This window comes from Caballeronia hypogeia (assembly GCF_001544875.2).
Taxonomy (GTDB): Bacteria; Pseudomonadota; Gammaproteobacteria; order Burkholderiales; family Burkholderiaceae; genus Caballeronia; species Caballeronia hypogeia.
On record NZ_FCOA02000046.1, the window covers coordinates 1 to 50,252 of the forward strand.

46 protein-coding genes are annotated in these 50,252 nt (G+C 64.1%); 30 read left to right on the forward strand and 16 right to left on the reverse strand.

Features of this window, described 5'->3' with window-relative positions:
• From AWB79_RS38665 to AWB79_RS35345, 9 genes are all read left to right on the forward strand, one after another.
• The coding region (locus tag AWB79_RS38665; protein WP_157695918.1) for a hypothetical protein at positions 1-92 on the forward strand (92 nt) is incomplete at its 5' end.
• An 81-nt stretch (positions 93-173) separates the two neighbouring features.
• On the forward strand, positions 174-914 hold the full coding sequence (locus AWB79_RS35310; RefSeq protein ID WP_061172103.1) for a 3-ketoacyl-ACP reductase: 741 nt from the start codon (positions 174-176) through the stop codon (positions 912-914).
• 157 nt (positions 915-1,071) lie between these two features.
• Positions 1,072-1,647 carry a polyhydroxyalkanoate synthesis repressor PhaR gene (gene phaR, locus AWB79_RS35315; RefSeq protein ID WP_061172104.1) on the forward strand — a complete coding sequence of 192 codons (576 nt, stop codon included), beginning with the start codon at positions 1,072-1,074 and terminating at the stop codon, positions 1,645-1,647.
• Positions 1,648-2,348: 701 nt separating this feature from the next.
• Positions 2,349-4,325, forward strand: coding sequence for an IPT/TIG domain-containing protein (locus AWB79_RS35320; RefSeq protein ID WP_198399162.1), 1,977 nt, complete (start codon positions 2,349-2,351; stop codon positions 4,323-4,325).
• 267 nt (positions 4,326-4,592) lie between these two features.
• Positions 4,593-5,930, forward strand: a complete 1,338-nt coding sequence (rimO, locus tag AWB79_RS35325; RefSeq protein ID WP_061172106.1) for a 30S ribosomal protein S12 methylthiotransferase RimO — start codon at positions 4,593-4,595, stop codon at positions 5,928-5,930.
• Between the two features lie 4 nt (positions 5,931-5,934).
• Positions 5,935-6,858, forward strand: coding sequence for a sugar kinase (locus AWB79_RS35330; protein WP_061172107.1), 924 nt, complete (start codon positions 5,935-5,937; stop codon positions 6,856-6,858).
• A gap of 46 nt (positions 6,859-6,904) precedes the next feature.
• Positions 6,905-8,089, forward strand: coding sequence for a beta-ketothiolase BktB (gene bktB / locus AWB79_RS35335; protein WP_061172108.1), 1,185 nt, complete (start codon positions 6,905-6,907; stop codon positions 8,087-8,089).
• A gap of 11 nt (positions 8,090-8,100) precedes the next feature.
• Positions 8,101-8,772 (forward strand): hypothetical protein, encoded by a 672-nt coding sequence (locus AWB79_RS35340; RefSeq protein ID WP_061172109.1) that lies wholly within the window; start codon positions 8,101-8,103, stop codon positions 8,770-8,772.
• Positions 8,773-8,838: 66 nt separating this feature from the next.
• Positions 8,839-10,032: a cystathionine beta-lyase gene (locus AWB79_RS35345; RefSeq protein ID WP_061172110.1), complete on the forward strand. Its 1,194-nt coding sequence runs from the start codon at positions 8,839-8,841 to the stop codon at positions 10,030-10,032.
• A 38-nt stretch (positions 10,033-10,070) separates the two neighbouring features.
• On the opposite strand, the gene serB is transcribed toward AWB79_RS35345, so the two are convergent.
• Positions 10,071-10,910, reverse strand: coding sequence for a phosphoserine phosphatase SerB (gene serB / locus AWB79_RS35350; RefSeq protein WP_061172111.1), 840 nt, complete (start codon positions 10,908-10,910; stop codon positions 10,071-10,073).
• 64 nt (positions 10,911-10,974) lie between these two features.
• The gene (locus AWB79_RS35355) at positions 10,975-11,931 is read right to left on the reverse strand and encodes a LysR family transcriptional regulator (RefSeq protein ID WP_061172112.1); all 957 of its coding nucleotides are present in this window, start codon (positions 11,929-11,931) and stop codon (positions 10,975-10,977) included.
• 100 nt (positions 11,932-12,031) lie between these two features.
• Between AWB79_RS35355 and AWB79_RS35360 the strand changes: the two genes are divergently transcribed.
• The 11 genes from AWB79_RS35360 to AWB79_RS35415 all read left to right on the forward strand — a co-directional run bounded on the left by AWB79_RS35360 (position 12,032) and on the right by AWB79_RS35415 (position 24,906).
• Positions 12,032-13,048, forward strand: a complete 1,017-nt coding sequence (locus AWB79_RS35360; RefSeq protein ID WP_061172113.1) for a zinc-binding alcohol dehydrogenase family protein — start codon at positions 12,032-12,034, stop codon at positions 13,046-13,048.
• A gap of 167 nt (positions 13,049-13,215) precedes the next feature.
• Positions 13,216-13,764 carry a DUF6013 family protein gene (locus tag AWB79_RS35365; RefSeq protein ID WP_061172114.1) on the forward strand — a complete coding sequence of 183 codons (549 nt, stop codon included), beginning with the start codon at positions 13,216-13,218 and terminating at the stop codon, positions 13,762-13,764.
• A gap of 337 nt (positions 13,765-14,101) precedes the next feature.
• On the forward strand, positions 14,102-15,004 hold the full coding sequence (ku, locus tag AWB79_RS35375; RefSeq protein WP_061172116.1) for a non-homologous end joining protein Ku: 903 nt from the start codon (positions 14,102-14,104) through the stop codon (positions 15,002-15,004).
• Positions 15,005-15,030: 26 nt separating this feature from the next.
• The gene (gene ligD, locus AWB79_RS35380) at positions 15,031-17,730 is read left to right on the forward strand and encodes a DNA ligase D (protein WP_061172117.1); all 2,700 of its coding nucleotides are present in this window, start codon (positions 15,031-15,033) and stop codon (positions 17,728-17,730) included.
• 22 nt (positions 17,731-17,752) lie between these two features.
• Positions 17,753-18,055, forward strand: a complete 303-nt coding sequence (locus tag AWB79_RS35385) for a hypothetical protein (RefSeq protein ID WP_061172145.1) — start codon at positions 17,753-17,755, stop codon at positions 18,053-18,055.
• 229 nt (positions 18,056-18,284) lie between these two features.
• Positions 18,285-18,914, forward strand: a complete 630-nt coding sequence (locus tag AWB79_RS35390; RefSeq protein ID WP_061172118.1) for a biliverdin-producing heme oxygenase — start codon at positions 18,285-18,287, stop codon at positions 18,912-18,914.
• On the forward strand, positions 18,911-21,322 hold the full coding sequence (locus AWB79_RS35395; RefSeq protein WP_232471122.1) for an ATP-binding protein: 2,412 nt from the start codon (positions 18,911-18,913) through the stop codon (positions 21,320-21,322). The genes AWB79_RS35390 and AWB79_RS35395 overlap by 4 nt, the downstream gene beginning before the upstream one ends.
• Entirely contained in the window at positions 21,315-21,779 is a 465-nt protein-coding gene (locus AWB79_RS35400; protein ID WP_061172119.1) for a response regulator, read from the forward strand. Before AWB79_RS35395 ends, AWB79_RS35400 begins: the two co-directional genes overlap by 8 nt.
• A gap of 74 nt (positions 21,780-21,853) precedes the next feature.
• Positions 21,854-23,791: a hybrid sensor histidine kinase/response regulator gene (locus AWB79_RS35405; protein WP_061172120.1), complete on the forward strand. Its 1,938-nt coding sequence runs from the start codon at positions 21,854-21,856 to the stop codon at positions 23,789-23,791.
• Between the two features lie 131 nt (positions 23,792-23,922).
• Positions 23,923-24,399 (forward strand): VOC family protein, encoded by a 477-nt coding sequence (locus AWB79_RS35410; protein WP_061172121.1) that lies wholly within the window; start codon positions 23,923-23,925, stop codon positions 24,397-24,399.
• A 33-nt stretch (positions 24,400-24,432) separates the two neighbouring features.
• The gene (locus AWB79_RS35415; protein ID WP_061172122.1) at positions 24,433-24,906 is read left to right on the forward strand and encodes a VOC family protein; all 474 of its coding nucleotides are present in this window, start codon (positions 24,433-24,435) and stop codon (positions 24,904-24,906) included.
• Between the two features lie 13 nt (positions 24,907-24,919).
• Here AWB79_RS35415 and AWB79_RS35420 read toward each other — a convergent pair whose 3' ends face one another.
• Both AWB79_RS35420 and AWB79_RS35425 read right to left on the reverse strand, forming a co-directional pair.
• Positions 24,920-25,735, reverse strand: coding sequence for an ABC transporter permease (locus tag AWB79_RS35420; RefSeq protein WP_061172123.1), 816 nt, complete (start codon positions 25,733-25,735; stop codon positions 24,920-24,922).
• On the reverse strand, positions 25,732-26,430 hold the full coding sequence (locus tag AWB79_RS35425) for an ABC transporter ATP-binding protein (RefSeq protein ID WP_061172124.1): 699 nt from the start codon (positions 26,428-26,430) through the stop codon (positions 25,732-25,734). The genes AWB79_RS35420 and AWB79_RS35425 overlap by 4 nt, the downstream gene beginning before the upstream one ends.
• A 144-nt stretch (positions 26,431-26,574) precedes the next feature.
• On the opposite strand from AWB79_RS35425, the gene AWB79_RS35430 reads away from it, so the two are divergent.
• Positions 26,575-28,962: an AsmA family protein gene (locus AWB79_RS35430; RefSeq protein WP_061172125.1), complete on the forward strand. Its 2,388-nt coding sequence runs from the start codon at positions 26,575-26,577 to the stop codon at positions 28,960-28,962.
• Between the two features lie 440 nt (positions 28,963-29,402).
• On the opposite strand, the gene AWB79_RS35435 is transcribed toward AWB79_RS35430, so the two are convergent.
• From AWB79_RS35435 to AWB79_RS35455, 5 genes are all read right to left on the reverse strand, one after another.
• Entirely contained in the window at positions 29,403-29,645 is a 243-nt protein-coding gene (locus AWB79_RS35435) for a DUF2795 domain-containing protein (protein ID WP_061172126.1), read from the reverse strand.
• Positions 29,646-29,683: 38 nt separating this feature from the next.
• Entirely contained in the window at positions 29,684-29,950 is a 267-nt protein-coding gene (locus AWB79_RS35440; protein ID WP_061172127.1) for a hypothetical protein, read from the reverse strand.
• A 228-nt stretch (positions 29,951-30,178) separates the two neighbouring features.
• Positions 30,179-31,915: a ClcB-like voltage-gated chloride channel protein gene (locus AWB79_RS35445; protein WP_061172128.1), complete on the reverse strand. Its 1,737-nt coding sequence runs from the start codon at positions 31,913-31,915 to the stop codon at positions 30,179-30,181.
• Between the two features lie 171 nt (positions 31,916-32,086).
• A complete protein-coding gene (locus tag AWB79_RS35450) occupies positions 32,087-32,890 on the reverse strand; it encodes an aldo/keto reductase (RefSeq protein WP_061172129.1) in 804 nt (267 codons plus the stop codon).
• Between the two features lie 32 nt (positions 32,891-32,922).
• A complete protein-coding gene (locus tag AWB79_RS35455; RefSeq protein WP_061172147.1) occupies positions 32,923-33,657 on the reverse strand; it encodes a glutathione S-transferase in 735 nt (244 codons plus the stop codon).
• A 203-nt stretch (positions 33,658-33,860) separates the two neighbouring features.
• Between AWB79_RS35455 and AWB79_RS35460 the strand changes: the two genes are divergently transcribed.
• Positions 33,861-35,102, forward strand: coding sequence for a cystathionine gamma-synthase family protein (locus AWB79_RS35460; RefSeq protein ID WP_061172130.1), 1,242 nt, complete (start codon positions 33,861-33,863; stop codon positions 35,100-35,102).
• A 58-nt stretch (positions 35,103-35,160) separates the two neighbouring features.
• Here the strand turns inward: AWB79_RS35460 and AWB79_RS35465 are convergent, their stop codons facing one another.
• The 4 genes from AWB79_RS35465 to AWB79_RS35480 form a co-directional block, all read right to left on the reverse strand.
• Complete coding sequence (locus AWB79_RS35465) at positions 35,161-36,099, reverse strand: dimethyl sulfoxide reductase anchor subunit family protein (RefSeq protein WP_061172131.1); 939 nt, start codon at positions 36,097-36,099, stop codon at positions 35,161-35,163.
• A 19-nt stretch (positions 36,100-36,118) separates the two neighbouring features.
• Positions 36,119-36,847: a 4Fe-4S dicluster domain-containing protein gene (locus tag AWB79_RS35470; RefSeq protein WP_061172132.1), complete on the reverse strand. Its 729-nt coding sequence runs from the start codon at positions 36,845-36,847 to the stop codon at positions 36,119-36,121.
• Between the two features lie 11 nt (positions 36,848-36,858).
• Complete coding sequence (locus AWB79_RS35475; RefSeq protein WP_061172133.1) at positions 36,859-39,789, reverse strand: molybdopterin oxidoreductase family protein; 2,931 nt, start codon at positions 39,787-39,789, stop codon at positions 36,859-36,861.
• A gap of 83 nt (positions 39,790-39,872) precedes the next feature.
• A complete protein-coding gene (locus AWB79_RS35480) occupies positions 39,873-40,946 on the reverse strand; it encodes a YeiH family protein (protein ID WP_061172134.1) in 1,074 nt (357 codons plus the stop codon).
• A gap of 116 nt (positions 40,947-41,062) precedes the next feature.
• Here AWB79_RS35480 and AWB79_RS35485 point away from each other — a divergent pair, with 116 nt between their 5' ends.
• The 8 genes from AWB79_RS35485 to AWB79_RS35520 all read left to right on the forward strand — a co-directional run bounded on the left by AWB79_RS35485 (position 41,063) and on the right by AWB79_RS35520 (position 48,728).
• On the forward strand, positions 41,063-41,953 hold the full coding sequence (locus AWB79_RS35485; RefSeq protein ID WP_061172135.1) for a LysR family transcriptional regulator: 891 nt from the start codon (positions 41,063-41,065) through the stop codon (positions 41,951-41,953).
• Positions 41,954-42,086: 133 nt separating this feature from the next.
• Complete coding sequence (locus AWB79_RS35490) at positions 42,087-42,908, forward strand: sugar phosphate isomerase/epimerase family protein (RefSeq protein WP_061172136.1); 822 nt, start codon at positions 42,087-42,089, stop codon at positions 42,906-42,908.
• A 43-nt stretch (positions 42,909-42,951) separates the two neighbouring features.
• Complete coding sequence (locus tag AWB79_RS35495; protein ID WP_061172137.1) at positions 42,952-43,953, forward strand: sugar kinase; 1,002 nt, start codon at positions 42,952-42,954, stop codon at positions 43,951-43,953.
• A 59-nt stretch (positions 43,954-44,012) separates the two neighbouring features.
• Positions 44,013-45,293, forward strand: coding sequence for an MFS transporter (locus tag AWB79_RS35500; RefSeq protein ID WP_061172138.1), 1,281 nt, complete (start codon positions 44,013-44,015; stop codon positions 45,291-45,293).
• A gap of 62 nt (positions 45,294-45,355) precedes the next feature.
• Positions 45,356-46,324 carry a 2-hydroxyacid dehydrogenase gene (locus tag AWB79_RS35505; protein ID WP_061172139.1) on the forward strand — a complete coding sequence of 323 codons (969 nt, stop codon included), beginning with the start codon at positions 45,356-45,358 and terminating at the stop codon, positions 46,322-46,324.
• Positions 46,325-46,441: 117 nt separating this feature from the next.
• Positions 46,442-47,521 carry a LacI family DNA-binding transcriptional regulator gene (locus tag AWB79_RS35510; protein WP_061172140.1) on the forward strand — a complete coding sequence of 360 codons (1,080 nt, stop codon included), beginning with the start codon at positions 46,442-46,444 and terminating at the stop codon, positions 47,519-47,521.
• Positions 47,522-48,313 (forward strand): YhfC family intramembrane metalloprotease, encoded by a 792-nt coding sequence (locus tag AWB79_RS35515; protein ID WP_061172141.1) that lies wholly within the window; start codon positions 47,522-47,524, stop codon positions 48,311-48,313.
• Between the two features lie 49 nt (positions 48,314-48,362).
• Positions 48,363-48,728 carry a DUF3022 domain-containing protein gene (locus tag AWB79_RS35520; RefSeq protein WP_061172142.1) on the forward strand — a complete coding sequence of 122 codons (366 nt, stop codon included), beginning with the start codon at positions 48,363-48,365 and terminating at the stop codon, positions 48,726-48,728.
• An 11-nt stretch (positions 48,729-48,739) separates the two neighbouring features.
• Here the strand turns inward: AWB79_RS35520 and AWB79_RS35525 are convergent, their stop codons facing one another.
• The 3 genes from AWB79_RS35525 to AWB79_RS39880 form a co-directional block, all read right to left on the reverse strand.
• Positions 48,740-49,168 (reverse strand): PGDYG domain-containing protein, encoded by a 429-nt coding sequence (locus AWB79_RS35525; RefSeq protein WP_061172143.1) that lies wholly within the window; start codon positions 49,166-49,168, stop codon positions 48,740-48,742.
• A gap of 150 nt (positions 49,169-49,318) precedes the next feature.
• Positions 49,319-49,837 (reverse strand): Spy/CpxP family protein refolding chaperone, encoded by a 519-nt coding sequence (locus AWB79_RS35530; protein WP_061172144.1) that lies wholly within the window; start codon positions 49,835-49,837, stop codon positions 49,319-49,321.
• Positions 49,838-49,929: 92 nt separating this feature from the next.
• A complete protein-coding gene (locus AWB79_RS39880; protein WP_157695919.1) occupies positions 49,930-50,097 on the reverse strand; it encodes a hypothetical protein in 168 nt (55 codons plus the stop codon).
• Positions 50,098-50,252: the final 155 nt, after the last annotated feature.

A 50,252-nucleotide genomic window follows, 5' to 3' on the forward strand; every position in this document is an offset into this window, starting at 1 on the left:
ACGAAATGCAGAAGCGCGACGCGAAGAAGGGCCTCGCTTCGCTGTGCATCGGCGGCGGCATGGGCGTGGCGCTGGCGGTGGAACGTCCGTAAGTCGGAAGTCGAGAGCAAGACCGGGAAGGGCCAGCGGGCGGCACGGAGATCGCCGTCCGCATAACGAAAATGGAGTGAGGAATGGCGAAGCGTATAGCGTATGTAACGGGCGGGATGGGCGGCATCGGCACCAGCATTTGCCAGCGCCTGCTCAAGGATGGCTTCACGGTCGTCGCGGGCTGCGGCCCGAACTCGCCGCGCCGGGTGAAATGGCTCGAAGACCAGAAGGCGCTCGGTTTCGACTTCGTCGCCTCGGAAGGTAACGTCGGCGACTGGGAATCGACCAAGAATGCGTTCGACAAGGTCAAGGCCGAAGTCGGCGAGATCGACGTGCTGGTGAACAACGCCGGCATCACGCGCGACGTCGTGTTCCGCAAGATGACGCACGAAGACTGGACGGCCGTCATCGACACCAACCTGACGAGCCTCTTCAACGTGACGAAGCAGGTCATCGACGGCATGGTCGAACGCGGCTGGGGCCGCATCATCAACATTTCGTCGGTGAATGGTCAGAAGGGCCAGTTTGGCCAGACCAACTACTCGACCGCCAAGGCCGGCATTCACGGCTTCACGATGGCGCTCGCGCAGGAAGTGGCGACCAAGGGCGTGACGGTCAACACCGTGTCGCCGGGCTATATCGGCACGGACATGGTGAAGTCGATCCGTCCGGAAGTGCTGGAGAAGATCGTCGCGACCATTCCGGTGCGGCGTCTCGGCACGCCGGATGAGATCGGTTCGATCTGCGCATGGCTGGCGTCCGAGGAATCGGGCTTCTCGACCGGCGCGGACTTCTCGCTCAACGGCGGCTTGCATATGGGCTGACGGGCGGAGGCTTCCCGCGACGCACCCGAGTGCGCGCGGGAAGCCTCCACTCGCCGGATTTTTCAACGATGCGGCGAACACGCAGCAGCGCTTTTTTGCGACAACGCAAGACCTGCTTGCTGCCATCGCAGTAAAGTTTTGCGTTTAAAGGCGTTAAATGACCACCACTACTACTACAAAGAAATCCGCCGAACGACTCATCAAAAAATATCCAAACCGTCGGCTGTATGACACGGAAACGAGCACCTACATCACATTGTCGGACGTGAAGCAGCTCGTGCTCGATCAGGAAGACTTCAAGGTGCTCGACGCGAAGTCCAACGACGACCTCACGCGCAGCATCCTCCTGCAGATCATTCTCGAAGAGGAAAGCGGCGGCCTGCCGATGTTCTCGTCGGTGATGCTCTCGCAGATCATCCGCTTCTACGGCCACGCGATGCAGGGCATGATGGGCACGTACCTGGAAAAGAACATCCAGGCGTTCATCGACATTCAGCAGAAGCTTTCCGAGCAGAGCAAGGGCATCTACGACGGCAACGCGCTGAATCCGGAAGTCTGGTCGCAGTTCATGAACATGCAGGCGCCGATGATGCAGGGCATGATGACCAGCTACATCGAGCAGTCGAAGAACATGTTCGTGCAGATGCAGGAACAGATGCAGTCGCAAGCGAAGTCGATGTTCAACACGTTTCCGTTTCCGACGCCCACGGGGCCGGGGACGGAGAAGAAGTAAGGGTTTCGAAGCGCGCGTGCGGGCGTCGGAGCGCAAAGCTTCCGGCGTGTCTCGGCGTGCGCTCGTCGGGGCGCGCTCGGATGGGGCGCTAGCGGTTGATGTGGCCGGATGATCACGGGCTCCGATCGAGCCATTCTACCGACTCGGGCGAGGATCGCGCGATCCGTTGCGAGTTGACCTGCGACCGAAAATCTTCAAACGCCCGCAGCGTCAAGATCCATGCGGGAGACGGCGCGCGTATGCCTGATCGTCGTTGTCAATCTTCAATGCTTCTCTTGTGACCGTCGGATTCGTCTGGCCGCGCGCCGGCTTTATCGCCGATCCGAATTCCTCTCTGTCCTCGCGTTGATGTAGCGACTGGCTCGGTAGACGTCACGTCGCGCCTCTCTTGTCAAAGCTTTCGGGGCTGTCCTCGAGTTTTAGCCGCTTTTCGGAATCTGTCGCTTCTAAAGCGTATAGGGCCCATCTATATTTGCGACCAGCAAAGAAGCGTTGAACCTTGCCGCGTGGGAAGTTGGTTCGGCGCAATCGACGCACTGAGCCACTGATTCAAGTGCCCTCGAGGCCTTTTCGCCCAAGAAAAGGCTGAACATCGAACAACCACAAAAATGTTTCAACTCTCTATTCCGCGCTTTATGGAAGCGCTTCGCGTCGGTTCGATCAGGCGGCGCGCACTCGCGTGCCTGCTCGTTCCGGCAGTTTTGGCCGGATGCGGCGGCGGTGACGGTTCTTCCGCACCTGCGTCAACAGCCAAGTCGGCCGAAACCACGCAACCGCCGGCCGCAACTGCTCGGGCAATGCTTGCTGCAACCGCCGGCCTCACGGTCAACGGCTTCACGCCGTCAGTCGCTGTGCCGGGCGATACCATCACAATAACGGGGAGTGGCTTCACGAAGGCCACGCGGGTCGTATGGCGCGGCGGGCAGTTCTATCTTCAGGTTAATTCGGCTAACGAGATTACATTCCAGGTGCCGACGCTGGGTAACGGGGAAGACTGGAGCGGAACTCTGATGCTGTTGCGTGAAGATGGCGCGCAAGTGACCACGACTACCACGCTGACAGTGCAGGCGTTACCGTTGCCGACTTCGCTTTCCGCGACCAATGCGCGTGAAGGTGACGAAGTGCGGATCGACGGCAAGTTCCTCATTCCCACGCTCGTCAAGTCATTGATGATGGGCGACAGGGAATTCCTGCCGAGCCGGGGGAACGGCACTTCGCTTTGGTTCAACGTGCCGAAGGGTGCGCCGAGCGGATCGGTCGTGGTGCTGGATTGGAAAGGACACAAGATTTCCGCCGGCACGCTCAACGTGATTCCGCCGTCGCCTTCGATCGAGTTCGCGAGCGTGCAGTTGTCGCAGGGCCCGCTTTTCTCAGTGAGCGACCCCGTCGCCGATCCGAATCTCCGTCTGGTGTCGCAACGCGACCTTCTGGTTCGCGTGCGCCTGAAGCCGGCGGCGTCGCTGGGGCAGATCAATCCCGACGTAGAAATGGCTTTCATGAATGAAAAGAAGACTTGGCAGGCCGTCCGGATGCAAGGGCCGGGCGCGTTGAGCACGAACGCCATCGCCGAGAACGACATCGCCAATAGTTACACGTATACGATTCCGGCGGAGTGGCTCGACAAAGGCTTTCGCTTCCAGATTCGGGCGGCGGACAACCGCTATCCGGATGCGACCAAAATCTTCTCGTATCAGCCGCCGGCGGCGGCGCTCGGGGGCGGCACTTACGTGCGCATGCACCTCGTGCCTGTCGTCACGCCGAATGGAGCGAAAGGTAAGATCGATGTTGATTTCTTCAAGAAGGCACTGATGGCGGCGTATCCGCTCTCGGCGGTCGATGTGGTTGTCGAGCCGGAGATCAAATGGGCGACGACCGCCTATTCCAATGATGACATTCTTGGCTTGCTGTACGACATCAATTCGCGACGCGCCAGTTCGCAGCCGAACAACTACGATTTTTATTATGGTGTGGTGCCCTGCGGTTGCACGTCAGTGGCTTTTGCACCCGGACGCGCCGGCGTCATCCCGGATTCGGGGTATTACACGAAGGAGGGTCCGATGCAGGTGAGCATCCACGAAATCGGGCACAGCTTCGGTCGGATGCACACGTGGGACGACGAGGCTTCCCCGTATAAGAGTGGCAACGCGATCGGCGTCGGACCGTGGCTACCGGAAGTGACAGCTGATCTCGCGCAGTCGTTCATCAATCCCGCGACGCGTTACGACATCATGTCCTACAACGTTCCGAACGATTCGGTTTCAGCATACACATATGCAGGCGTCTACAAATATGTGGAGCAGAATCTGCCTCTGTCTGCACGGCCGAAACTGCTGCGTGCGAGCGCGCCGGCTGGCACCGCGTTGCGTCTTGCGGGCGTGCTGAACGAAAATGCCGGCACGGTCAAGTTGAATGCTGCGATGCGCGTGAGCGGAACACCGGACACTGTGGTACTGGCGGGCGACGCCCAACTGGCCAACGACGACTATGTCATCGAACTCGAAACCGGCAACGGAACCTATCGCTATCCGTTGCAGCCGGTCAAGATCGTGATGGAGCAGGTCAGCAGTTCGCTCGCGGGCTTCGAATTGAAGATTCCCGTGGTCGATAAGATCATTCGTACGCGCGTCTTGCGCGGCAAGGCGGTTCTTCTCGATCAGCCGGGTATGCCGTCCAACTAACCGAGCGATGCGGTCAGGTTTTTGGCCGCGACTCATCTGAAATGCCTCGCAGGCCTCATGCCGCGAGGCATTTTTTGTTGGTCGAGCGGTTCTTCGCGCTAATTCGCCCTCGTCGTGGACGAGCGGCGGATGTTCGTCGCGGGTCGGGTAAAATGTTAGATTCGCCTATTTCCGCGGTGCTCGCGTTCGACCCGCGCGGCTTTTCCGGATGTCTCAGTGAGTACTTCTTTGAAATCAAGCACCAACACGTCGGCGCCGCGTATCGGCATGGTCTCCCTTGGCTGCCCGAAAGCGCTCGTCGATTCCGAGCAGATCATGACCCAGTTGCGCGCCGAAGGTTACGAAATCTCCGGCACGTATGACGGCGCGGACCTCGTCGTCGTCAACACCTGCGGCTTCATCGACGAAGCCGTGCAGGAAAGCCTCGACGCCATCGGCGAAGCGCTGAGCGAGAACGGCAAGGTCATCGTCACCGGCTGTCTCGGGGCGAAAAAGAGCGCGAGCGGCTCAGGCCTCATCGAGGAAGTGCATCCGAAAGTGCTCGCCGTGACCGGCCCGCACGCGACCAACGAAGTCATGAACGCGGTGCACGCGCACCTGCCGAAGCCGCACGACCCGTTCACGGACCTCGTGCCGCCCGCGGGCATCAAGCTCACGCCGCGTCACTACGCTTACCTCAAGATTTCCGAAGGCTGCAATCACCGCTGCACGTTCTGCATCATCCCGTCGATGCGCGGCGACCTCGTTTCGCGCCCCGTCGCGGAAGTCATGCTCGAAGCCGAGAATCTGTTCAAGTCCGGCGTGAAGGAACTGCTCGTGATTTCGCAGGACACGAGCGCCTACGGCGTGGACGTGAAGTACCGCACCGGTTTCTGGAACGGCAAGCCGCTCAAGACGCGCATGACCGACCTCGTCGGCGCGCTCGGTGAACTCGCCGCACAATACGGCGCGTGGGTGCGCCTGCATTATGTGTATCCGTATCCGAGCGTCGATGAAGTCATTCCGATGATGGCCGAAGGTCCGCTCAAGGGCCACGTGCTGCCGTACCTCGACGTGCCGTTCCAGCACGCGCATCCCGAAGTGCTAAAGCGCATGAAACGCCCGGCCAACGCTGAAAAGGTGCTCGAGCGCGTGAAGATCTGGCGCGAGATCTGTCCGGATCTGACCATCCGCAGCACGTTCATCGCGGGCTTTCCCGGCGAAACGGAAGAGCAGTTTCAGACCTTGCTCGACTTCATCAGGGAAGCGGACCTGGATCGCGTCGGCTGCTTCGCGTATTCGCCTGTCGAAGGCGCGACCGCGAATGAACTCGACGGCGCATTGCCCGACGAGGTCCGCGAGGAACGCCGCGCGCGTTTCATGGAGCTCGCGGAGGAACTGTCGGCCAAACGCATGAAAAAGAAGGTCGGCAAGACGCTGAAAGTGCTCGTCGATGAAGTCAGCACGGACGGCGGCGTCGGCCGCACGGCGGCGGACGCGCCGGAAATCGACGGCGTCGTGTACATCGCGCCCGCGACCAAGGCTTCGAAGCGCTACAAGGCCGGCGACTTCGTCTCGGTGAAGATCACCGGCGCCGACGGCCACGATCTCTGGGGCGAGGTGTAAGCACATGCCAGCGATGCCGCACGTTCTCGCGCTCGGCGAGGCGATGGTCGAATTCAATCAGTCGACGCGCGATCAGCCGAACTATCTGCAGGGCTTCGGCGGCGACGTTTCCAACTTCCTGATCGCGGCGTCGAGACAGGGCGCGTCGACCGGCTTCGTATCGGCGGTCGGCAACGATCACTTCGGGCAACTGCTGCTCGATCTGTGGCGCGCCGAAAACGTCGATACCTCGACCGTGCGCGTCGATCATGACGCGCCCACCGGCGTCTATTTCGTGTCGCACGGCGAGAACGGGCATCGCTTCGACTATCTGCGCGCGGGCTCGGCCGCGAGCCGCTACGCGTCGTCGCAACTGCCGCTCGACGCCATCGCCGCTGCGAAGGTCGTGCATCTGTCCGGCATCAGTCTGGCGATCGGCGTATCCGCGTGCGATGCCGCGCTCGCCGCGATCGATCACGCGCACGCACACGGCGTGAAGGTCAGTTTCGACACGAACCTGCGTCTGAAGCTGTGGCCGCTCGCGCGCGCCCGCGCCGTGATGCTCGAAGCGATCCGTTCGACCGACATCTGTCTGCCGAGCTGGGACGACGTCACCTTGCTTACCGGCCACGACGACAAGGACGCGATCGTCGACGCACTTCTCGAACTCGGTCCGAAGATCGTCGCGTTGAAGCTCGGCCGCGAGGGCGCGTATATCGCGACGCCGGACGAGCGACGCGTGGTGCCGGGCCGCGTCGTGCAGGCGGTCGATGCGACCGGCGCGGGCGACTGCTTCGGCGGCGCGTTCATTGCGCGCATCGTCGCAGGCGATGATCCTTTTGAAGCCGCGCGGTACGCGAACGTCGCGGCGGCTTTATCGACGCAAGGCTTCGGCGCCGTCGCGCCGATTCCGGCCAAGGCAACGGTGGAACGAGCGCTCGCCGGATAACGCGTCGATAATCGAACCGATGAACATAACTAGCGGAGACGACGACATGCAACGTGAAGTAGTGGTGGTAAGCGGTGTGCGCACGGCCATCGGCGATTTTGGCGGTTCGCTCAAGGACTTCGCTCCGACCGACCTAGGCGCGCGCGTGGTGCGCGAAGCGCTGTCGCGCGCGAACGTCTCGGGCGACGAAGTCGGCCATGTCGTGTTCGGCAACGTGATCCATACCGAGCCGCGCGACATGTATCTCGCGCGCGTCGCGGCGCTGGACGGCGGCGTCACGCAGCACGCGCCCGCGCTCACGGTGAACCGCTTGTGCGGCTCGGGCCTGCAGGCGATCGTTTCGGCGGCGCAATCCATTCTGCTGGGCGATGCGGATGTCGCGATCGGCGGCGGCGCGGAAAGCATGAGCCGCGCGCCATACATCATGCCGGCGGCGCGTTTCGGCCAGCGCATGGGCGACACTCGCATCGTCGACATGATGGTGGGCGCGCTCAACGATCCGTTCGACAAGATTCACATGGGCGTGACGGCCGAGAACGTCGCGCAGAAGTTCGGCATCACGCGCGAGATGCAGGACGCGCTCGCGCTCGAATCGCACCGGCGCGCGGCGAAGGCGATCGAAGCCGGCTACTTCAAGGAACAGATTCTGCCGATCACGCTCGCTTCGAAGAAGGGCGACACCGTGTTCGACCGCGACGAGCACGTGCGCATGAACGCCACGGCCGACGATTTCGCCAAGCTGAAACCCGTGTTCGCGAAGGAAAACGGCACGGTGACGGCGGGCAACGCGTCCGGCCTCAACGACGCGGCCGCAGCCGTCGTGCTGATGGAGCGCAGCGCCGCCGAAAAGCGCGGCGCCAGGCCGCTCGCGCGTCTGGTGGCCTACGCGCATGCGGGCGTCGATCCGAAGATCATGGGTATCGGCCCGGTTCCCGCGACGCAGAAGGTGCTGGAGCGCGCGGGCCTCACCGTCAACGATCTCGACGTGATCGAGGCCAACGAGGCGTTCGCCGCGCAGGCGTGCGCCGTATCGCAGGAACTGAAGCTCGATCCCGCCAAGGTCAACCCGAACGGCTCCGGCATTTCGCTCGGCCATCCGATCGGCGCGACCGGCGCGCTCATCACCGTGAAGGCGCTGTACGAGCTGCAGCGCATCGGCGGGCGTTACGCGCTCGTGACGATGTGCATCGGCGGCGGGCAGGGCATCGCGGCGATTTTCGAGCGCATTTGAAGGACTGAAGGATGATGCAAAGCACGAAGGGACCGCGAAGCATGGCGGTCTTGTCGATGACCGCGGCGCTGCTCGCGCTCGCGGGCTGCAACTCGCCGATGCCGCCGGGTTCGTCCGGCGCCGCCGGCGTGCTCGCACCCGACCAGCGCGAGCCGACCGGCGCCGACGCGCATGGCGCGCAGGCGGCCATCAAGGAACTCGCGCTGCCGCCCGCGAAGCCGCTGACGCCGAATCCGGAATACGCGCGTTTTCCGCGCTATGTCGGCACGCTCGGCGACCGGCAGATCGAGATGAAGCTCGGTGCGAAAACCGACGAGCCATCCGGCGTGCACGGCGAATACACGTTCGTCGGCAGCCCGGCCGTGATTCTGGTCGCGGGCGACCGCGACGGCGATACGCTCGAGATCGAGGAATCGAACGACGGCACGCATATCACGGGCAACTGGATCGGCAAGTTCGCGCCGGACGGCAGCGTGTCCGGCGAGCGCATGAACCCGGACGATTCGAACCCGCAGCCCTTCGATCTGCGTCCCGCGGCGGCGGGCGCGAAACTGCCGCCGCCTTCGGCCACGGGCGCGGCCAGGAGTCAGGCGACGCCCACTGCGCCGTCGCTCGAGCCGGCCTCGCCCGCGCCGCCGAAGAATTCGGTCGGTGGCACGAGCAACGTCATCATCGGCGAGTAGCCAGTCCCGTCTCACGCCGCCGGCCGTTTCGGCGGCGGCTTTTTCTTTCCGTTTTGCACCTGAGCCATGACTGATCCCAAGAACCAGGACCGCGACCTGCAAACCCGCATCGTGCAGCCGGAAGATCGCATCACGCCCGGCTTCGAGTCGTTTTCGGTGCCGGTCGCGCGGGCGTCGACGGTCGTGTTTCCCGATCTCGCGACCATGCGCGCGCTCGTTTGGCACGACGATTCCAAATGGCGCTACGGCCTGCACGGGACGCCGACGACCATCGCGCTCGCGCAGCGCCTGGCCGCGATCGAAGGCGGCGAATACGCGCTGTTGCAGCCGTCCGGGCTCGCGGCGATTTCCAATGTGTACTTCGGTCTGGTGACGGCGGGCGATCACGTGCTCGTGCCGGACAACGCCTACGGGCCGAATCGCGATCATGCGGACTGGCTCGCGCACGATTTCGGCATCGAAGTGACGTATTACGATCCGATGACCGGCGCTGGCATCGACGCGCTGATCCAGCCGAACACGAAGCTCATCTGGCTCGAAGCGCCCGGCTCGGTGACGATGGAAGTGCAGGACGTGCCGGCGATCGCCGCGGTGGCGCGCGCGCGGGGCATCGTCACGGCCATCGACAACACGTTTTCCGCGGGCCTCGCGTTCAAGCCGTTCGACCACGGCGTCGATATTTCCGTGCAGGCGCTGACGAAATATCAGTCCGGCGGCAGCGACATTCTGATGGGCGCGACCATCACGCGCAGCGAAGAACTGCACAAAAAGCTCAAGCTCGCGCGCATGCGGATGGGCATCGGTGTGTCGGCGGACGACGCGTCGCTCGTACTGCGCAGCCTGCCGTCGATGAAAACGCGCTACGAGGCGCACGATCGCACCGCGTTCGCACTCGCGCAGTGGCTCAAGGCGCGTCCTGAAGTGGCGGCGGTGCTTCATCCGGCGCTTGCGGATTGTCCCGGCCACGCGTTCTACGAGCGTGATTTCAAAGGCGGCGCGGGCGGCTTGTTTTCGATCGTGTTCGACGAGCGCTACAGCGCCGCACAGGTCGATGCGTTCGTGGAAGCGCTGGAACTGTTCTCGATTGGCTGGAGCTGGGGCGGCGCGCACAGTCTCGCGATGCCGTACAACATCCGCTCGATGCGCACCGCGTCGCAGTGGCCGCACGAAGGCGTGCTGGTGCGTTTCTATATCGGCCTCGAAGCCGAAGAGGACTTGCGCGCGGACCTCGAGGCGGCGCTGGTCAAGGCCTTTGCCTGACAGTCGAACGGCGCCTCGATGGAGGCGCCGCTTTCACATCAGAACATCCGCAGCAGACCATCCAGCCCGACGAAATTGAACGCGACGCTCGCCGATTGCCGCACGACCGGCTTCGCGCGAAACGCCACCGACAACCCCGCTTCGGCCATCATCTTCAGATCGTTGGAACCGTCGCCCATGGCGATCGCGCGTTTCGGCTCGATGCCGATCTTCGCGCACGTCTCGACCAGCGTGCGCGCCTTCGCGTCCGCATCCACGATCTCGCCGACGACCTTGCCGGTCAGCTTGCCATCGACGATTTCGAGCGTGTTCGCGTACGCGTAATCGAGACCGAGCCGCGCTTTCAGTCGTTCGGTGAAAAACGTGAAGCCACCCGATACCAGCAGCGTTTTCATGCCCGCCGCGCGCGCGCCTTCGAGCATGCGTTCCGCACCCGGCGAAAGCTGCAGGCGCTCTTCATACACGCGTTCGAGCGCGCTCGCATCCAGACCTTTCAGCAGCGCGACGCGCCGCGTGAGGCTCTCCTTGAAATCCTTGATCTCGCCGCGCATCGACGCTTCCGTGATCGCCGCCACTTCGGCCTTCAGCCCGCAGAAATCCGCGATTTCGTCGATGCACTCGATCGTGATGAGCGTCGAGTCCATGTCCATCGCGACGAGGCCGAAATCGGCCAGCTTCGCACCCGGCTGGACGTACGCGTAATCGAGCGCGTGCGCGCCGCAGTAGGCGTCGATATCGGGGCGCTGGAGCGGGTCGGCGGCGAGCAGGCGCAGCAGCGTGTCATCGACGCGTTGCGTGTCTTTCGAGCGCGCGAGCGCCGCGAGCGGCCGCGAATGCGAATCGGAGATGGGGCTGGGACTTTGAATGACGAGGTTCATCGGAGGCGGAAATGCGTGAAGGCGGGAAACCGCCATTGTAAAGAACGTTCAATGTAAAGAATCGCTAGCGCTGCACGCGCGCCGGATCGACATCCCAGTAAGGCGGCTCGCCGAACCGCGCCGCCAAGAACTCGATGAACGCGAGCGTCTTCGGCGGCACGAACGCGCGGCTCGGATAGACCGCCCAGATCGCGACGGTCTGGGCGAGCGGGTAATCGTCGAGCACGGTGACGAGCTCGCCGCTCGCGATCAGCGGCGCGACGCTCCACATCGACTTCAGGCCGATGCCGATGCCCGCCGCAAGCGCGTCGCGGATCACTTCGCCGTTGTCGGTCACGAGCCGGCCGGAGACGCGCACGTCGATCACGCCGGTCGGCGTCACGAAGCTCCAGTCGCGCTGATCGGCGAGGATCACGCACTCGTGCTGCGCGAGATCGGCCGGATGGCGCGGCGTGCCGTGCGCGGCCAGATACGCGGGCGACGCGCACAGCACGCGGCGATTGCTCGCGAGCTTCCTTGCGATGAGCGTCGAGTCCTTCAGCGCGCCGATGCGGATCGCGAGGTCGATGCCTTCGTCGACGAGATCGACGATCTGATCGGTCATGCGCAGATCGACGGTCACGCCCGGATACTCGCGTAAAAACGTCGGAATCAGCGGCGAAATGTGCTGCCGGCCGAGCGACGAGGGCATGGTCACGCGCAGTCGCCCGTGCGGATGCTCGCGCGCGCGTCCGACCGAGGCGCGCGCGGCTTCGGCGGCGTCGAGCAGTTCGCGCGCGTGCGCCGCGAAAATCTCGCCTTCCTGCGTGACGGAAACGCGCCGCGTCGTGCGATGCAGCAAGCGCGCGCCGAGCATGCGCTCCAGCGCGGCGATGCGCGCGCTCGCCACCGCCGGCGACAGGCCGAACTCGCGCGCCGCCGACGACAGATTCGCGAGCGCCGCCGCGCGCACGAACAGGCCGACATCGAGCAGATCGAGCCGCTCGCGCGGGGCGTCGCTCGCCGAAGGATCGGTTGCCATTCGATGGATTTTCCGAAAAATGTTTCAGCGATTATGGCGGTTTTCGAGAGAGCGAAGGCGTTCTAAGATCGAAGCCAGTCCACTCACCACGGAGCAGAAAATGAAAGCCATCGGTCTGACGCGCTACCTTCCCATCTCCAATCCCGAATCCCTCGTCGATATCGAACTCGACAAGCCGACGCCCGCCGGCCGCGACCTGCTCGTGAAGATCGAGGCGATCGCCGTCAACCCCGTCGACACGAAAGTGCGCGCGCCGAAGGACAAGATCGAGGCGACGCCGCGCGTGCTCGGCTGGGACGCGGCGGGCGTCGTCGAGGCGGTGGGTTCCGAGGTGACGCTCTTCAAGGTCGGCGACCCGGTCTATTACGCGGGCGACATCACGCGGCAGGGCGCGAATAGCGAATTCCACCTGATCGACGAGCGCATCGTCGGCGCGAAGCCGAAGTCGCTCGATTTCACCTGTGCCGCGGCGCTGCCGCTCACGACCATCACCGCGTGGGAGGCGCTGTTCGACCGCCTGCGCGTGTCGGCGGAAGGCAAGGACGCGGGCAAGTCGGTGCTGATCATCGGCGGGGCGGGCGGCGTCGGCTCGATCGGCATTCAGCTCGCCAAGCGCGTCGCGAAGCTCCAGGTGATCGCCACCGCGTCGCGGCCGGAATCGGCCAAATGGGTGGAGGACCTCGGCGCGGATCACATCGTCGATCACTTCGGGGACATTCCGGAGCAGATGAAGGCGATCGGCTTCCCGCAAGTCGATTACGTGCTGATCTTCAACGACACCGACAAGCACTTCCCGGCCGCCGCCGAAGTCATCAAGCCGCAAGGCGGCATTGCGACGATCGTCGAGAACGCGAAGCCGGTCGCCGTCGAATTACTGAAATCGAAGAGCGCGGCGTTTCACTGGGAGTTCATGTTCACGCGCGCGATGTTCAAGACGCCCGACATGATCGAGCAGCACAAGCTGCTGTCCGAAGTGGCGCGGCTGATCGACGCAGGCACGCTGCGCACGACCATCGGCCGGGATCTCGGCAAGATCAATGCGGCGAATCTGCGCGAGGCGCATCGGCTGCTGGAAGAAGGGCGTACGGTCGGCAAGCTGGTGCTGACCGGCTTCTGAGCGCGCCTTGACGAACGTCATCCGCTTTGCCGCGCGCCGGGTTTTCCACTAGCATGACTCTGCGGGCGGGGCGCTAGACTGGCCTCCGGCCTATGGGTTTCAACCCGCAATCCGGCGCGCTTTTCCGGCGCCGGACTTTCCCAAGCGCTTGATACGGAGGTGGCGGCATGAATCGTCGTTTGATCGTTCGTCGCATCGTTTCCGTCGCCGCGTTAGCAATCGCCGCGACCGCGCACGCGACCCCAGGCATCAAGGTTCTCTCCGAAGCGCCCAATGACGGCCCCATCAAATACACGGTGAAGATGGCGTCGAAGAGCTTCGGCAACGAACAGGAAACGCGCACCATCCGCTCCGGCCAGACCGACGACTTCACCTGGCAGGGTAGCGCACCCAACGGCGCGCAGGCCGTGCCGGACGCTTGCCCGGGAGCGGCGTCGGTGCCGAAGAGCGCGGACGGCGCGGCGGTGCGGCAGGTGCAGATCCGATTCGCGCCGGTCGTCGGCGACAACGGCACGGCCAACGTGCAGATCAGCTTCCGCGCGTATGCGCCGAAGGGCACGAGCAAAGTGTCCGTGGGCGGCAAGAGCCTGCAATGTCCGGTCGATAACCGCGTCAGTCAGATCGTCCGTTTCTCGATGCCGACCTCGACCGGCTCGAAGAAAACCGTCACGCTCGATGACGGCACGCAATTGACCGTCACCGCCAGCCGCAAATAAACAGAGCTGCTCGAGAACGCGCCAGGTAACATCGGCGCGTTTCTTCGATCATTGGTGCGCAACTAACGGTCTATTTTTAAACCATCCACGCGCCAAACACCCATTTCTCTGGCAGGTGAAGATCAGTAAAGCTTACAGATCGATGCCATCGCCAGGCCGATAAGCCGGCACCCGCGTCCAGACGCAGCGCGCATCGATTGCTCGGGCGATTCTTGGCACGCTTCGTGCGATTCCTGTCCGTGTCGCGCTGAATTCGCGCGCAGGACGCGCTTCGAGGCTCGCCACGAGCGAATTCAAAGCGCTTTCATCGACTCGATCCGACAGCCAAGGTGCCGCGATGCCGCACATGATCTGGAAGGGCGCGATCAGCTTCGGGCTGGTTCACGTGCCCGTGCAACTCTATCCCGCGACGCAGTCGGAGAAGGTCGGCTTCAACCTGCTCGACAAGCGCTCGATGGACCCCATCGGCTACAAGCAGATCAACAAGAACACGGGCAAGGAAGTCACGCGCGACAACATCGTGCGCGGCTTCGAGTACGAGAAGGGCAAGTATGTCGTCATGACCGACGCCGAGATTCGCGCGGCCAATCCGGAATCGACGCAGACGGTCGATATTCTGGCCTTCGTGGATGCGCCCGAAATCTCCTTTCTCTCGCTCGATACGCCTTACTATCTCGCGCCCGATCGCAAGGGCGAAAAGGTCTATGCGCTGCTGCGCGATGCGTTGAAAGATACCGGCAAGGTAGGCATTGCGAGCGTCGTGCTGCACAACAAGCAGCATCTGGCCGCGCTGATTCCGGTTGGTCCGGCGCTCGCGCTCAACACCTTGCGCTGGGGCGATGAAGTGCGCAACTTCGACGAGTTCAAATTCCCCGACGAGAACACGAAGAAGGCCGGCGTCACGCCGAAGGAACTGGAGATGGCGAAGCGGCTCATCGACGACATGAGCGACACGTGGGACCCGACCAGGTATCACGACACCTTCAAGGACGACATCATGGCGCTCGTCGACAAAAAGGTGAAGGAAGGCAAGGTCGCCGAAGTGATGAAGGTCGACGAAAGCGGCGAGCACAAGGCTTCGGCCGACATCCTCGATTTGTCGGAACTGCTCAAGCGCAGTCTGAAGAAGGGCGGCGCCGCGCCGGCCAAACGCAGCAAGGCGGCGCAATCCGCGAGCGGAAACTCCGGCGAGGAAGCCGCCCGCCCTGCGCGCAAGACCACGCGTCGCAAGCGCGCGTAGGCACGTGACCCTGGAAGCACACCACGATGGCTCGGAAACTCGAAACCTATCAAAAGATGCGGCGCTTCGACAAAACGCCGGAACCTTCCGGTGCGCCGAAGCGCGCAGCGCGCGCGAAAAAAAACGCGCAGCACGCGTTGTCCTTCGTGATTCAGGAGCATGACGCGCGTCGCCTGCATTACGACTTCCGTCTCGAACTCGACGGCGCGCTCAAGTCCTGGGCGGTGCCGAAGGGGCCGAGCCTCGATCCGTCGGTGAAGCGGCTCGCCGTGCATGTCGAGGATCATCCGCTCGACTATGGTTCGTTCGAAGGCGAGATTCCCGAGGGCAACTACGGCGCGGGCAGCGTCATCGTGTGGGATCGCGGGACGTGGGCGCCGCAGTCGGGAACCGTGGAGGAGGCGCAGCGCGAGTACGAAAAGGGCAAGCTCAAGTTCACGCTCGATGGCGAAAAGCTGCACGGCGGCTGGACGCTCGTGAAGAGTCACATGCGCGGCAGCGGCGACAAGGAGCAGTGGCTGCTCATCAAGGAGCGCGACGACGAAGCGCGTCCCGAAGCCGAATACGACGTCCTGCTGAAAAAGCCGGGCAGCGTGATGTCGGATTCGCTCGGCGCGCGGGCCAAGGACGGCACGGTGCGCGAACGCGGCGAGCGCAAGACGACGCCGAAGAAAGCCACGTCGCGCAAGACGGCGGCGAAGCAGGCGGACGGCCACGCGCATCCGGATATCGTCGCGAATCGCAGCGCCGAATCGTTGCGCGCGCTGTCGCACGATCCGGCGATCGAAGGCGCGACGAAGGCGAAGCTGCCCGCGACCTTCAAGCCGCAACTCGCGACGCTCGTCGACGTCGCGCCGCCAGGAGACGATTGGGCATACGAAATAAAATTCGATGGCTATCGCGTGCTCGCACGCATCGAGACGGTCGGCGCCAAGCACCGGATCTCGATCTGGACGCGCAACGGCAACGACTGGACCGCAAAATTCGAGAAACAGGTGAAGGCACTCGACAAGCTCGACATAGAAGACGCGTGGCTGGACGGCGAAGCGGTCGTGCTCGATGAACGCGGGCTGCCGGATTTTCAGGCGCTGCAAAATGCTTTCGACGTGGGCCGTGCGCAAGACATCGTCGTTTATTTTTTCGACGTGCCCTATCTGAACGGCTATGACCTGCGCCACGTGCCGCTCGTGCAGCGCCGCGCGATTTTGAAGGCGCTGATCGAGCCAATCGACGATCCCGTGCTGCGCTATTCGCAGGACTTCGCCTTTCACGCCGACGAGCTGCTCAAGAGCGCCTGCGACATGGCGCTCGAAGGGATCATCGGCAAGCGTATCGACAGCACGTACGTGTCGGGGCGCAGCAACTCGTGGATCAAGCTCAAGTGCCGTCGCAGGCAGGAGTTCGTGATCGGCGGCTACTCCGAACCCTCGGGCAGCCGCGGACAGTTCGGCGCGCTGCTGCTCGGCGTGTATGACAGCCACGGCAAGCTGCAATATGCGGGGCGCGTGGGCACAGGTTTCGATCAGGCGATGCTCCTAGTGGTGAAAAAGGAACTCGACCGCCGCGAAACGAAGACCATGCCCTTCGCGAGCGAGCCGCAGGAACGCAGCCGTACGCCCGTGCATTGGGTGAAGCCCGAACTCGTGGCCGAGTGCAATTTCGCGGAATGGACCAAGGAGCGCATCGTGCGACAAGCATCGTTCGTCAGTCTGCGTGACGACAAACCCGCGCGGCAGATCGTCAGGGAAGAGCCGGTGTCGGCGAAGAAGGTTGCTGCCAAAACCGCCGCAAGGAAAGCCACCAACGCGAAATCCAAAGCTGTTTCAACCGAAATCGAAGGCGTGAAGATCAGCCATCCGGAGCGCGTGATCGACAAATCCACGGGACTGCGCAAGATCGATGTCGTCGAATACTACGCGTCGGTCGCCGAATGGATGTTGCCGCATTTGCAGGACCGTCCCGTGTCGCTCGTGCGCGCGCCGGAAGACATCGGCGGCGAGCTGTTCTTCCAGAAGCACAGCGCGAAGCTCGCGATCCCGCACATCACGCAACATCCCGATATCGATCCGGGACATCCGCCGCTGCTCACGATCGAGTCGGCGCAAGCGCTCGTCGGCACCGCGCAGATGGGCACGATCGAGCTGCACACGTGGAACGCGCTTGCATCGAACATCGAAAAGCCGGATCGCATGGTGTTCGATCTCGACCCCGGCGAAGGCGTCGGCTGGGAACGCATGGTCGAGGCGGCGAAGCTAACGCGCGAGCTGCTCGACGAACTCGGCCTTGTTTCGTTCTGCAAGACGAGTGGCGGAAAAGGCTTCCATGTGATCGTGCCGCTGGTGAAGCAGGCAGGCTGGGACGAGATGAAGGACTTCTCGCAAGCCGTCGCGCAGCACATGGCGAGCACGCTGCCCAAGCTCTTCTCCTCGAAGATGGGCATGCAGAATCGCAAGGGCAAGATCTTCATCGACTATCTGCGCAACAACCGTGGCTCGAGCACGGTCGCGGCATTTTCGTTGCGCGCGCGGCCGGGACTCGGCGCATCGGTGACCCTGTCTTGGGACGAACTCGATGACGTGCAGAGCGGCGATCAATGGAACATCGGCAACGTGCGCGAGCGGCTCGACGCGCTGAAGACCGATCCGTGGGCAGGCTACGACAAGGCGCGCAAGCGTCTCACGGCGGCCATGAAAAAGCGTCTGGGTATGAATGGCGCCAGCAAGTGACGATGCATACAGGGAGACGATGATGAAGCAAGCGAACACTGCGCCCGCGAGCGCACCCGAACGCGGACGCGAGATGTCGAGCAAGGACCACGGCACGCAAAAGCACGACGATGCCGCCAATGCACCCTTGCCGCACGAGGCGGATCAGAACGTCGAATCGCAGCATGAGCATGAGGCGCGCGATGTCGGCAAGCAGGCGCATGAGGACGTCGAGCGCGGTCTCGTCGATACCGATCGCAGGGGCGGTGACGACTATCAACGCGGGACGCAGCGCGACGACCACGTGAACGCGAACACGGGGGCGAAAGGAGGGCGCAAGCCCTGAACCGAACGGTGAAAACGGCGTTGCGGCATCGATGCGAAGCCGGCGGCGCGTGGCAGCGCGCAGGCCGCTTGCGTAGAATGGATCGTTGATCACGGGCAGGTCCGCCATGCAACGTTTGTCGCGCTATTTGTACCGATGCGCGCGGCGCGCGGCGCGCGTGAACCGGTAAGCCCTTCCGAATATCCGCATCGATCGCCCGCTTCGCGGCCCGACATCCACACGACGCAACATGCCATCCGACCTTCTGTCCCGTCTCAAGAACGAAACCGCCGCGTGCCACACGCGGCTCGAGAATGCCCTCGACCTGATGCGGGACAATCTGCAGCGCGATGAGTACATCGCGCTGCTCGAACGGTTCTATGGCTTCGTCGCGCCGTGGGAGGACGAAGCGGCGCGCTGCATGCCCGCCGCGCTCGCGGATTTCTTCGATGCGCGCCGCAAGGCGCCTCTGCTCGCCGCCGATCTCGCCGCGCTCACGGGCGAGCGCCGGCCGGTGGCTTCCGTGCCGCAGGCGGACGCGCGCTACGACCTGCCGCGCCTGCACAACATCGGCGACGTGTTCGGCTCCATGTACGTGATGGAAGGCAGCACGCTCGGCGGACGCTTCATCGCCCCGCATGTGGCTGCGTGTCTCGATCTGCCGCCGGGCCTGGGCAACGCCTATTTCGACGGCTACGGTCCGCGCACGGGCAGCATGTGGAACGCGTTTCGCGAGATCGCGGCGGCTTCCGTGCCGGAGTTCCAGCACGACGATGCGGTGAGGGCCGCCATCGCGACCTTCGAGAGCCTTCACTCGTGGCTGTGTCCCGAATCAGCCGATATCGAGCCTTTGCTGCCGTCGCACGGAGTCGCTACATGAGCGATTCCGAGAGCACGCCCATGAGCACGCCCATGAGCGCGGCGCGACGCGACACGTCTTACGGACCGCCCGACGCCGAAGCGCGGCGGCGCACGCTCAGCTCAGGGGTCGCCAGCAAGGACTGCGACGCCGAGCCGATCCATATTCCCGGCGGCATCCAGCCGCACGGTTTTCTGCTCGCGCTCGCCGGCGATCTGCGCATCGTCCAGGCGAGCGACAACGTGCCGACACTCACGGGCGCGCCGGTCGAAACGTTGCTCGGCGAGACGCTCGACGCCGTGTTCGGCGCGGCGGGCGCGCGACGTGTCGCGCAGGCGGCGGCGACGGCCGCGCTCGATGACGCGCCGCTCTACATCGGTCCGGTCGACGTCACGCCGTCGTCCTCCGAACGATCGATGCGCTTCGACGTGACGCTGCATCGGCACGACGGCACGCTGATCGTCGAAATGGAAGCCGCCGCGGCGACGGGCGATGGGTTCGCGTCGATGTATCCGCTCGTGCGCACCTTCGCGCGCGGCTTGCAGGACGCGGCGAGCGTGCAGCAGCTCGCGGAGCTCGCGGTGCGCGAGGTACGCGCGATCACCGGCTTCGGCCGCGTGATGCTCTACAGCTTCGACGACGAAGGCCGCAGTCACGTGCTCGCCGAAGACCGCGACGGCAGCTACCCGTCGTTCCTGCATCAGTTCTTTCCGGCGTCGGACATTCCGCGCCAGGCGCGGGCGCTGTATCTGAAGAACCGCATCCGTCTGGTCGCCGACGTCAACTACAAGCCCGCGCGGCTCGTGCCGGATGTGAACCCCATCACCGGCCGACCGACCGATCTCACGTACGCGACGCTGCGCAGCTTTTCGCCCGTACATCTGGAGTACATGCGCAACATGGGCACGCACGCGTCGATGTCGGTGTCGATCGTCGTGCGCGGCCAGTTGTGGGGCCTCATCTCGTGCCACGACCACGACGCGCGCATCGTGCCGTTCAACACGCGGGTGGCCGTCGAGCATCTCGGGCACATGCTGTCCTTGCAGATCGAGGCGAAGGAAGAGCGCGCCGAGGGCGAATATCTCGCCGCGCTGCGCCGCACGATGGGCCGGCTGATTTCGGCGATGGGCGAGCACGAGAACTTCGTCGCGGGCCTGCAGGCGGTGCCGCAGGATGTGCTGAGCTTCGCGCGCTCGGCGGGCGCCGCCATCGTCTTCGACGATCAGGTGACGCTGCTCGGCGCGACGCCCGACGAAGATACCGTGGGTGCGCTCACGCACTGGCTCACCGAACACACCTCGGGCATCTGGGCGACGGATTCGCTCGCCCGCGAATGGCCACCGGCGAAGGCGCACGAGGACCGCGCGTGCGGGGTGCTCGCGGTGCCGGTTTCGCAGATCTTTCGCAACTATCTGCTATGGTTCAGGCCCGAAGTGATGCAGACCATCAAGTGGGCGGGCGAGCCGGTGAAGATCGAGAACGCCGACGGCGCGAGCGCGCCGCGCACCAGCTTTTCGCCATGGCTCGAAACCGTGCGGGGACATTCCGCGATGTGGCGGCAGGGCGAAATCGAAATCGCCAGCGAATTGCGCGGCGCGCTGCTCAACATCGTGCTGCGCCGCGCGGAGGAACGCGCAGAACTCGCAACCGAACTCGCGCGCGCGAACAAGGAACTGGAAGCGTTCTCTTATTCGGTGTCGCACGATCTGCGCGCGCCGCTGCGTCACATTGCGGGATATGGCGACCTGCTGCGCGAGCAGGAAGGCGAGCGCATGTCGGACAAGAGCCGGCGCTTTCTGAACAACATGCTCGATTCGGCGCGCTTCGCGGGCACGCTCGTCGACGATCTGCTGACCTTCTCGCAGATGGGCCGCGCGGCGCTCAGACCCGCGCCGGTCGATCTCGGCCAGCTCGTGCGCGGAGTGGTGCAGGAGTTCGAGGTGGAAGGATCGGGCCGGCGCATCGAATGGGTGATCGGCGATCTTCCGCGCGTCACCGGCGACGCCGCTTTCCTTCAGCTTGCGCTGCGCAACCTGATTTCGAACGCGGTGAAATATACGCGGACGCGGGAATCGGCGAAAATCGAAATATTCGCGACCCGCAACGGCGACGAATACGTGATGGGCGTGCGCGACAACGGCGTCGGCTTCGACATGAAATACGCCGCCAAGCTCTTCGGCGTGTTCCAGCGGCTGCATCGCGCCGAAGAGTTCGAGGGCACGGGCATCGGGCTCGCCAACGTGCGGCGCATCGTCGAGCGGCACGAAGGGCGCACGTGGGCCGAAGGGCGGCTGGGAAAGGGCGCGGTATTCTACTTCTCGCTGCCGGTCGTATATCGCAACGCCGGCGGAGCGCAGGGCGGCAAAGGGGCACGGGGCGCGCGCCAGCCAGGCGCATCCGGGACAAATTCAAGAAGAAACCATGCTTAAACCGATATTGCTCGTCGAAGACAATCCGAACGACCTCGAGCTCACGCTGGTCGCGCTCGACAAGAGCCAGCTCGCGAACGAGGTGATCGTCGCGCGCGATGGTCAGGAGGCGATCGACTATCTTACCGGCGAAGGCGAGTGGAAGGAGCGCGCGCCGGGCAATCCCGCCGTGATCCTGCTCGATCTGAAGCTGCCGAAGATCGACGGCCTCGAAGTTCTCGACATGATCCGCTCCAACGCGACATTGAAGAGCGTTCCCGTCGTCATGCTGACGTCATCGCGCGAAGAGCAGGATCTTATTCGCAGCTATGAGCTCGGCGTGAACGCCTATGTGGTGAAGCCGGTGGAGTTCGCCGAATTCGTCGACGCGATCGGCGATCTCGGCGTGTTCTGGGCCGTGCTCAACGAGCCGCCGCCGGGCTCCACGCGCTTTCGCCGACCGCCGCCCGCGCAATGACGCTCGTGCCCATGTCCGCGTCTTCGTCCCAGCCTTCGCGCCCGCAAGCGTCCTTCAAAGAGGACGCCTAGATCATGCAGCCCCTGCATCTGCTTCTGGTCGAAGACAACGCACTCGATGCGGAGCTGACGATCGCCCAGCTGGAGCGCGCGGATTACGCGGTCGACGCATCGATCGTCTACGACTCCGCGAGCTTCATCGCGGAGATCGGCAAGAAGCGCTTCGACGTGATCCTCGCCGACTTCGTCATGCCCACTTTCTCGGGCATCGAGGCGCTGACCATCGCCAGCGAGCGCGCGCCGGACACGCCGTTCATCTTTGTCTCGGGGCTGCTCGGCGAGGAACACGCCGTCGACATGCTCAAGCGCGGCGCGACCGATTACGTGCTCAAGCAGCGCCTGCAACGCCTGCCCGCGGTCGTGCGCCGCGCGCTGCGGGAAAGCGCCGAGCGCGCGCAGCGCATCGCGGTGGAGCGCGCGCTGCGCGAGACCGAAACGCACTTTCGCCTGCTGATCGACGCGCTCAAGGATTACGCGGTCATCACGCTCGACCCGGAAGGGCGCATCCGCACCTGGAACGCCGCGTCCGAGCGCATTCTGGGCTTTCCCGCGCAGGACGTGCTCGGGCAGTCCGCGAGCATCTTCTATAACCAGGAAGACCGTGAAACCGGCGTGTTCGACGCCGAGCTCGATACCGCGCGCCGCGAAGGCAGCGCGAGCGACGACCGCTGGCTGTGGCGCAAGGACGGTCATTCGTTCTTCGCCTCGGGCGTGACGACCGCGATTCGCAGCGAGCATGACGAGCTGATCGGTTTTTCGAAGATCGTGCGCGACGCCACCGACGCCCACATGGCCGCCGACGCGCTGCGTCTCGCCAAGGATCAGGCCGAATCGGCGAACCGCGCGAAGGACCATTTTCTGGCGGTGCTGTCGCACGAGCTGCGCACGCCGCTCACGCCGATTCTCGCGGCCGTGCGGCTGCTCGAGATGAAGCATCCGCTGCCGCGCGAGGCGCATCCGACGCTCGATCTGATTCGCCGCAACGTGGAGCTCGAAGCGCGTCTCATCGATGACCTGCTGGACCTCACGAGCATCGCGCGCGGCAAGCTGTCGTTGAATTTCGCGAGCGTCGCGCTCGACACGCTGCTCATCAGCGCGCTCGACATGTCCGAGGCCGATCTGCGCGGCAAGACCCTCACGCTGGAGACGCATTTCGATGCGGGCCAGTTCGTCGTGCTGGGCGACGCCGCGCGGCTGCAGCAGATTGTCTGGAACCTGATGAAGAACGCGGTGAAGTTCACGCCCGCGGGCGGCCGCATCGACGTGCGGACCTGGAATCCGGACCCGGCGACGATCGCCGTTTCGGTGACGGACAGCGGCATCGGCATCAGCGCGGAGGCGTTGCCGCGCATCTTCTCGGCGTTCGAACAGGCCGACGATTCGATCACGCGCTCCTTCGGCGGCCTGGGGCTCGGCCTCGCGATCGCCAGCACGCTCGCGCAGAAGCACGGTGGCACGCTCTCGGCTTACAGCGAAGGTCGCGACACGGGTGCGCGCTTCACGCTCACGCTGCCGCTCGCGAAGGCGCAGCCGGAGCGCGAGGACGCGCCGCGCGTCGAGGCGGCGATCCAGGAGCAGGGGCGCGCGCTCAAGGTGCTGCTCGTGGAGGACAACGAGCAGACTTCATCGGCGATGGCGGAAGTGCTCGAAATGCTCGGCCATGAAGTGACGGTCGCGGTGACTGTCGCCGATGCGCTGGAGCGCGCGAGGAGCGGGCCGTTCGATCTGCTCGTCAGCGATATCGGCCTGCCGGACGGCAGCGGTCTCGACATTGCGCGCGCGTGGCAGGCCTTGCAGGCCGGCAAGCCGTCGGTCGCAATCACGGGTTACGGCATGGACGAGGACATTCGCCGCTGCCGCGAAGCGGGATTTCTCGATCATCTGACCAAGCCGGTCAATTTCTCGCGGCTCGAAGCGCTGATTCAATCTCTCGCGGAACAGCCTTCGAGATAAGCGATTCGCGCGCCGCTGCAAAAAAATTTGACAGCCGCGCGCGGGGTCGTGTCGATTGACGGAGCGTCGGTTCGTTGTACGGTAGAGAGCCGCGCCAACCCGGCGCGTCTCACTCATTACACGGAGCCGATATGTCCCATTCCGACGTCAAGCCGATCCCCGAAGGCATGCATTCGCTGACCCCGCATCTCGTCTGCGCGGGCGCGGCCGAAGCAATCGAGTTCTACAAGCGCGCGTTCGGCGCCGTCGAGCTGGGCCGTCTCGCGGGCCCGAACGGCAAGATCATGCACGCGCAGGTCAAGATCGGCGATTCCGCGCTGATGCTCGTCGACGAAGACCCTGCTTACGGCATGAACGGTCCGAAGGCGCTGAAGGGTTCGCCCGTCACCATCCATCTGTACGTGGAAGACGTCGACGCCGTCGTGCGCCAGGCCGAAGCCGCGGGCGCGAAAGTGACGATGCCCGTCGCCGACATGTTCTGGGGCGACCGCTATGGCCGGCTCGAAGATCCGTTCGGCCATCAATGGTCGGTCGCCACGCACAAGCACGAGTGCCGGCCGGAAGACGTGGAAAAGGCGATGGCCGCGATGTGCCAGCCGGGCGCCTGACCTTTCCCCGCCTTCACGAAAATGGAGCCAGCGATGCAGAAGATTTCGCCTTGCCTATGGTTCGACGGCAACGCCGAGGAAGCCGCGAATTTTTATGTCAGCGTTTTCAAGAGCGCGCGAATCACGGAGATCATGCGCCATACCGAATCCAGCCCCGGACCGGCGGGCAGCACGCTCGCGGTTCTGTTCGAACTCGAAGGCGAGGATTTCATGGCGCTGAACGGCGGCCCGGAATTCAAGTTCACGCCGGCCATTTCCATGTTCATCAAATGCGACACGCAAGCCGAGATCGACCATTACTGGGACAAGCTGCTCGACGGCGGCGAAGCGATGGCATGCGGCTGGCTCACCGACCGCTATGGCGTGACATGGCAGATCGCGCCGCGTCGACTGCTCACCATGCTGCAGGACCCGGACCCGGTGAAGGCCGATCGCACCATGAAAGCGATGATGGGCATGATCAAGCTCGACCTGCCCACGTTGCAGAAGGTCTACGACGGCGCGTGAAGCAATCCGTGGTTCAGACGGCGCGTTTCTTCGTCTTGCGTTCCATGAGCTTCGACGCCATGAACCGGTGATCGGGCGAAAACAGCCGCCGGTACGTCATCACGACGGCGGCGACCACGCCCAGCCCCGAGGCCGCCGCGATCAGAAACATGATCACGATCTGATAGCGCACCGCCTGCAACGGCGACTGCCCGGCGAGCACCTGCCCGGTCATCATGCCGGGCAGGCTGACGAGGCCGACCACGGCCATCGCATTCAAGGTGGGGATCATGCCCGCGCGCACGGCCTGGCGCGCGGGACCTTGCGCCGCTTCCCAGCGCGAGGCGCCTAGCGCGAGCGACATCTCCACCACCGCGCGTCCCGCGGTCAGTTCCTCCGTCATTCGCTCGATGCCGAGCGACACGCCCGTGAGCGTATTGCCGAGGATCATGCCGAGAATCGGAATGGCGTATTGCGGCTGGTACCACGGATGAATTCGGATCACGACGAACAGCCCGAATGCGCCGATCAGCCACGAACTGCCCCAGATCGACAGGATGCTGTCCGCGCGCTGCCCGGCGTAGGTGCGCCGTCCGCGATCGGAGGCGGCGAGGCCGGCGATCACGGTCATCAGCGCCATCAGCGGCAGCACGACATACCAGCGGTTGAACGCGAACACCCAGCCGAGCACATAGCCGATCAGCAGCAGTTGCACGACGGTGCGGATCGCCGCAACGAGCAGCTTGCGTTCGAGTCCGAGCTTGAGCGCGACCGACAGCGCGCCATTGACGACGATGAGCGCCGCCGCGAGCGCGATATCGAAGAGACCGAGATTCTGATAGCCGTTCATCGCGTTTCTCCGCCGAGCACGCCCGCGTTCATCGTCAGGTGGCGCGTGGCGACGCGATGCGCCTGCTCCGGATTGTGCGAGACCCAGATGCACGCGCGCGCGCCATCGGCGTCGAACCATGCGCGCACGAGCGCTTCGATCGCGCGCGCGGAAGCAGGGTCGAGCGATGCCGTGGGCTCGTCGAGCAGCAGCACGTCGGGCGCGAGCTGCAGCACGCGCACGAGCGCCGCGATCTGCGCTTCGCCGCCGGAGAGATCGGCGGCGAACTTGTCGAGGAAGTCGGCGCCGCGCCCGGCTGCCGCAGCCAGGCGCATGGCCGTGTCGCGATTGAAATGCGTATCGCGATAGGTTTTCAGCGCAAACGGATAGCGCAGATTGTCCTCGACAGTGCCATCGAGCATTGCGGGCCGCTGCGCGATATACGCGACGCGCCGCCGGTACGCCGGAATGTGCGAGCGCGCGATGCGCTCGCCGCGCCAGCTCACGTAGCCGTCGTTGCACGCGTCGAGCAGCGCGAGCGTGCGCAGGAAGACGCTCTTGCCCGAACCGGACGGCCCGGTGATCGCGGCGCGCTCGCCTTCGCGCAGCGTGAAGTCGGCCGGATGCAGCAGCACCGTGCCGCGCACGGCGTCGCGGCGCACGACGCCGTGCGCGCCGACGAGTTCGCCGGCATCGGATGACGAAGGTGATGTCACGGGTCGATGGGGAGACTGGTTATTCGAGCGCACATCTTACGGATATTCGCCGTTTAGCGGAGAGATGAACGGCGCCGGGCGCGGCTCACGCGGGCACACGATGTGCTGGCCCACCCATAATCAGCAGAAACGGATGGAGCCGTCATGGCGCAGGCTGGAACGAGCGGTAAAAAAATCGGAAGGATCGTCGCATGGTTTTTTGCCGTTCTGGCGGTTCTGATTGCCATTCTCGTAGTCATCTTCCTGACCTTCGACTGGAATCGCCTGCGGCCCTGGGTGGATGACAAGGTGTCGGAAGCCATAGGCCGGCGCTTCGAGATCACGGGCGACCTGAAAGTGGGCTGGCAGCGCCCGCCCAATGAAACGGGATGGAAACACTGGGTGCCGTGGCCGCGTTTTTCGGCGGAGAAGATCACCATCGCGAATCCGGACTGGGCGAAACAGAAGTTCTTCGCGACGCTCGACGAGATTGACTTCCAGGTGGCGGTGCTGCCGCTGCTCACGCATGACATTGTGATTCCGGCGATCAATCTCGTGAATCCGTCCATCGATATCGAACGGCTCAGGGACAAGCGCAACAACTGGACGTTCAAGTTCAAGCAGTCGAACCAGCCTTCGACATGGAACCTGAAGCTCGGCGACATCTCGCTCGCGAAAGGCACCATCAGCATCGCGGACGAAGTGACGAAGGCCGAAATGCAGGTCGTCGTGGACACGCTCGGTCAGCCGGTGCCGATCGGCGAGGTGATGAAGCAGCAGGAGGCGGCGTCGGCGAAATCGTCGGCGGAGATGGTCGGCAAGAGCGGCGCGGCCAAGCTCAACAAGCAGGCCGATGTGGCGGCCGCGTCTGAAGCTTCGGCGGCGTCGGCCGCGTCCGCGGCTGCGGCGGCGAATGCATCGACGCCGAATCCGGCGAGCACGTCGGCCAATACCAGCATCACGACCAAGGAAGGGCCGAAGCCGCCGATTCCGCCTTACGCGTTCGGCTGGACCGTGAAGGGCGCCTATAACGGCGGCAAGGTATCGGGCGACGGCAAGCTGGGCGGCGTGCTCGCCGTGCAGGACGCGAAGCGCCCGTTCCCCTTGCAGGCCGACGTGCGGCTCGGCGACACGCATATCGCGTTCGTCGGCACGGTGACCGATCCGGCGCATCTCGCGGCGCTCGATCTGCGCCTGTGGGTGCAGGCCGTGAGCATGGCGCATCTGTATCCGTTCACCGGCGTGCCGTTGCCGGAGACGCCGCCGTTCGCGACAGAAGGGCGCCTCACCGGCCAGTTCCGCGAGGACGGCAACGTGTTCCACTACGAGAATTTCACCGGGCGCGTGGGCGGCAGCGACATCAACGGCTCGCTCGTCTATGCGGGCAGGAAGCCGCGTCCCCTGCTGCAGGGCGAGCTCGTGTCGCATCTGCTGCAGTTCAAGGATCTCGCGCCGATCATCGGCGCCGATTCGAACGCGAGCAAGGCCAAGCGCGGCGACAAGGAGAAGCAGCCGTCGTCCAAGGCCCTGCCGACCGAGGAGTTCAAGACCGATCGCTGGAAAGCTATCGATGCAGACGTGAAATTCACCGGCGAGCGCATCGTCAAGGACCCGGCGCTGCCGATCACGAATCTCTATACGCACGTCGTCATGAACGATGGCGCGCTCTCATTCGAGCCGCTCAAGTTCGGCGTGGCGGGCGGATCGATCGCGTCGAACATTCATCTCGATGGCAGCGCCGCGCCGCTGAAGGGACGCGTGTCGGCGCAGGCGCGGCATCTGAAGCTCAAGGAGCTGTTCCCGACCGTGAAGACGATGCAGTCGGCGCTCGGCGAAATCAATGGCGACGCGGCGCTATCCGCTGTCGGCAATTCGCCGGCCGCGCTCGCGGCGACCTCGAACGGAGAAGTGAAGGCGTTGATCACCGAGGGGACGGTGAGCCGCCTCTACATGGAAGCGGCGGGGCTGAACGTGGCGAACGTGGTGTACGAGAAGCTGTTCGGCAAGCGCGATGTGAAAATCAACTGCGCGGCGGCCGATTTCGTCGTGACCGACGGCGTGCTCGACTCCCGCGTGTTCGCGCTCGACACCGACGACGCCGTGATCAACGTCGACGGCACGATCAACCTGAAGACCGAGGACATGGATCTGGGCATCCATCCGCACACGAAGGGGCTGCGGATCTTCTCGCTGCGCTCGCCGCTGTATGTGAAGGGCACGTTCAAGGATCCGCATATCGGCGTGAGTCCGGTGCTGGCGCTGCGTGGCGCGGCGGCGGTCGGTCTCGGTTTCATCAATCCGTTCGCCGCGCTGATTCCGCTGATCGCGCCGAGCAACGACAAGCCGCTGCCGTGCCAGCAGATGCTCGCCGACATGAGCCGCGCGCCGACCGCGCCGCCGGCCGGGCAGAAGGAAAAGGCGAAGGCCGCGCCGGCTTATATGTCGTCGGGAGCGGCGGCGACCGACAAGCCCGACAAGCCCGACAAGGATAAGGGCGCGAAGAGGCCGGCGGCGCCGTCGCCGGCGAGCGCGGCACAGTATCGGGGGAGCTGAGGCGGGGGAGTCATGCGGACGGCAGTCGAAGGTTGTCCCCAGCAAACGTGGACCACCCTGTTGAAAAGCTGCCGAAAAGTCTGATAAATGCCTGATCTGGAAGGAAAAGCCACGCGCGCTTCAAGACGCGTCAGCGAGCTCGGGTAACTGCATAACTTATCCCCAGCAGACGGGGAAAGGGCTGTGGAAAAACGCTTGGCGACTCATCCAGATTCTTGATTTCGCGCGGAAAACCCCGTGCGGCGCGTATCGCGCCACTTCCTTTCACAAGGGAAACGTCTCGAACGGATGCCCGACTTATCCACATTTTCTGTGGATAGCAGTGTTGAAAAGGCGCCGGTATCGTCGTTAAGTCTTTGATGAAAAAGGTTTCGTATGAGCTGACCGAAGTCGCGCAGCGATCGCGCGCGTTTGCGCGCGAAGGCCGCACCACGATTTGGTCAAATCGAGATACCCGATGCGCCGTCGCTGCCCAGCAGTTGCTCGACCGAATCCGCATCCACGTAATCCTGCTCGGGCAGACCATCGAAAACGGTGATGACGTCGTTGCTGACGCCCGCAGCGCGCGCCGTATCGACGATCGCATCTTTGTTGGCGGGATACTTCACGATACGTAGCACCTGGGCGATCTCGTCGTCGATCGGCTCGTCGTTCAAGGCGTGTTTTGCGTGCGTGTCGGTCATTCCGAAGTCCGGTTCGGGTCAGTGGAGAGAAGGGCGCATCACGTCTGGACCTGGATCGGGTTGCTCGCCATGCCGTGACTCGGCTGACGCGACTTGGGCAGCGGTACGTGGCGCCAGCGAGCATGATCGAGGTCCTGCGCCGCGACTTCCGGCGCGGGCGGCGAAACCGGTGGCGCGTTCACCCGCAGCGCGGCGCGCGTCGCGGCGGCGCCGGTGGTCGAAATGTCCGTCGAACTCGTGTGCAGCGGAGCCGCGTAGCACGATACGGAAACCAGGGCCATCGACAACAACGTTGAGGTCTTCATCGGGAAACCCCTCCTCTGTCAGGCAGCGAGAACCATCAAGCAAAGCCTATGCCGATGATTTTTCAGGCTACCCGCCGCACGCGCGACCGGTTCGGGCGATCCGCGCACGGGCACGACGAGCGGACGTCGCGCGAACATACTTCGAGTGAATTGTGAAGTCGCCCCGGCTCGCGCGAATTACGCGCGCACGCCACATTGCGCGCCGCGAAATTGCACGGCTGCGCAGTTTCAGCGCGACGTCGGGTTCAAACGGAAGTATGCGTCCAGAAGCGAGGTTTTGTACACGACTCCGAGCAGCAGCGGCTGCGTCTTCTTTTCGATGACGGGAAGGCGTTCGCCCTGAAACGCGAGGAAGTGCTGCAGCGCCTCGCCGAGCGACATGTCGGGCGTGAGCACGTCGAATTGCGGCTGGAGATAGTCGGCGGCGGTCTTGGATTCGCAGCCTTTTTCGTCGAGCAGATCGGAGGTGATGTTCTTCAGCGCGACCACGCCGCGAAAATGCTCGGCTTCATCGACCACGTACAGATACTTCACCGGATATTCGAGGAACACGCGCGTCATGTCTTTCACGTTCGCGGTGAGCGGCACCACGGTGTCGGCGGGCTTGACCAGCTCGCGCATTTGCGTGGCGGCGAGGCGCAGGCGCTCTTTCTCTTCACGATTGCGGCGCAGGGTGACTTCGTACATCGAAGTCTGCTCGGACGTGCGCGCGATGAAATACGCGATCACGCACGAGACCATCAGCGGCAGCATGACCTGATATGAGAGCGTCATCTCGAAGATCATCAGAATGGCCATGAGCGGCGCATGCGTGGCTGCGGCGAGGAACGCGCCCATGCCGACCATCGCGTAGGCGAAGGGCGCGGACGTGGAATCCGGCCAGATCGCATGCACGCCGATGCCGTACAGGCAGCCGAGCACCGCGCCGACGAACAGCGTCGGCGTGAAGATACCGCCGACCGCGCCGGAGCCGGCTGTGGCCGCCGTGGCGATGATCTTGAACACGAGCACGGTGAGCAGCGCGGTCCAGGTCCACGGCTCGTGCAGCAGCGAGTTCACGACTTCGTAGCCGTTGCCCCAGACTTCGGGCCACCAGATCGAGATCACGCCCACGATGAGCCCGCCCAGCGCGAGCCGCACCGGCAGCGGCAAGGGCAGGGTCGAGAAGCGCTTCTTCGAGGCCGACAACAGCCTGAGGAAATGCGGCGCGAGCACGCCGCACAAGAGGCCGAGCACGACGAAGAGCAACACCTCGATACCGGTGACGGTCGGAAACACGGGCATTTCGTACGGCGGACGATAACCCGCGAACTCGCGCATCGTGATGTTGGCGACGACCGACGATACGACGATCGGCCCGAAGCTTTCCATCGCCATGGAGCCGAGCACGAGCTCGGTCACAAAGAACGCGCCGGCGATTGGCGCGTTGTACGCGGACGTGATACCGGCGGCCGCGCCGCAAGCGACGAGCAGACGCAGGCGCGGCGGATCGAAGTGCACCCAGCGTCCGATCAGCGACGAGGCGAGCGCGGCGAGCTGGACCATCGAGCCTTCGCGGCCGATCGAGCCGCCGCTCGAAATCGTGATCAGCGAAGACAGACTGCGCCACAGGCTTTGCCAGACCGGCACGGCGCCATCACCGATGGTGACGGCTTCCATGTAATCGGTGCTCGCGTTCTTGCTGGCGTGCTTGCGGGCGATCAGCAGGCAGCAGCCCGCGATCAGACCGCCCACGGCGGGCAGGAGGACGCGCACGGGCCACGGCAGGTCGCGCGCGAGCGCGACGAGTCCTTCCGAGTGATTGCCCAGCAGGTGTTGCAGTAAGAGGATGCCCTCGCGAAAGACCGAGGTGGCGAAGGCGCCCGCCACGCCGACGACGACCGCCCAGACGAGCATCGTATGCGAGTCCGACAAACGAAAGAACCGTTGGGCGCGCGTGCGCAGCTTGAGCAGGAACGAGAGCACTTTTTCGAAAACGTGGAAAGCTTAGAAGGAAATGGAATAAGGACTCGCAAGGATAGCATTGCGGGAGGGCGCTGCGGACGCTCGTCCGCGCGCGAGCGCATTTTCAGCGGACGAAAAAAAGCCCGGCGCGCGTGGCCCGGGCTGCTTTCGACGCGTGGGGCGTGAGCCGACTCACCACTTCGGCGCAAACGGCGGATTCGCGTTGCGCTTGCCTTCGTCGAGCGCGTCGATCTTCGCGATGTCGTCGGCGTCGAGTTCAAGTTGCTGCGCCTCCCAGTTGCTCTTCTGATGCTCCGCATTCGTCGATGCCGACAGCACCACGATATCCCGCGACAACAGCCACGCGAACGTCACCTGAGCGGGCGTCGCGCCGTGCTTCTGCGCGATCTCCCTGAGCGTCGGGTCGGTGTGTGCGCGGCCTTCGCCGAGCGGCATGTAGGCGGTGACCTTGACGCCGAGCTTCTGCGTCGCTTCGACCAGCGCGCGGTTGGCGAGAAACGGGCTCACTTCGAACTGATTCGTGACGATGGCGTCGCCGCCCGGCGCCTTCAGCGCTTCTTCGAGCAGCGGCGCGGTGAAGTTCGACACGCCGTAATGCCGGATCAGCCCGAGCTTGCGCGCTTCCTGCATGGCCGCGAGCGTTTCCGCGATCTGCACCGCGCCGTCCGGCGAGGGCCAGTGAACGAGCGCGAGATCGATCGTGCCGATATCGAGCTTCGCGTGACTGTCCTTCAGGCTCGCGACGAGCACGTCGCGCGAGAGCCGTTCCCACCACACCTTCGTCGTGACCCAGATGTCGTCGCGCGGCACGCCCGAGTCGCGCACGCCCTGGCCGACGGCGGCCTCGTTGTTGTAGTACTGCGCGGTGTCGATGTGGCGATAGCCTAGCTGCAGCGCGCTTTTGACGGCGCTGGTGGTTTTCGCGGCTTCGACGCGGAACGTGCCGAGACCGAAGGGAGGAATCGTTTCGACCATTTCTTCTCCTGGTTGAGTGACGAGGAAGCTTTCTACGCGTCCTGATCGAGTTCGGGATAGTGCCTGAAAATGCCGGACTCGTTGAACGGAATGCGCCGGTCCGAATCGACATACGCCGCGATCTTCGGACGCTTCAGGACCGCGTCGTGGATCGCCGCCACGCGCGGATACTGCGCGCCGAACTTTTTCATCGCGCGCGGAAAGGCGTAATGCAGTCCATCGACGATCTGGAAAATGGACAGATCGACGTACGTGGTCGTGTCGCCGATCATCTGCTTGTCGCCGTGCGGATTCTGCTTCAGCACGCGTTCGAAATAGCTCATGAATTTCGGCACGCGCTTCTCCAGAAAGCTCTGCGTGCGAATCTTCGCCGCGTCTTTCTGATCCTCGTAGTAGAGATCGGTCGCGAGCGGATGATGCGTGTCGTGCACTTCGGCGACGAAGTCCGCGATCGTCAGTTGCAGGCCGTGCGCGACGTAACGCAGGTCTTCGTCCTTCGGCGCGAGATTCAGCTTCGGCCCGAGATACAACAGGATGTTCGCGACGTGCGGCACGATCAGCTCGCCGTCTTTCAGAAACGGCGGGGCGAATGGAATGTGCGGCTCGGTCGTGCTGTTCAGCACGCGCATCATGCCTTCCGTGCCGTAGCCGGCCTTCGGCTTGCCGCGCGCGACATCCATATAGCGCTCACCGGCGTCTTCCAGCGCGAGGCGCACGAATTCGCCGCGGCCTTGCAGACCGTCCCAGTAATGGAGTTCGTAAGCCATGAGAAAGGGCTCCTCGTCGGGGCATGCCGCGTTCGCGGCGACATGCGGAGTGTGCGCTTTTTCAGCGTGACGATGAAAAGCGCGGACGAAGGTGCAGGCGAGCAACACGCGTTCCCGCAGTGCGCTTACGCCATGAATCCGCGCGAGTCGGGCCGATTCGGGCAAAATCGATGTTTTGCGAATCGACACGTAGCGGAGAAGGGATGGACAAGCAAGGCTTCACCACAGGCATCGTTCACGGAGACAGGAACGTGGGCGTCGAGCACGGCGGCGTGCGCCAGGCGATCCACACATCGGTCCAGTACGGATTCGAGCGCGTGGAAGATCTGATCGGCGTGTTCCAGGGCACGAAGAAGGGCGGCTTCAACTACGCGCGTCAGGGCACGCCGACGACCGCCGCGCTCGAGCGCAAGATCACGAGCCTCGAACAAGGTGTCGGCTCGATCTGCTTCAGCACCGGCATGGCGGCGATCACGGCCGTGTTTCTGACGCTGCTGCGCGCGGGCGATCACCTCGTCTCCAGCAAGTTCGTGTTCGGCAACACCAATAGTCTTTTCGGCACCTTGCGAACGCTCGGCGTCGAAGTGACGGTGGTCGATGCCACGTCGGCCGCGAACGTCGCGAACGCGATCAAACCGAACACGCGCATGGTGTTCGTCGAGACCATCGCGAATCCGGGCACGCAGATTCCGGATCTGAAGGGCATCGGCGAGCTGTGCCGCGAGCGCGGGCTTGCGTATGTCGTCGACAACACGATCACTTCGCCCGCGTTGTTTCTGCCGAAGACGGTCGGCGCGAGCCTCGTCATCAACTCGCTGACGAAGACCATCGCGGGTCATGGCGCGGCGTTGGGCGGCGCGGTGACGGATACCGGTCTCTTCGACTGGAGCGCGTATCCGAACATCGCCGATGAATATCGCCGTTCCGCGCCGAAGGAGCAGGGGCTCTTGCAGATCCGCAAGAAGGGCTTGCGCGACATGGGCGCGGCGCTTTCGTCCGAGCAGGCGCATTCCATCGCCATGGGCGCGGAAACGCTCGCCTTGCGCGTGGCGAAGTGCAGCGACAATGCGCTCGCGCTGGCGAAGTTTCTGGAGAAGCACGAAGCGATCGGACGCGTGTTCTATCCGGGGCTTGAAAGCCATCCGCAATACGCGATCGCGCAGGAGCTGTTCAAGGGCGCGTCGTGGCTGCTGTCGTTCGAACTGCGCAACGCGGATCGCATGATCGAAGTCGTCAACGCGCTCAAGCTACCAATCAAGGCGACGGGTCTCGGCGACACGCGCACGCTGATCATTCCCGTCGCGCCGACGATCTTCTACGAAGCCGGCCCCGAAGTGCGCAAGTCGATGGGCATTTCGGACGGCATGCTGCGGCTGTCGGCGGGAATCGAGGATACCGACGATCTGATCGCGGATTTCGACCAGGCGCTCAAGCTTGCTGTCTGAGCGAGAACACGTGCCCTAGTGTTTCAACGAGGCACGCGTTCTCTCTCACGAATCACAATCACGAAGCGCGCGCGTAGTAAATATTCTGCGGATGCCGCGCTTCGGCGAAGAAGAACCAGCGTTCGGCGATCAGTCCCAGATACTGCGTGACGAACGCAACGCCGAACAACACGGCCGATTGCGACGTGATGCCCGCGAGCATCATGACGAACGGCAAGCCGAACGCGCCGACGAGAAACGTCCACTTGATGCGCGCGATCGCCTCCGCCGAGCGTCCATGAAAGAACTCGCGCAGATTGAATGCGCCGGCGGTGAAGCCGCGCGATTTCTGCACGACGTTGTCTCCCTTGATGCCCGTCGCACTCTGCACCGTGGATTTAGGACGCAGCCGCGCATTGCGCTTGAGCGACGCCACGCGCGAGATGCATCCCGCGAGCGTCAGCGTACACGCGCAGGCCGCGAGCCCCGCGACGAGCGATGGCGCGAGCCACGCCGCGCACGCTGTCCCGAGCGTGAATCCTGAAGCGCAGCCGAGCAGCACGAAGTTGACCATCGTGAGCGGCGTCGCCCATTCCTGCAGGAAGCGCAGGCATGCGTAGATCATCGCGGTGCAGACGAACAGCGCGGCCGACGCGATCACGCCGACCAGGCCGACGACGAGCGACCACGACGCGCCGAGCCAATGCGCGATGCCGTAAAGCGCGGCGCACGCGAGAAACGCGGGCAGGCACAGACATTCGCGCGAGAGCCACGACGTGCGCCACATCGCGATGGCGCGCCACGCGCGCTCGGGATGTCCGAGATGGAAGAACGAGGCGATCAGCCCAAGGCCGCCGAGCGCCACCGAGAACGCCGCCCCGACGATAAAGAACATCTGCGCAGGCGCGACGATCAAGCCGAGCTTTGCGAGCACCTCGACGCCGACGAGCGCGATCAGCAGACCTTGCGCGGCGCCGCTTAATGTCGTGAGAAAAACGACGGAAAACGCGGGTTTCATATCGATCTCCGGTCCTGGGTCACACGCGCACGGCCATGGACGCGAGGTTCAGTTCGCCGTGTGCTTCGAGTTCATCGGTGTTGTCCGAGTGGCAACCGCACGAACCGCCGCTGCCGCATGCATGCACCGCGTTCACGGGTTTGCGCGGCAGGTAATGATTCGCTGGCCGCGTCTCCCATTCGGGCATCAGCTGATAGCCGCCGCGCTCCCTGATGGCCTTCGACACCACCGACTCCGGATCGTGAATATCGCCGAAGAGCCGCGCCGAAGTCGGGCACGCGAGCACGCATGCCGGTTTGCGATCGCGCTCGGGCAGCGCCTCGTTATAGATGCGATCCGCGCACAGCGTGCACTTCGTCATCTCCTTGCGCTCTTCGTCGAGTTCGCGCGCGCCGTAGGGGCACGCCCACGCGCAGTACTTGCAGCCGATGCACTTGTCGAAGTCCACCAGCACGAGGCCGTCTTCCTTGCGCTTGTAGCTCGCGCCGGTCGGGCAGACCGGCACGCACGGCGGGTCTTCGCAGTGCAGGCACGACTTAGGAAAGTGAATCGTGTCGGCGAGCGGAAATTCGCCGGCTTCATAGGTCTGCACGCGATTGAAGAAGGTGCCGGAAGGATCCGCGTCGTAGGGACGCTGATCCGCGAGACTGCCCGCTTCGCCGGACGTGTTCCACTCCTTGCAACTCGTCACGCATGCATGGCATCCGACGCAGACATTCAAATCGATCACGAGAGCCATTTGAGTCATGCTGGTCTCCTTCAGTTGTTTGCATCACGCTTGATGGCGTTGCGCAAGCGCGCCGCGAATTCGCCGCGTCCGGCGAAGTACGTCTGCACGACGCGCTGAATCGTGCCGGTCATGCCGGGCGATGGCTGCATTGGCGCGAATTGCGGCAGCGTGTGGCGCGCATCGGCCTCCGCCGGATAGACGCGCACGCGCACGTCGTACCACGCGGCCTGTCCGGTGATTGGATCGGAGTTCGAGAGGCGCATGCCTTCGCGCGCGGACGCGGGCAACTCATCCGTAATGAGGTGATTGAGCAGAAAGCCGCGCTGCGATTCGTTCGCGTCCGGCCCGAGACTCCACGCGCCCGACGCCTTGCCGATCGCGTTCCATGTCCACACGGTGCCCGGTTCCACCGTTTCGCTATAACGCGCCATGCAGCGCACCTTGCCCCATTGCGATTCGACGTAAATCCAGCCGCCGTCCTCGATGCCGTTCGCCTTCGCCATGCGCGGATTCATGTACAGCAGGTTCTCGCCGTGAATCTGCCGCAGCCACGCGTTCTGCGAGTCCCACGAGTGATACATGGCCATGGGGCGTTGCGTGACGGCCGCGAGCGGGTATTGCGTCAGATCGGTGGTATCGAGTTCGAGCGGCGCGTACCAGAACGGCAGCGGATCGAAGTACTGCTCGATGCGCGCCCGCAGATGATCGGGCGGCTGGCGTCCTTGCGTGCGTCCCTGCGCGGCGAGGCGAAACTTCTGCATCACGTCGGAGTAGAGCTGGATCAGGATCGGCGCCTCGAACTTGCGAAAGCCCTTCTCGACGGCGAATCGCAGATACGGCCCGTTCTGCCCGCGCATGTACTGCAGCGATTCCGGCAACGTGTAGTGATAGACGCAATCGTGCTTTGCGTACTCTTCCCACTGATTCGGATTCGGCTCGCCGACGAGCGCGTCGCGGCCATCCTTGCCGCGCCAGCCGATCAGAAAGCCGACGCCCGAGCCCGGCGCGGTCTGATGATTGACGATGAAATCCGGATAGTCGCGATACTTGCGCTCGCCTTCGGGTGTGGTGAACGCGGGCAGCTTCAGACGACTGCCGAGCTCGACCAGCACTTCCTGGAAGGGCCGGCATTCGCCCGTGCGCGGCACGACCGGCACGCGCACCGAGTCGACGGGGCCGTCGAATTCGGAGATCGGGCGGTCGAGCATCGACATCGCATCGTGGCGTTCGAGATAGGTCGTGTCGGGCAGGATCAGATCGGCGAACGCGGTCATCTCCGACTGGAACGCATCGCACACGACGATGAACGGAATCTTGTACTCGCCGTTATCGTGCTTGTCGGCGAGCATCTTGCGCACTTCCGTCGTGTTCATCGACGAGTTCCATGCCATGTTGGCCATGAAAATCATCAACGTGTCGATGGTGTACGGGTCGCCGCGCCATGCGTTGGTGATGACGCTGTGCATCACGCCGTGCACCGCGAGCGGATACTCCCACGAGAATGCCTTGTCGATGCGCGCGGGCGTGCCGTCATCGTGAATGAACAGGTCGCCGGGCGCGGCGGGCCAGCCGAGCGGACCGGCGGCGAGCGGCGTGTTGGGCTTCACCTGATCCGGATGATTCGGCGGTTTCGCCGATGGCGGCACCGCGCGCGGAAACGGCGACTTGTGCCTGAAGCCACCCGGACGGTCGATCGTGCCGAGGAGCGACATCAGCACCGCGAGCGCGCGGATCGACTGGAAACCGTTCGAGTGCGCGGCGAGCCCGCGCATCGCGTGAAAGGCGATCGGGTTGCCCGTTACCGTGTCGTGCTTTCTGCCCCAGCAATCGGTCCATGGAATCGGCAGCGTGATCTTGTGCTCGCGGCTCACCTGGATCATTTCGGCGGCGAGGCGTTTGATCGTCGCCACGGGAATGCCGGTGATGTCCGCCGCCCATTCGGGCGTACATGGCGCCGCCTGTTCGCGCAGCAGCGCGAAGGAGGGCGTGACGGGCGTGCCGTCGTCGAGCGTGTAACGGCCGTCGAGCGCGGGCTCCGCGGCGTCCGCATGATGCGCCACCGCGCGATTCGTCTTCGTGTCCCACCACAGATGATTCTGCGGAAAGAGGGCATTGCCCTCGGGCGCGTTGCCGTCCTTCACGAAGAGGCCGAAGGAGTCGCTCGCTTCGTTCATGTCGAGCAGCTCGGCCGCGTTCGTGTAGCGCGTGACGAACTCGTGATCGTATGCGTCGGCGGCGATGAGTTCGTGCATCAGCGCCATGAAGAGCGCGCCATCGGTGCCGGGACGGATCGGCACCCATTCATCGGCGATCGCCGCGTAGCCCGTGCGGATCGGATTGATCGCGATGAAGCGTCCGCCCGCGCGCTTGAACTTCGAAATGGCGATCTTGAGCGGATTCGAATGATGATCTTCCGCCGTGCCGATCATGAAGAAGAGCTTCGCGCGATCCAGATCGGGACCGCCGAATTCCCAGAACGAGCCGCCGATCGTGTAGATCATGCCCGCAGCCATGTTCGATGAGCAGAAGCCGCCGTGCGCGGCGTAATTGGGCGTGCCGAAGTTCTTGGCGAAGAGGCCGGTCAGCGCCTGCATCTGGTCGCGTCCGGTGAAGAGCGCGAACTTCTTCGGATCGGTGGCGCGCAGATGGGCGAGCCGTTTTTCGAGGGTGTCGAGCGCGACATCCCATGAGACAGGCTCGAACTGCGCCTCGCCGCGCAGCGCATCCTTCTTGCGCATGAGCGGCTGTGTGAGACGCGCGGGCGAATACTGCTTCATGATGCCCGACGCGCCTTTCGCGCAGATCACGCCCTGATTGAGCGGATGATTCGGATTGCCGTCGATGTATCTGACTTCGCCGTCGCGCAGATGCACGCGGATGCCGCAGCGGCATGCGCACATGTAGCACGTCGTGGTCTTGACATCGAGCTTTTCGTTCTGGGTGCGAGCGCCGTGTTCCATGAGTGCTCCTCCAAAAACGATAATGCGCAACGAGGCGTGTTGCGCGTTATCGGTACTTCAGTGCCGGCCCTTCAGTGCATCCTTCAGCCGAAGAGGCGTTCGACGCCGAGCGTGATCAGCAGACCGCCGCCGATCAGCCACACATACAGGATCGCACCGGTGGCAAGGGCACGGGGGCCTGCCTGACGAATCTGCGCGATGCGGGTTTCCATGCCGAGCGCGGTCATGGCCATCGTGAGCGCGAAGGTGTCGAGCATGTTGATGGTGCTGGTCGCGACCGCCGGCAGCACGTTCAGCGAGTTCACGATGACGAGCGCGAGAAATCCGAGCGCGAACCAGGGCACCGCGATCTTGCCTTTGCCTTGCGCGCCGCCTTCACTCGATGCGTTGCGCGAGCGGCTGATCCAGAAGCCGATCACGAGCAGCACGGGCACCAGCAACATCACGCGCGTCATCTTGACGATGGTGGCGATATGCGTCGCTTCGGGGCTCACGTTGCTCGCCGCGCCGACGACCTGCGCCACTTCGTGAATCGTGCCGCCGAAGAACAGGCCCGCGCCGAGCGTGTCGAGATGCAGCCAGCCGGCGTTGAGCGCGAGCGGATAGAGGAACATCGAGAGCGTGCCGAACAGCACGACGCTGCCGACCGCCATCGCGCTCTTGTGCGGCTTCGATTGCAGCGTCGATTCGAACGCGAGCACCGCCGCCGCGCCGCAGATCGCGCTGCCCGCCGCCGTGAGGAGCGCGGTGTCGCGATCGAGCTTCATCAGCTTCATGCCGGCCCAGGTGCCGATCACGAGCGTGCTGACGACCACCAGCACCGACACCGTGAAGCCGGAGATGCCCACTTGCGCGATTTCCTGAAGACTCACGCGCAAGCCGAAGAAAGCGACCGCGATTCGCAGGAGTTTGCGCGCGGAGAAGTTGACGCCGGCGGCCCAGCTCTCGGGCATGCCGTGACGCAGCGCATTGCCATAGATCGCACCCGCGACGATCCCGACGATCAGCGGGCTGATCCCCAGCCCGGCGATGGCGGGCACGGCGGCGAGCCGCGTGACGGCCGCGGCGAACAGCGCGACGAAGAGAATGCCGTTGAGCTGTCCACGAGTGGAGGACGCGGCTGGCGCCAGAGTTTGAGATGACGGAATCGTGGACATGGTTGAACCGGTTGGTAAGTTGGATGTGTCGATGGGCTAATCCTATTCTCGATATATGAATATGAAAAATCGTGATTTAGAATGTAAACTATCGGATTAGCTTATATTTGATAGCGATGACCCCGGAACAACTGATAACTTTCGCGACGGTTGCGGAGCACGGCAATATCAGCCGCGCGGCGGTGGCGCTGCACTTGTCGCAGCCCGCCGTGTCGGGGCAGTTGCGGCTTTTGCAGGAGGAATTCGGCGAGCCGCTCTATCAGCGCGATGGTCGCGGCGTGCGCCTGACAGCCGCCGGCGAGCAGTTGCTCGGCCACGCGGACCGCCTGCGTGAGACTTTCCGTCAGGCGCACGCGCTGCGCGACGCGTTGCGCGGGCTCGAACGCGGCACGCTGCGCATCGGCGCGAGCACGACGCCCGCGAGCTATCTGCTGCCGTATCTGATCGCGGCATTTCACAAGCGCTTCCCCGATGTCGTCGTGAAGACCATCGACGGCAACACGGCCGACATCGTCGCGGCGCTCGGTTCGCTCGATATCGCGTTGATCGAAGGCTCGCCGGGCCAAGATTTGCCGCTCGGCACGACCATCACGCCGTGGCGCGAGGACGAGATCGTCGCGATCCTGCCGAACGGCCACCCGCTTTACGGCAGGCGCGAGGCCGTTACGCTCGGGGACCTGAGCGCGCATCCACTGGTCCTGCGCGAGCCGGGCTCGGGCGTGCGGCAGATCATCGAGCGCGCGTTCGCGGACAGCGGCGCGGCGATGCGCGTCGCGCTGGAAATCGCGGGCGTGGAGGGCGTGAAGGAGGCGGTGCGGGCGGGCATGGGCATAGGTTTCGTGTCGGCCATGTCGATCCGACACGAAGACAGCGCGCTGCAACGCGTGCGCATCGCACCCAAACCGCTGACCCGGCGTTTCTCGATTCTGCTGCCGCATGCGGCGACGCCATCGCGCGTCGCGGCCCGCTTTCTCGAGCTTTGCGAAGAGCCGGGCTTGTTTGGCTAGGGAATTCCACTATGGCGCGTGGACGGCGCTCTGGCGCACCATTCGTTCTCAACACGGGCGCTGCGGCGTCCTTTTTGAAAATCGTTTATGGAACCGGTTCCATTCTTGATTTTGGGGCCGAAACCGATGCGAGATGCAATTGAACCAAATTTCCAGAACCGATGATTTACCCGATGTGGTGATTGTCGCGAGCGCCTTCGGCGCGGACCAGATCCGTCGCGACGGTCACGCCGTCTGGGCGGCTGCGGCGGCGCGCGCGGGCGCGAACGGCTTCGAGGTGCGTCGCGAGCTGTTCGCCAGCGACGACGACTCACAGCCCGCAGCACTTGCACGACTCGGCGAGCGGATTCGCGCGCAGGGTTTGTGGGCGGTGTATTCGACGCCCGCGACGCTGTTCCGCGACGACGGCGCGCTCGATATGGACGCGCTGCGTCTCGCCATCGACGAGGCGGCGGCGCTCGGCGCGCACATCGTCAAGTTGCAGCTTGGCGGCATGCACAGCGGCGTCGCGACCGATGCCGCCACGCTCGATCGTCTGATCACTGGCGTCGCGGCATCGAAGGCGCGCGTCGTCGTGGAGAACGGGCAACTGCAGGCGGGGGGCACGATCGACGCATTCGAGACGCTTTTCGCCGCGCTGCCGACCGGCGAGAGCGACGGCCGCCTCACGATGACTTTCGATACCGGCAACTGGCTTTGGGCCGGACAAGACCCGCTCGACGCCGCGAAACGCCTCTCACGGCATGTCAGCTACGTGCACTGCAAATCAGTGATGGGCGAGGGCGCGCGCCGGTTTGCCGCGGCGCCCGCGAACGGCGACACGCGCTTCGCGACGCTTCTGGCGCATTTGCCGGGCGCCATGCCGCGCGGCATCGAGTATCCGTTCATTTCCGGCCCGGACGCTTCGCTCGACGCGGACGCCGCGCGCCAGGTCGCCCGCATCGCGGCATTTTGAATTACGCATTTTGCATTCAGCATTCATTCGCAAAGGACCCGACATGCAAGCAACGTCTGAAGCCCTCGATATCGTCACTTACGGAGAAGCCATGACGATGTTCGTCGCGGCCGAGACCGGCGATCTGGCGAAGGCCGGCCAGTTCACCAAGCGCGCCGCGGGCGCGGATCTGAATGTCGCGATCGGTCTGTCGCGCCTCGGGTTCAGGGTGGGCTGGATGAGCCGGGTGGGCAACGATTCGTTCGGCCGCTATGTGCTCGACGTGCTGGCCGCCGAAGGCATCGACGCGCGTCGCGTCACCATCGACGAGCGCTATCCGACCGGCTTCCAGCTGAAGGGCAAATGCGATGACGGCAGTGATCCGGCCGTCGAATACTTCCGCAAGGGCTCGGCCGCGAGCCATCTGTCGCTCGACGACTACGCGGCCGACTACGTGCTGGGCGCGCGTCACCTGCATCTGACGGGCGTGGCGCCCGCCATTTCCGCGACCTCGCGCGAGCTCGCGTTCCACATGGCGCGCGAAATGCGTGCGGCAGGCAAGACGATCTCGTTCGACCCGAATCTGCGTCCGACGCTGTGGCCTTCGCGCGAGGCGATGGCCGAATCGCTCAACGCGCTTGCCGCGCTGGCCGACTGGGTGTTGCCGGGCGTGTCCGAAGGTCTGACGCTGACCGGCTACGCGAAGCCCGAGGACATCGCATCGTTCTATCTCGACCGGGGCGCCAGGGGCGTGGTGGTGAAGCTGGGCGCCCACGGTGCGTACTTCCGCACGGCGGAGGGCGATCAGGGCATCGTGCCGGGCGTGCCGGTGGCGAATGTCGTCGATACGGTCGGCGCGGGAGATGGCTTCGCGGTCGGCGTCGTGAGTGCGCTGCTCGAAGGGCGCGACGTGCGTCATGCCATCGCGCGCGGCAACCGCATCGGCGCGCTGGCGATTCAGGTGATCGGCGACAGTGAAGGTTTGCCGACGCGCGCCGCGCTCGATCTGCTCGAAGCACAGGATTCCAACGACAAGACGGCCAAAGCCGCGTTCGATCTGGCCTGAGGGCCGTCAGTCGAAAGACTCAGACGAAGTACCCAACCGAATTGCGTTCGGAGACAACCATGCATTCTTCAACTCCCAAGCTCGCGGTGCGCCGCTGGTGGGCGATCATGCCGATCGTCTTCATCACCTATAGCCTCGCGTATCTCGACCGCGCCAACTACGGCTTTGCCTCGGCGGCGGGCATCAATCAGGATCTCGGCATCAGCAAGGGCCTGTCGTCGCTGATCGGCGCGCTGTTCTTCCTGGGCTATTTCTTCTTCCAGATTCCGGGCGCGATCTATGCCGAGCGCCGCAGCGTGAAGAAGCTCGTGTTCTGGAGCCTGGTTTTGTGGGGCGGATGCGCGACGCTGACGGGCATGGTGAGCAATATTCCGTCGCTGATGGCGATCCGCTTCGCGCTAGGCGTCGTCGAGGCGGCGGTGATGCCGGCGATGCTGGTTTTCATCGCGAACTGGTTCACCAAGTCCGAGCGTTCGCGCGCGAACACGTTCCTGATCCTCGGCAATCCGGTGACGGTGCTGTGGATGTCGGTCGTGTCGGGTTATCTGGTGAACTCGTTCGGCTGGCGGCACATGTTCATCGCGGAAGGCGCGCCCGCGATTCTGTGGGCGGTGATCTGGTGGTTCATCGTCAAGGACAAGCCCGCGCAGGTGAGCTGGCTTTCGGATCAGGAAAAGAGCGATCTGGATGCGACGCTGCGGGCCGAGCAGGCGGCGATCAAGCCGGTGAAGAACTATCGCGAGGCGTTCAAGTCGCCGGCGGTGATCAAGCTGTGCGCGCAGTACTTTTGCTGGAGCATCGGCGTGTACGGCTTCGTGCTGTGGTTGCCGTCGATTCTGAAGAACGGCTCGACGCTCGGCATGGTCGAGACAGGCTGGCTGTCGGCGGTGCCGTATCTCGCGGCGACCATCGCGATGTTGCTGGCTTCGTGGGCGTCGGACAAGCTGCAGGCGCGCAAGGCGTTCGTGTGGCCGTTTCTGCTGATCGGCGCGATTGCGTTCGCGGGATCGTATCTGCTGGGTTCGACGAACTTCTGGGCTTCCTATACGTTGCTCGTGATCGCGGGTGCGGCGATGTACGCGCCCTATGGACCGTTCTTCGCGATCGTGCCGGAGTTGCTGCCCAAGAATGTCGCTGGCGGCGCGATGGCGCTGATCAACAGCATGGGCGCATTGGGTTCCTTCGTCGGCTCGTATTTCGTCGGATATCTGAACGGGGCGACGGGTTCGCCGGCGGCTTCATATGTGTTCATGAGCGCGGCGCTGCTGCTCGCCGTCTGGCTCACCCTTTCGGTCAAGCCGCAGGCGGCGGTCAGGGGTGGCGTGGCCGTGCGGTCCTGATTTTTGTCGTCCGATCATAAGGCCCGATCCAACCTCTTTCAGTACGAGTCAGAACCGAGACCATGAATCGAAAGATCGTAGCGTACAAGGCATTGCCCGCCGACGTCGAAGCGTATCTCCGCGAACACGCGGAGGTACGGAACGTCGATCCGAAGGACAAGGCTGCTTTCACGGCGGCTTTGAAAGACGCCGATGGGGCCATCGGCGCGAGCGTGAAGATCACGCCTGACATGATCGAAGGCGCCACGAAGCTGAAAGTCTTCTCGACCATCTCGGTCGGCTTCGACCAGTTCGACGTGGACGACCTCACGCGTCGCGGCATCATCCTCACGCATACGCCCGACGTGCTGACGGAATCCACCGCCGATACTGTCTTCGCGCTGATTCTCGCGAGTGCGCGCCGTGTCGTCGAACTCGCCGAATGGGTCAGGCAAGGCAACTGGAAGGCAAGCATCGGCGAGGCGTGTTTCGGCGTGGACGTGCAGGGCAAGACGCTCGGCATCATCGGGCTCGGACGCATCGGCGGGGCGGTCGCGCGCCGCGCGGCGCTCGGTTTTCGCATGAACGTGCTCTACACCAATCGCACCGCGAACGAGCAGGCCGAAAACGAATACGGCGCGAAGCGCGTCGAACTCGACGAACTGCTCGAGAAGTCCGATTTCGTCTGTCTGCAAGTGCCGCTCACGCCCGAAACGCGCGGCATGATCGGCGCGGACGAATTGCGGAAAATGAAATGCAGCGCGATCCTGATCAACGCATCGCGCGGACCGACTGTCGATGAAACGGCGCTCGTCGAGGCGCTACAAAACGGCACGGTACGCGGCGCAGGGCTCGACGTGTTCGAACAGGAGCCGTTGCCGGCGAGTTCGCCGCTGCTCGCGATGAAAAACGTCGTCGCGCTGCCGCATATCGGCTCGGCCACGCACGAAACGCGTCATGCCATGGCGCGCAACGCCGCCGAGAATCTCATCGGCGCACTCGAGGGCACGCTGACCGAAAACATCGTCAATCGCGACATGCTCGCGCGCTGAAAGCGATGAGTCGCGCGGGGCGCGGACCCGCGCATGCGCTAACATGCGCGATGCGAGGAGAACGATAATGACGGCATCGCGTCTCGCTCTACGGCGAAGCGCGGTCACAAGACCACTATGTCCGACGATCCCACACTGAACTCACGCCCGCCCGCGATGGGCGCGCGCCGCGCGACGATTACGGATGTCGCCCGCGAGGCCGGCACCGGCAAGACCAGCATCTCGCGCTATCTGAACGGCGAGACCGGCGTGCTGTCGCCCGACCTGCGCGAGCGCATCGAAGCGGCCATCGCCAAGCTGGACTATCGGCCGAACCAGATGGCGCGCGGCCTCAAACGCGGGCGCAATCGCCTGATCGGCATGCTGCTCGCCGACCTCACCAATCCGTATTCCGTCGAAGTGCTGCAAGGCGTGGAAGCCGCGTGTCACGCGCTCGGCTACATGCCGCTCATCTGTCACGCGGCCAACGAGATCGACATGGAGCGGCGCTATCTGCAGCTGCTCACGACGTATCGCGTCGAAGGCGTGATCGTCAATGCGCTCGGGGTGAAGGAGGAGCTGCTGCAAGGCTTTGCGCAAGGCGGCATTCCGGTCGTTCTGGTGGATCGCACGGTGGACGGCATCGTCACCGACATGGTCGGGCTCGACAATCCCGCCGCCGTGCAACTCGCGACGCGTCATCTCGTCGAAGAAGGTTTCGACGAACTGCTCTTCGTCGTGCAGCCGGTCACGCATGTAAGCTCCCGGCGTCTGCGCGAAGCGGCGTTTCATGAGACTGTCGCGGCATTGCATGCGCGCGGCTCGACGCTCGTGATCGATCTCGCCGATGCATCGTCAGCGCTCGCTGAACTCGATGCGCGCGTGGCGGCGGCGCAAGCGGCAGGCCGGCGCGTCGCGCTGTTCGCGGCGAACGGGCCGGTGGCCTTGCGCGTCGCGGTGCATCTGAAGGAACTGCACGGCACGGACTGGCAGGCGAGCGTCGCGCTGATGTCGATCGACGACTCCGAGTGGGCGCAACTCGCCGGCATGACCGCGGTGCGCCAGCCGACGTACGATATCGGCCGGCGCGCGGTCGAGTTCCTTCACGAACGGCTCGGCGGCGCCGCGATGCCCGCGCGCGAATGTCTGCTGCCGGGCGAACTCGTCGTGCGCGCATCGACGACACGGGACAAGCAACACGCATCACAAGGAATCTGAATGGTCAGTGTTTCGACCTTGCTGTGCCTCGCCATCGCAACGCTCATCATCGCCGCGATGCCCATCGTGCTGTACAGGATCGCGCGGCCGCGACTGCATATCGTGCCGCGCGAGGCGATTCTCGGCATCGCCGTGTTCGCGCTCTTCGCAATGGTCATCGAGCGCGCGCTGCACGGCTTCATGCTCGGCAATCCGGTCACGTCGGCATGGCTCGCGAGCCCGGCGGTCTTCGTCATCTATGGCGCGATTGCGGCGGGCCTGTGCGAGGAAGTCGGGCGCTTTCTCGCCATGAAATGGCTGATCTCGCGCGAGCCGGGCGCGCTCGATCGTCAGGCTCCCGCGCTCGGCTACGGTATCGGTCATGGCGGGGCGGAGGCGTGGCTCGTCGGCGTGCTCGTGCAGACGCAGTGGATCGTCTATGCGGTGCTCGCGAATCGCGGCACGCTCGATGCGCATTTCGCAAACGCGCCGCTCGAAGCGGTCGCGCGCATTCATCTGGTGCTGATGAGCCTGTCGCCGGTGTCGGCCGGCATCTTTCTCGTGGAACGCGCGAGCGCGTTCGTGTTGCAGCTCGGCTTTTCCGCGCTGATGTGGCAGATGCTGCGCGAACGCTCGCGTCACGCGCTGCTTTTCCTGATCGTGACGCATGCGCTCGTCGGCTTGCCGGCGGCGCTGTTTCAGGCGCGGCTCGTGCCGCTCGTCGCCGCCGACGCCGTGTATCTGGTGCTCGGCGTTGTCGTCGCGGTGGCGCTGGTGCGCTACTATCGGCGGGTCGCGGCCCGGGGCGCCTGAAAGCGCCCGACATTGCGCCGCCGACGCATCAAACGAATTTCGACATCGAATGGACGACTACCAATACGACTGTCCGAGCGCGGACATCGACATGCTCGCGCACGTGATCAGCGATCTCTTTCCCGAGCAGACGCAGTTTGCCGAGCGCCGCGATGACGCGGGCCACACCTCGCTCGCGATTCACTACGTGGCGATGCGCTTTGGCGCGACCGCGCGACGCATCACGATCGACGTGCGCTTCGATCCGGCCGCGCTCGCGCGTTATCGCGCAATGCCGCCGCGCATGCACGCGCGCAGCTACGCGGTGCTGCGCGCGTATGTGGAGGCCACGCTCGGTTCGCTGGAGGAGATGTACGCGAACGGCGAGACCGTGCCTCGCGAGGTGGAGATCGAAATGGGCGAAGACTTCGCCTGAACGCTGACGGCTTACGCGAAACGATAGACCTTGGCAAAGCGCGCGGCTTTCACGACGCCGTAGTCACCCGGCGCATACTGCATGACCCAGTCGCCGGCGTCGCCGGTGAGGATATCGCCCGCGTCGGACCGCGCGATGGAAAAGGGCTCGTGCATTTCCTTCGCGAGCACGACATTCGGCCGGTTCCGGTACGTGCCCGGCTCGCCATGCGCGATGCCGCCTTCCGGCACGTACTTCGGATCGAAGCGCTCGCGCGACACGACCCAGCGCTCGCCGCCGCTGCCGGTGACGATGGCGTCGCCCGTCGCATAGCGATTCGGGCCTTCGAGGCTCATGAGCTCGCCCGCGGCTGCCGCGAATTCGACGGATACGGCTTCGTCCTTCACGACGCGTCGTGCGGCGGGGTCGGTTGCTAGATCGAGTCGGGAAAGATGGAGCATGGTGCGATCCGAGTGGCGGTTAACAGGCGCTTGATCGCGCTCAGGGTGCGGGATCGTAACGGCATTCGCACGATTTTGCACCCGGCGGACGAAAAAAAGCCCGCATCGCGCGATGCGGGCCGCCTTGCGATCGTTCCGCGATTCGCGCGATCAGGGCTTCGTCGTCGACGCGGCATCCGCGCCCGCCGCCTTCGAATGCCGATGCGCGCGCTCGTGACGCGGCTTGCCATGTTCCGAGCGGAAGCTCGTGTCGGCCAGCTTCTTCTGCTCGGGCGAAAGACTCGTGTAAAGCGGCTCGAAAGCCTCGACGAGACGCTTGGTGCCGTCCGCGTTGGCCTGCGTGATCTGCTCGTATTGCTTCATGTCGTCGAGCGCGGACATGGTGTCGCGCTGCGCGATGCGCTGGCGGTAGAGATCGGCCATCGTGCGGCCGTTGTCGCGCATCACGTCGGCGAACTTCGACCATTGCTCTTCCTGCTGCGGCGTGATCTTGAGGCTCGCATGCAGTTCCGCGATACGCTGCTCGGTGCGCGCCTCGCGCTTCGTCGCGGCCGGAGCTGAGGCCGGGGCTTGTGCGCCAGGCGCCGATGCCGCGGCGGGCGCGGACGATTGCGCGAAAACCGGGCTCAACGCGCAGAAAGCGGCCAGTGCAATCAGAGTTCTTTTCATTCGGGTTACCTTCGATCGATGACAGGGGTGGCGACCTTCGTCTGCTGCGCAAAGCTTTCGCGAGACGAAAACGCCATCGGCGGATATTAGTATCACGATTGCACGCGAATTGCCCCACGCAGCCACAACTGCTTACATTCGATACGTCTCTGGAAAATACGCGTCGGATACTTGTCGAGCATGCGGGTCTTCGTCGCCATCGTCGCTGCGGGCAGCCTGAGCGCGGTTGCCGGGAAACCCGCGAGCTTCGTCGATTTCATGGTCACGCGGCCCGGCGTCTGGTTCCTGTCCCGGTCAGCGATAATGCAAAACACAAAATGCCGAATGCAAGATGGTATGGCGGTTTCAAGGTTGAAGCGCAACGGCGGATTTAATGTTTAGAGCCCATGAGGTTGAGCTGCGGAAGCGAGTGTGG

Excerpts from the sequence above, each read along its gene's own strand:
- AWB79_RS35310 (WP_061172103.1), top strand. The coding sequence starts at position 174 with ATGGCGAAGCGTATAGCGTATGTAACGGGCGGGATGGGCGGCATCGGC.
- phaR (WP_061172104.1), top strand. The coding sequence starts at position 1,072 with ATGACCACCACTACTACTACAAAGAAATCCGCCGAACGACTCATCAAA.
- rimO (WP_061172106.1), top strand. The coding sequence starts at position 4,593 with ATGGTCTCCCTTGGCTGCCCGAAAGCGCTCGTCGATTCCGAGCAGATC.
- AWB79_RS35330 (WP_061172107.1), top strand. The coding sequence starts at position 5,935 with ATGCCAGCGATGCCGCACGTTCTCGCGCTCGGCGAGGCGATGGTCGAA.
- bktB (WP_061172108.1), top strand. The coding sequence starts at position 6,905 with ATGCAACGTGAAGTAGTGGTGGTAAGCGGTGTGCGCACGGCCATCGGC.
- AWB79_RS35340 (WP_061172109.1), top strand. The coding sequence starts at position 8,101 with ATGATGCAAAGCACGAAGGGACCGCGAAGCATGGCGGTCTTGTCGATG.
- AWB79_RS35345 (WP_061172110.1), top strand. The coding sequence starts at position 8,839 with ATGACTGATCCCAAGAACCAGGACCGCGACCTGCAAACCCGCATCGTG.
- serB (WP_061172111.1), bottom strand. The coding sequence starts at position 10,910 with ATGAACCTCGTCATTCAAAGTCCCAGCCCCATCTCCGATTCGCATTCG.
- AWB79_RS35355 (WP_061172112.1), bottom strand. The coding sequence starts at position 11,931 with ATGGCAACCGATCCTTCGGCGAGCGACGCCCCGCGCGAGCGGCTCGAT.
- AWB79_RS35360 (WP_061172113.1), top strand. The coding sequence starts at position 12,032 with ATGAAAGCCATCGGTCTGACGCGCTACCTTCCCATCTCCAATCCCGAA.
- AWB79_RS35365 (WP_061172114.1), top strand. The coding sequence starts at position 13,216 with ATGAATCGTCGTTTGATCGTTCGTCGCATCGTTTCCGTCGCCGCGTTA.
- ku (WP_061172116.1), top strand. The coding sequence starts at position 14,102 with ATGCCGCACATGATCTGGAAGGGCGCGATCAGCTTCGGGCTGGTTCAC.
- ligD (WP_061172117.1), top strand. The coding sequence starts at position 15,031 with ATGGCTCGGAAACTCGAAACCTATCAAAAGATGCGGCGCTTCGACAAA.
- AWB79_RS35385 (WP_061172145.1), top strand. The coding sequence starts at position 17,753 with ATGAAGCAAGCGAACACTGCGCCCGCGAGCGCACCCGAACGCGGACGC.
- AWB79_RS35390 (WP_061172118.1), top strand. The coding sequence starts at position 18,285 with ATGCCATCCGACCTTCTGTCCCGTCTCAAGAACGAAACCGCCGCGTGC.
- AWB79_RS35395 (WP_232471122.1), top strand. The coding sequence starts at position 18,911 with ATGAGCGATTCCGAGAGCACGCCCATGAGCACGCCCATGAGCGCGGCG.
- AWB79_RS35400 (WP_061172119.1), top strand. The coding sequence starts at position 21,315 with ATGCTTAAACCGATATTGCTCGTCGAAGACAATCCGAACGACCTCGAG.
- AWB79_RS35405 (WP_061172120.1), top strand. The coding sequence starts at position 21,854 with ATGCAGCCCCTGCATCTGCTTCTGGTCGAAGACAACGCACTCGATGCG.
- AWB79_RS35410 (WP_061172121.1), top strand. The coding sequence starts at position 23,923 with ATGTCCCATTCCGACGTCAAGCCGATCCCCGAAGGCATGCATTCGCTG.
- AWB79_RS35415 (WP_061172122.1), top strand. The coding sequence starts at position 24,433 with ATGCAGAAGATTTCGCCTTGCCTATGGTTCGACGGCAACGCCGAGGAA.
- AWB79_RS35420 (WP_061172123.1), bottom strand. The coding sequence starts at position 25,735 with ATGAACGGCTATCAGAATCTCGGTCTCTTCGATATCGCGCTCGCGGCG.
- AWB79_RS35430 (WP_061172125.1), top strand. The coding sequence starts at position 26,575 with ATGGCGCAGGCTGGAACGAGCGGTAAAAAAATCGGAAGGATCGTCGCA.
- AWB79_RS35435 (WP_061172126.1), bottom strand. The coding sequence starts at position 29,645 with ATGACCGACACGCACGCAAAACACGCCTTGAACGACGAGCCGATCGAC.
- AWB79_RS35440 (WP_061172127.1), bottom strand. The coding sequence starts at position 29,950 with ATGAAGACCTCAACGTTGTTGTCGATGGCCCTGGTTTCCGTATCGTGC.
- AWB79_RS35450 (WP_061172129.1), bottom strand. The coding sequence starts at position 32,890 with ATGGTCGAAACGATTCCTCCCTTCGGTCTCGGCACGTTCCGCGTCGAA.
- AWB79_RS35455 (WP_061172147.1), bottom strand. The coding sequence starts at position 33,657 with ATGGCTTACGAACTCCATTACTGGGACGGTCTGCAAGGCCGCGGCGAA.
- AWB79_RS35460 (WP_061172130.1), top strand. The coding sequence starts at position 33,861 with ATGGACAAGCAAGGCTTCACCACAGGCATCGTTCACGGAGACAGGAAC.
- AWB79_RS35465 (WP_061172131.1), bottom strand. The coding sequence starts at position 36,099 with ATGAAACCCGCGTTTTCCGTCGTTTTTCTCACGACATTAAGCGGCGCC.
- AWB79_RS35470 (WP_061172132.1), bottom strand. The coding sequence starts at position 36,847 with ATGACTCAAATGGCTCTCGTGATCGATTTGAATGTCTGCGTCGGATGC.
- AWB79_RS35475 (WP_061172133.1), bottom strand. The coding sequence starts at position 39,789 with ATGGAACACGGCGCTCGCACCCAGAACGAAAAGCTCGATGTCAAGACC.
- AWB79_RS35480 (WP_061172134.1), bottom strand. The coding sequence starts at position 40,946 with ATGTCCACGATTCCGTCATCTCAAACTCTGGCGCCAGCCGCGTCCTCC.
- AWB79_RS35485 (WP_061172135.1), top strand. The coding sequence starts at position 41,063 with ATGACCCCGGAACAACTGATAACTTTCGCGACGGTTGCGGAGCACGGC.
- AWB79_RS35490 (WP_061172136.1), top strand. The coding sequence starts at position 42,087 with ATGCAATTGAACCAAATTTCCAGAACCGATGATTTACCCGATGTGGTG.
- AWB79_RS35495 (WP_061172137.1), top strand. The coding sequence starts at position 42,952 with ATGCAAGCAACGTCTGAAGCCCTCGATATCGTCACTTACGGAGAAGCC.
- AWB79_RS35500 (WP_061172138.1), top strand. The coding sequence starts at position 44,013 with ATGCATTCTTCAACTCCCAAGCTCGCGGTGCGCCGCTGGTGGGCGATC.
- AWB79_RS35505 (WP_061172139.1), top strand. The coding sequence starts at position 45,356 with ATGAATCGAAAGATCGTAGCGTACAAGGCATTGCCCGCCGACGTCGAA.
- AWB79_RS35510 (WP_061172140.1), top strand. The coding sequence starts at position 46,442 with ATGTCCGACGATCCCACACTGAACTCACGCCCGCCCGCGATGGGCGCG.
- AWB79_RS35515 (WP_061172141.1), top strand. The coding sequence starts at position 47,522 with ATGGTCAGTGTTTCGACCTTGCTGTGCCTCGCCATCGCAACGCTCATC.
- AWB79_RS35520 (WP_061172142.1), top strand. The coding sequence starts at position 48,363 with ATGGACGACTACCAATACGACTGTCCGAGCGCGGACATCGACATGCTC.
- AWB79_RS35525 (WP_061172143.1), bottom strand. The coding sequence starts at position 49,168 with ATGCTCCATCTTTCCCGACTCGATCTAGCAACCGACCCCGCCGCACGA.
- AWB79_RS35530 (WP_061172144.1), bottom strand. The coding sequence starts at position 49,837 with ATGAAAAGAACTCTGATTGCACTGGCCGCTTTCTGCGCGTTGAGCCCG.
- AWB79_RS39880 (WP_157695919.1), bottom strand. The coding sequence starts at position 50,097 with ATGAAATCGACGAAGCTCGCGGGTTTCCCGGCAACCGCGCTCAGGCTG.